The following is a 57,671-nucleotide window of genomic DNA, read 5'->3' as shown; positions in this document are numbered from 1 at the left end:
TTGGACTCCCGCTGGCTATGGTCGTCTTATCGGTAACGTTCGTACCAATCTTTCACAGACTAAAGATTTTTACTGCCTATGAGTTTCTGGAATCACGTTTCGATACGCGGGTTCGCACCCTGACGGCGGGCCTGTTTTTGCTCCAGCGGGGTTTATCAACAGGTTTGTCGATCTATGCGCCTTCCATTATTCTATCTACTATTCTGGGCTGGAACATTTACCTGACCAACTTGATTATGGGGGGTATCGTGCTGGCCTACACCGTTACCGGGGGAACCAAAGCCATATCGTATACCCATCTTCAGCAAATGGCCATTGTGACCTTTGCCATGGCATTGGCAGGTTACCTGACCGTGAAGCTATTGCCCGATGGAATTGGCTTTGTTGATGCGCTGCACGTGGCGGGTAAGGCCGGACGGATGAACCTGATCGACCTGAAATTTGACCCAAACAGCCGATACAACATCTGGTCGGGACTGATTGGGGGCTTTTTTCTGCAACTCTCGTATTTCGGTACCGATCAGTCGCAAGTGGGGCGATACCTCACGGGCGAAACCATCGGACAAAGTCGACTCGGCTTATTGATGAATGGCCTGTTGAAAGTTCCAATGCAGTTTTTAATTCTGCTGGTTGGTGTGCTGGTGTTTGTCTTTTATCAGTTCAACCCCTCGCCCATCTTTTTTAACAAACAGGAAACCGACCGATTAAAACAAAGCGCGTATGCCCGCGACTATCAGCTTGCCGAAATCAAGCATCAGAACCTGACCGTCCAACGGCAGCGGGCCGTCCTCGATATGCAAGCAGCGCTGCAAACCGACGATCAGGCGGGGCAGGAAGCGGCTGGAACGCGGATTCGAGAAACTGACGAAGCGCTAAAAGGTGTTAAGACCAATGTGACGAAGCTCATCAAAAAGGCCAACCCTGCGGCTGATACAAATGATGTGAATTACGTATTCCTGCGATTTGTACTGGATTACCTTCCGCATGGATTAATCGGTCTACTAATTGCGGTCATTTTTGTGGCTTCGATGGGGTCGATAGCGTCGGCGTATAACTCCCTGGCATCCAGTACCGTTGTGGATGTGTATAAACGCCTGATTCGCCCCGATGGCGACGATGCTTTTTACGTACAGGCATCGCGCTGGGTTACCATTGGCTGGGGTATTTTCTGCATTATCGTGGCTCAGTTTGCCAATCAGTTTGGCAGTATGATCGAAGCCGTCAACATCCTGGGGTCCTTATTTTACGGGGTTATTCTGGGTGTTTTTGTCGTCGCTTTTTACGTCAAATCCATCGACGGGAAGGCCACGTTCTGGGGGGCTATTATCGCTGAGATTCTGGTCATTCTGAGCTGGTACTTCGACCTGACTGCTTTCCTGTGGCTGAACGCCATCGGGTGTCTGCTTGTGGTAGGAATTGCGTGGATATTGCAGCGTATATGGGGACGGTAGGCCAATAAAACAGCACCAATTAATCGCGCCAACCAAGTGGCTTGTTGGGCGTACGGCCATCACTCGGTACACAGGTAGCCGTTGGGTAATCCTTTGAGCCATAGCCTCCTGTATTAAAGGGCTGCGAGGGGGGGCGGTTGTTCAACGCGATAAATAAGCCCGGCGGACGACCCGTTGCATCCTTTCGGTCGATCCAGTCCAGCGCTACTGACACCGATGAGGCCGTAAAGTAGCCAATCACGCTTTCATGTTCATTGGCCACATTGCGAATATTTCCCACTAACCCCGTTGGCGGAGTCGTCGCCACGCCCCCATTATTTTGGGTCTGTTCTTCTACCGTCCGGTAGTACTGGTAGGCTGCCTTCGTAAGTGAGGATTGACGAAGCTGAACCAAACAACCATTCTGCTGGTAAAACGGAATCTGGGCCACTGAACGGCCTAAAATCTGCCCGCCATTACTATACACATCGTCGAACACATTCGTCGTATAATTGCGCAAAATCTCCCAGCATTGGGTACGACACTGGTAATCTGAGACAAAGTACCCATTATCGACTTTCTGACCATAACAATCTTCGATGATAATTGGCGGGTTTCTATCCAGCAAGGCGATCACATACTCATTATTAATACAAGTACGACACCAGTCCTGTTTCTCCCATAGCAGCCAGTCCCAGCGATAATAGTTGTGCTGATTGGCAGGGTCTTGAAAATCAATGGTTATTTCATGTGCCCCCCGGTATTGATTAATGGTGCCATCGCCAAGGGTAGCGGGTAAACTGGCGGGGTTGAATTTTGTATGGACGCGGTCAATGGCAGGGACTGGTACCATCACTTCCGTTGTTGAGCGATACTGCGTACCATCCGAGAGGGTAAAGCGCAGTTGGTAGGCGTGGCCGGGTTGTGCCCGAAAACCCGCTGGGGAGCGGTAGGCGCCCGCTGTGTCGGTCTCGGTAAAGACCAGTATCTGGGTTGAATCAACTACGACCTCGACTCGGGCTTTGGTGATGGGCAAGCTGCCAAAACGGCCAGTTAACGAATCGGATTTGGCACGGTTGATATGGATTTTCTGGTCTTCATTGAGGTTCGTCAGTGTTCCATCGACTACTATGACGTTGACCCGTTGCGTTAAGGGAGTCTCCAGCAAATCGACGCAGGCGGTTGGTAAAATCAGCGTCGTTAAGCCAACGAGTAAAACTAAACTAGCAGCACGCATAAACAAGAAGGTGTAGAGTAAGTAAAATACGGTATGTGGAGTGTTCTACTTATTCCAGTTGATTTCTAGTTAATTGTCAGGATTTGGCCACTAGCTAACCTATAAGTAACTAGTTGTAGTCACATTCGTTTACATGAAGCTCATTGTAGCTAAGCGCTTAAAAGGGTTATAAACACAAATGCAGGCCAATTTGACCTGCATTTGTGCTTTCGGAAAATGGAACTTCAGATTATGCTTTTTTCTTGCCTTTGCCTTTGATGGCTGGCACGGCTGGTACTTTGGCAGTGTATTCTGAAATGCTTTTCTCAATGCCATCCTTAAAGAAAGGGAAAGCGCCATCAGTAGACGACTGACCGAGTGAAAGGGCTTTTTGTGCCAATGGCAGCGCTTCAGCATATTTGCCCATCTTGCCCAAAATTTGTGCCTTTACATACAGGTTCCGGTAATTTTCGCCCGCTGCAATCGACTGATCGATCCAGCTTAACGATTGCTCCAGATTCCGACCTTTTGAGAGGTTATAGCTGGCGGCAGCCTGTAGCACAGCTGGGTCGTTCGGTTTTTCGGCAACAGCCTTATCGACGTTGGCGGCAGAATTGGCCGCTACGTCTACTTTTAAGTCGGCAACGGCTTTGATGTTAGCCCAGATGAAATTCAGTTTGGCGGTGCTATCAGTTACATCGCTGAAACCGATGGTAAAGGTTTCCACTTTCTCACTGTTCTCCATCGGCGTCAGGTTGACACGAAGCGCGTCTTCCTCCTGCTTATACGATTGCTCGGTACTCGTCTTGTTTTTGCTGAAAATCAGCGTTGCCGAACCTTCCTCGGGTATCGACAGAATAGCATAGCTACCGGCTGCAAGCGTTTTGCCGTTAACCATCACATCGGTTGTGGTTGTAAATAGGGTAGGTGAGTTGGCTCCTGTTCGCCACACTTTACCCAGTGGTACAAACGATGACGTAAAAGGCTGACGACCTTTCAGGCTTGGACGCGAATAGGTTATGGTCATGTCGGTAGTGCCGACCGTTTGCATAACGGAGGCACCAGGGCTGGGAGAAGGCAATTTGATTTGCGCGGTGGCTAACTGAGCTGCCAGACAGAGCGTTACGGCTGTAAGCGTTAACTTGTGCATAATAGTCGATAGAGTATTGAAAAAACGGTAGCAAATTGCAGTTTTTACCTAACAAAAACAACGAATGTACCGCCAGCCGTTATTAAGTTTACTTTACCAGCACACCCCATCCGATTTCAATGAAAAGGCCATGACGGAGGCCACCATTGCCTTTGTTGAACAGCATCCGGATTGCTTTGAACGGTCGTTGTTGATTGGACACGTTACCGGATCGGCCTGGATTGTAAGCCCCGACCGCCAGCAGACACTGTTGATTCATCATCGCAAACTGGATCGTTGGCTGCAACCGGGTGGCCATGCCGACGGCGACCCCGATGTGGCTGCTGTAGCGCTGAAAGAAGCACAGGAGGAAACCGGACTCCAATCGGTTCGTCTACTCAGCCCGGCGATTTTCGACGTAGATGTGCACACCATTCCAGCGCGGAACGCTGTGCCCGAACATCTGCATTATGACATTCGATTCCTGTTTGAAGCTGACCCGGAAGATGTGTTTGGGGCTTCTGACGAACGAACAAATATTCAATGGTTTTCTCTGGAAAAAGCCACTTCAATAGCCGATTCAGAGTCGATTTTGCGATTGCTGCGTAAAAAGATATAAGAACTATAAACATAGTAGCTATTTTAATCGTTTTTTAATCTGACGAGGTATTAACTTTGCTTTACAACAAAACCAGAGAAAAACGATGAAATCGCTAACCTTTTTGCTTGTCGGCATCGGCATTCTGTCGATAGCTGGTCAAGCCAATGCTCAGACAAATCGGGATGATGGTCAGAAAAAGCCGTTGAATAATCCCATGTATTCGACCGCCAATTATAAGCATCCCAACATGGCGGCTGCTGCCAGTCGATGGGAGAAAAAGTCAGGAGTTGCCGTTCAGAAACCTTCTCCTTCGGATGCTCAGCTAGCAAACTACAAGAACCAGCACCCAGCGGTACAGCCAGTTGGTGGCGTTTCAGTTGATCATACGCCTTCCATGAGTCTGGCTGACCGAAACTATAAAATTCAACGGGTGAGTGAACCCCGCGAATCGTCGACTGCTACGGAGTATATGGTCAAAAAACGTACTAAGAAGAGCGATAGTACCGCTGTTGGGGAAGACTAAGTAATTCTATACTCATTTCTTAACGAGCCATCTAGCGAATAGATGGTTCGTTTTTTATGGGGTTAAATGCATTTCCAAATCAGTAATTCGCCATTCCCTATTGGCACTAAGGACGTGTCGAGGCCGGGTGTTTGCCGTACTACACTCGTAAATTCAGCGAGTTCGGCTTCATGCGATACCGCATTATCAACGACGAGCAACCCACCGGGCCGTAAAAGCCTGAGCAGTTGATTCAACCAGCCAGCATACTGACTTCGTTCAGAATCCAGAAAGATAAAATCAACGCTATCCGATGGGCAGGTTGGTAAATAGGTTTCGGCTGGAATCACGATTTGGGTAATGAACTCATCAACGGAAGCTGTCTGAAAATTAAGGCGAGCCTGATTGACTTTCCAGGGATTCATCTCGATGGTGGTTACATGGCCACCCGTACAGCGTGCTGCATCAGCCAGCCAGATCGTCGAATAACCATTTGAGGTGCCGATTTCGAGGATATCTTTTGCTTTGGCAGATTTGATGAGAATGGATAGGAATGGGCCCGTATCGGGTGTAATATTGAGCATTCGTTCACTACGTTGAGCCGTCTGCTGATCGTTGGTTTTGCCAAATTTCGCCAGATCTTCCAGAAACCTGTGTAAAGTCTGATCCATACCGAGTTGCCTGTTCAGGATGGAACACGGATCATTATGATGATTATGATTTACACAGATCTTAAGAAATCATAATCATCATAATGATCCGTGTTCTATTCATTTTGCGAATATAGCCTTTGCTCATAAAGCGTTAGATTATCTATATCGAAGCAGACAAAGATAACCTCCTGAATGGATGTTTGCTTTTTCAGGTAATTCCTGACCGCAGTGATGGCAACTTCAACGGCTTTGTCCTTGGGATATCCGTAAATACCTGTACTGATATTCGGGAAAGCGATACTATTCAGGTTTTCCGCATTGGCGATTTCCAGCGATCGTCGGTAACAGCTTGCCAGCAAATCGGCTTCGCCATGCGCTCCTCCTCGCCAGACTGGCCCTACAGCATGAATGATGTAGGGAGCAGGTAAACGATACCCTCTGGTTAGTTTGGCATCACCCGTTTTGCAGCCGTGTAACATCCGGCATTCGAAAACAAGTTCGGGGCCTGCCGCCCGATGGATAGCCCCATCTACGCCACCACCACCCAGTAAACTGGTGTTGGCTGCGTTTACAATGGCATCGACTGCCTGCTTGGTTATATCGCCCTGAATGACACGGAGAATTGGCATAGCTTTGTATGCAGTTTATGGTTTTCAGTGTACGGTAGGCTGACGAGTAAACACTTTACTCGTCAGCCTACCGTACACTGAAAACCATAAACCTTAACTACTGTTTTACCAGCTTTAAGGTACGTTTTTTATCGCCAGCTATGAGGGTCATCACATAAACACCAGCCGACAGGCTTAAATTGGGAAGACGGAAAGCCGCCAGCCCTGGTGAAACATACCGATTTTGCCAAACTATCCGTCCGGCCATGTTGGTCAATGTGGCATCGAGCGGTGTATTTTCCTGGATTTCGCCCCACTGAACGCCCAACGATTGCTCGTCGCTGAAGGGGTTTGGGAACACTGACAACTCTTTGTAAGCGTCTGAAAGGGACGACGCCCGCTCAAAATTGGGAATTCCATAGCCTAATTGGTCATTGGGTGTACCATACTGACTACCGGATCGACGGAGGGCATCGGTGACCTGAGCGGCCGTCAGGCGTGGGTGGGCCTGCCAGAAACCGGCCACCAGACCAGCAATTAGCGGTGTTGCAAACGACGTACCGTTGCCAGAAGCAATTGAACTGGTTGGATAGCCCACAATTGTTCCGAGTCCCTGGGCATCCAGATCGGGCTTCACCCGACCATCGGCCGAAGGACCGAATGAACTGAATGATGCCCGTTGCCCAGTTGTACCAACCGCACCAATTGCCAGTACAGAAGCCGCATCGGAGGGAGCAGACAGGTAATGCCAGCTACTATTCCCCTCGTTACCAGCCGCTACCACCACTACCATACCCGTTTGGGTAGCGATTTCGGCTGCCCGACTTGAAAGAGCCGTTTTCCCGTCCATATTCTGGTACGTATAGCTGGTCGATGCATCGTCGAATTGTGTATAACCCAGCGAAGAGCTAATCACATCGACGCCAGCGCTATCCGCATATTCGGCCCCGAACAACCAGTTGGCCTCTTCAATCTGGCGTTCGCTAGCGGCATCCTCAGTACGAAGCAGAATAAAGGAGGCTTTGTAAGCTGTGCCATAAAGCTGATAATCGGCTGTGGCGGCAATGGCCGACAGGCAGGATAAACCGTGCGAGTCATCTTCATACACACTGGCTTCTTTTTTGACAAAATCGTAGGTGGCCAGTATGCGTTTGTCGTCGAAAACAGGCTTTAAAAAACTGACTTTGTCGGCATTCTGAAATCCGGCATCGAGTACAGCTATCAGCATACCTTCGCCATGATAGCCCTGCTGGTGCATTTTATCGACCCCAATCTGAGTGATCTGCGCCAGGGATGAACCATAGTTGAGTGGTTGTACATCCCCAAATTTGTTGATTGCACTGACTTCGTTAACGAATTGTACTACTGAGTCGGTAACACTAACCCGCGCATTCGCCAGCGAACGACCAAACTCCAGCCCTTTCACAATCGGCAATTGCTGAATTGTACCTATTGTGGCCTCGTTGGCTTCGACCAGAACGGCATTGAGCCAGCGCGACGAAAACCAGATTTTGGCACCGGCCTGCTGAAGTTGTTTGACGTAGGCAGGGTTAACGGGCAAATCGCGCTCCAGAATAGTTATATTTTGCCGCTGTCGACGGAGGATCGACCGTTGCGAAAGGAACTTGTCGGGTTGGTTCACACTGTAAGGCGAATTGGCCTTGTCGCGCAGTAGGACCAGGTATTTTCGATTCTGGCCAAACGTATCAACATGACTCAGAATGATGAGCATGAGTAAACCAGCTAAGTTAGTCAGTGCCGTATGTGCGGATACGGTAAATCTGTTGAGTACCATAGTCAATCAGTTGATGCCCAATGCAGGTTGGCGAGGCTGTACAAAACTGCACATGGGTACGTTCCTTATACACTAATCCAATCCCTCGGGCATACACGTCCATGCGTTTGTCCTGCGATACCAGCGTAGAGTCATCCTGAGCAATGACTGTTACGGTATTGTCGAATTGTTTTGCCAGTACGCGGTAAGGCTGTCCGACGTTGCGGACTACATATAGATCCGCGCCCGCACCAGAAAGTTGGTTGCCATTCCAGCTTGATTGATCGCTGATTGGAAACAACAAGCTAACAAAATCCCTGCCGTTTTCCGAGCGTATGGCCAGGTTATTGACTAACCGGACCGACCATACCGAATCGGGTTGCCAGGGTTGCGTATCGTCGCTTCGTTTGTAGCGCAATAGTCGGTAAGCCTGTTGCCCTGTTACATCCGTATACGCCTGCCCCACGAGTTCTTTTAGCTGATAGGTTCGCTGAACTGGCGAGTCTGCTGATGTAAATTGCTTTTCCTGTACGTCGTAGATCCAAAATCGGCCCGTTTCGAGTGGAAAATAGGTATAATCTGGCGAGGCTGGCTCCTGTAAAGAAGGTGTACAGGTTATTGATAAAAACAGAGCAAGGCAACTAAGTGCCTGTGTAAGCAGACGAAGAAACATGGCTATTGTAATGGATTACGCAAAGCAACCAGACGTGATTGCTGCCGTACATGCATAGCCTTCGCGCTCGCTCATGTACGACGCCAGTTGTTCGATGAAAGCTGTTGTGTAGGGCGGAAGCTGTTTGGTTTTCAGGGTAGCCGCGTACCAGGTACGAAGAATCCGCTGCTCCGTAACCCGAACAGTGGTCAATTGCCCCGATTGAATATAGGGTTTTATAACCCAGGTCGGCAGAACAGCTACCCCCAAGCCCGCTTTTACCATCTCCAGAATGGCTTCGGTCAGCGTAATCTTATAGACTTTTGGTGGTCGGCGATGCTTGAAAAACGTCATAAAATTGGAGCTTTCCTCATCGGGAATGTTATACATGATGTAGTTGTAATCGACAAACTCATCGATCTCAATCCAACGACGACTGGCCCAGGGATGGTCGGGAGCAACAACGGCAACAAACTCGTCCTGAAACAGGGGCGTGTAGGAAAATTTAGGGTTTTCGTCGCCTTCGGTAATGGCTACGTCAATTTTATTGGCTAGCAAATAGTGATCCGCAGCATGAAAAGGGGCTTCCAGCTCAACCTTCACATCCACTTTTGGATAAATGGTCTGGTATTCCCGCAGAAAACCAGCCAGCCAATGGTAGGAGGTATAGCATTGGGTACACAGGCGTACTTCGCCCGATTCGGGATCGGTAAGGCAACGAACTTTCGCCCTGGTTTCGGCTACTTCCTGAAGGATTTTCTCAGCGGCCTGCAACACCACTTCGCCTGCCTGGGTGAGCAGCATTTGTTTTTTATCACGAATAAAAAGCTGGGTATGGAAATAGGCTTCTATTTCCTTCAACTGGTGGCTTAACGCCGATTGCGTAAGAAAAAGACGATCAGCGGCTTTGGTCAGGTTACCACTGGCCGCTACCTCTTTAACCATCTGAAGATGCCTGATTTCCATGATGAGCAGAATTCATGATTTCTACAAAAATAATTCGCTTTACTCATGAATCAAAGTGCACTACCTTTGGCCTCTTGATCAGTAAATAACACCTGAAAAACGAAAAGCCATGAATCAACCAACCCAAAAAACTGTATCGCCACTTCTGGTTATCAGTGCGTTTGCTATCGTTTATATTGTTTGGGGATCTACCTATTTTTTTATCCAGATGGCCATACAGGATTTCCCGCCGATGCTGATGGGGGCTATGCGATTCCTGGCGGCTGGTATGCTGATGTTGCTGTGGGGATTCCTGAAAGGCGAGCCGCTGTTTAACAAAAAAAGCATGCTGACTTCGGCAGTAGTTGGTGTCCTGCTGCTGGTCGGGGGCAATGGGGCTGTGATCTGGGTGGAGCAGAGCCTGCCGAGTGCACTGGTTGCTATCATGGTGTCGTCGGCTCCGCTCTGGTTTGTCCTGCTGGATAAGCCCAACTGGAAAACGAATTTCAAAAGCCAGGCCACGCTGGCCGGGTTGTTGATTGGTTTCATCGGAGTGATTTTGCTGTTCAGCGAACAATTGGGCGATTTGTTCAGCGGCAATGCTAATCAGGCTGAAACGATATCCATGCTCCTCCTGATTGGTGGTTCAATAGCCTGGTCGTCAGGTTCGCTGTATTCAAAGCACCATCCATCGGAGGGAGGGTCAACGGTCAATGTAGCCTGGCAAATGATCATAGCCGGGTTGGTATTTTTGCCCGCCAGCCTGCTCAATCAGGAGTACGAACGGGTTCAGTGGGGACAGGTGTCCGGTCAGGCCTGGCTGGCGTTGGGGTATCTGGTGGTGTTTGGATCGATCATAGCCTATAGTGCTTACGTTTGGCTGCTTCAGGTGCGCCCGGCTACGCAGGTCAGTACCTATGCTTATGTGAATCCGGTTATTGCTGTTATTCTCGGTGTTTTGTTTGCCAATGAGCCTATTTCCTGGACTCAAATTGCCGGACTGGTTGTGATTCTGGGGAGCGTATTGTTGATAAACCTTCCGAAATACCGACAGGAACGGGCCGCTAAACAGATAGAAGCGAACCGTTTGTCGATTGCCAGTGAGTAGTAGACGAGCTACGCTATAAGCCTAAGTACGAACTTTCTCTGATGGGGTTTGCGCTAAGTTGAATGTATATTGATACATGTCAGAAAATGCGGCTCCAGGCGAAGCGAATGATAAGTAGAAGGGCCACAAACCCAACGACAATGTAGGTAAACGGGATGTAGGTAACGGCGTAAATGCGGGTCCGGTCGATGAACCACATAATTCCTATAACCGCAGCAATCAATGTCAGAAAGCCCGACAGCTTTCCGAAGCCTGGTATGTAATCGAAAGGGATTTTTCGCCTGATCAGCATTAGGGTGGCAATCATGGTGAGTATGGGAAGTACCTGAAGCGCCAAATTCATATCCCACACACTCTGCCGCTCGAACAGAAACAGGTAAAGGTTCAGCGTAACGGCAAACACCCCTGGAATGCAGGCCAGATATACCAGCACAGCATACACATACTTCCACTTAATAATTTCTTCGGCCGTGCCCCCCGACCACAAATTCACCAAAAAAGCTCCTGTCGGTATGGCCATCAGAAGCATAAACAATAAAGCAGGCTGGCCCGAAATGGCCTGAAAAACATCACGGAGGGTCATGGGAAGGAAATGATTGAATGCTAGAATGACTGAATGATTGAATAGAGGACATATTTCCAATTCAATCATTCAGTCATTCTAGCATTCAATCATTATTTTAGTGTCAACAGATAGCCGATGGTGAAGTTTGCATCCCAGTCGAAGACGAACTGGTTGCAGCCAGTGGCGTCGGCAATAGCTTTGTAGACGTTCAGCCCAGCTTTCGATTTGGCACTTTCCAGTTTATAGGCTGATGGGGCATCGAGAACCGTATAGCGCTCTTTGCCTTTCCGAACCGACTTGGCCAGTTCGAAGGGAACGCCACCGATGATAAAACAGGTTTGCCGATGGTCGGAAGGCACCTGCTTTGCTTTCGCTTTTACTGCATCATACACGGTAGCATCGCTGGTACCTTCACTGTAATATTTAGATCCGTAGGTTTCCAGAGCTTTGATAGAGCCACCTTCTTTCCATGAAATTTTGGTGTTGCCCGATCCAATGTCTGTCACAAACGAGTTGCCTTCGTAGGAGTCTGGCAGCACTGCTCGTAGGGCCAGACTACCTTCCTGTTCGGGCGTTACTGTATTGACAAAGTAGTTCAGCGATTTCAGCACTTTGATAATTTTCTGGGTGCCTTCAGCTTTCACAGCCCCAGAGCTAACGACGAAATGGATATTCCGGCCACCCACGCCAAAGTCCAGCATCTTGCCGATATAGCTTTTCAGGCCAGTCCGCACGTCGTTGTCTGTAGCCATATTTTCCAGAACGAGGCTATTGCCAAACTCAGCTTTTTCGAGCTTCCAGCGTTTCTGATCGTCAATCCGAACAACGAACGAATTGAATCCACTGGCCCCTAATTCAACCACACCTTTCAGAACGCCATTCTGGGGTTCGGGCGCCGTGTACGAAAAATTCGCCTGGGGCTGGCTGCTGCTCGCTTCGTCCGATGAACCGGATGAAGAAGCACTCGACTCTTCGGTAGCTTCCTCGGCCGTCTTGTCGTCGGCGCGTGGCATGGTTTGCGACTCTGTGTACTCCTTTTCTTTGTCTTTCGACTGAAGTTTCTTCAGAGCATCGTTACCACCAAAGTAACGGAACGCGAAAAAGATAGCGGCCAAAATAAGGGCCGTAATAAGCAGCCGACCGGCTACGGTTAATCGTTGCATAGGAATGTTAATTTTGAATGATTGAATGAGTGAATGAGTGAATGGAGGGAGAGGCTGTGAATATTATTCAGGCATTCGATCATTCACTCATTCAAAATTGAAATTAGTCCAGCAAATTCTTATAACCAGCGTCTTTTTGTGGGGCGGGGCCGAGGTTAATGGTTTGGGGCGGGGCATCCAACTGAACCATCTTGAATTCTCCTTTATTGTAGGCTTCCAGCAGGGCCTGACCTTTGTCGGACAGGATACCATTCTGAATATCGACTCCATTGATAAAGTCCATCGACAGGTCCATGGCCCGCTTCATTTCGCCCAGCTTATTGCTCATATCATCCTGGATATACTCCATCGACTGGTCGAAATAGAACTTCTTGTCGGGATCGCCTTTGAAGATGCTGACCGCCGTTTTCAGCGCGTTGGAACTCTCTTTGACGATCTGGTACTCGGTCTCTTTCAAACGAACCTTAATTTCCGTTTCCTTGATAATATAGTCGGCGCTCTGGTTCACTTTTTCCATAAAAGCCAGCACCTGTTTCATGTTGCGTTGCAGCGGCAAAAGCTTCTCGTTCATTTCCTGAAGGCCAGCTCCCTCAATGGTAGCGAGCTGAGCCGCTTCGCGCATACCCGGCTTTTCGGTCATTGAATTCGCCTTGTTCGCTTCCGCAAATTTCTGCTTGATGGCTTCATTGTTTTCGTTGATCCGTTTGTTAAGCTTTACCAACTGCCCGGCCAGCGTATTAATCTGTCCCTGCATTTTTTCGCGCTTATCTTTCAAATCCTGAACATAGATTTTCATGATCGCGATAGGGTTCAGTTGAATGACCGTACCTGTAAGGCTGCGCATTAGCGATTTGAACAGGAAGAAGATCGCCGTCCGAACGTCTTTGCTGGTGAAGAGGAAGATCAGTACGCCCAGCGCACCCAGCAATAGCGACAATTCAAGTATATTCGAGGTTGCCCGAATCAGGAATTCCAGAATATCGTTGAGGTGCCAGAGGCCAAAACCAGCGATTCCCGCCAGTACAATCATGCCCAGTACACCCTCGGGGCGGTTCCAGAACGATTTCTTTTCGGGACCGGAACCACTACTCAGTTGAGAAAAATCAGGAGTTGCCATGTTTTGATGTATGATGTAAGATGTGTGATATAGGATGTAATAGTGTTGGTATTAATTGACTACATCCTATATCATACAACATATCTATTGGTTTAAGTACTGTGTCATTTTGGCGATGTCGCCTTTAATCTGATCGACAAAGTGCGCAAAGGTGGTTTCGTAGTTTTGCTTATTCTGCGTTATTTTACCTCCCTGCTCTGTAATTTCTCCGCTGATACTGGTCAGCCGGGCTGTGTTGGCGTCGATCTGCTTCTGAATCTCGATCAACTGTTTTGCCAGCGACTCATTTTCGGCTTGTAGCCGCTTCTGTTCGTTCTGCAAACCGCCGACACGTTCAGTCAGGGCCGCTTCTACGCTTTTGCCAAAGCCATCACGATCTTTGTTGAGCGCTGCAATATAACCATTTGCCGTATTGGTCAATGTGGTCATATCGGTACTGCCCCCCATTGCCTTAAAGCTGGCCCAGGCTGCCTGATACTGCTTGTCTTCGGGTAATCCCAAGTTCGACAGACTGCGCAAGGCTTCCCGAAACTCAAAATAATCGGGGCCGGGCGGATTGTTCTGCGCCAGTACAGTAGCAAAGTGCTCGGCAAACTTTGAGTCGACAGAGCCGGTTTGGGCTGGGGCTGGAGCCTCCGGCCCTGAATTCGACGGCGTGGGAGCTGGTGGTCGGGGCGAAGCTGGTCCTGTGGTTGGCGCAGAGCCCGTTGCAACGCCCTGTTCATCTTCCTTGATGAAGAAACTCAGAATTTTACGCCCAATGGATTTATCAGATTCTGGCATAGGAGTCAGTCAATTATGTGAAAGACAGAACAATGTTACAAGGTTCGGCCGAATCCCACAATATCAGATTAGGCCGAACGGTTATGGGAATGGGGAAATGGTCGTAGGACGGGCCGAATGTTGGAAAAGGCGGTGTGGCGTTTTCGTTTTAGGTGGCACCTCGCTCACTTCAACCAATTCGCCATCCGTTCGCGAAAGGTTTCTACTTTGGCTTTTGAGACGAGTTGGATATACATATTGTATGAATTATGCTCGTAATAATCCTGATGATAAACCTCGGCTGGAAAAAACGCTTTGAATGGCACGACTTGTGTAACCACTTTGGCTTTATGATGGCCTGATTCGTTTTCACGACGGATGGCTGCTTCGATTCGGGCCTTTTCAGCGGGTGTACGGTAGAAAATAGCTGAGCGGTAATGTTTGCCAATATCAGGGCCCTGCCGGTTTAGTTGAGTGGCATCGTGTCCGGCAAAGAAACCATCGAGCAGAGTATCGTACGAAATCACCTTAGGATCGTAGTAAACCTGTACCGATTCGGCATGTCCCGTCTGATCGGTACCGACCTGTTCGTAAGTTGGATAATCGAGATCACCACCTGAGTAACCCGACATAGCAACACGAACACCTTTAAGTGATTTCATTTCTTCCTGCACGGCCCAGAAACATCCTCCTGCGAATGTCGCAACAGCCTCACCGGTACGTTGTGTGGGTAGTTTAGCCGGGTTAACGTCGATAGTGGTAGTCGCTTTTTTGTTAGCTGGCTGCTGATTACAGCTTGCTAAAAGCCCTGATACAAGCAAAATCAGGAAAAAATAAACAGGTTGTTTCATTCGCGAACTTTACATTGAAATAACACGAAATAAGTTCAGGATGTTATGCATCCGCTCATATACGCAATAAACGTCTATAGTTTATCAATAGCCGATTCATGGTAAATCAATATTATCTTTTTATGGGATAGGTACGCTTTTTAGTGAATGGTAATTATATCCTACGAAAGAAGTGATTTAATGTATAAGTATTAAGAAATTGCATAACAATCTACACACATACGACTCTTGAAAAGGTATTTACTGTTTTTTACTGGTTTTGTGTTGATGTTGTTGCTTCTAGCAGAAGTTGCTTTTGTAACAATGCCCTATACGATCGCTACGAATGGATTAGTTATGCCCACAAGTGAGTGGACATTAAGCCGGGCACAGAACGGAAACCTTATTTCAACAGTAAAAGATAACCGGACAGGCCAGTTGAGTTCGTTTTCCACTTCAGTTTTTCAACGAGGTTATCAGGCTAATTTTCAACTGAGTCCGAGTTTATATGATAAACCCACTATTCAAAAGGGCGATACCGTGGCTAGCCTGTATTCGAATCAGGATCAGGAGCGGCTCATGCAACTGCAAGGCGATCTGGCTGTGCAGGAGGCCGAACTTTTGCTGCACAATTCAGGGCACAAGCTGGCTGATGTAGAGAAAATAGCTGGCCAGATGGCGTTAGCGAAAGAGGAGCTTGAGGCTCAGCGTAAACTGACAAATCGGACTGAAGCTCTGTACAAAGATTCTCTTACGTCTACTCAGGAATACGAAACAGCGCTTAACAAACTGCGTATTCGTGAATTGACAGTAAACATGACTGAAGCGGATTACAAATCGGCTATTACAGGTAGCAAGCCTGAGGAAATTCAGGTAACCCAACGGCGTATCGGCGCTTTACAGCAACAGATACAGCAGATAAAAAATGGCCTGAAAGACTTAACGCTTCTGTCACCAGTGTCGGGAACGATATTGTTCAAGAAAGCCTCCCTAAATCCTACTGAAGAAGTACTTGTGTCGGTAGCCGATAATTCGGGATTTATAGTGGTATTGCCCGTCAATTATCTGGAGCGCGAGTACGTACAGATAGATCAGGAAGTAGCGGTTGACATTACAGGCACAACGCAAACGGTTCTGGGGAAAATCAGTAGCATTGATAATACTATTCAGCTTGTCGATGGACGTCAGGCTTTTTTTGTGACTGCACTGATTGCCGAAAAAAACGTACCACTTGTGCCGGGAATGCTGGTTAAAGCCACTATTCAATCTCAACCTATTTCCATAAAAGAGCATATTATCCGAGTGGGTAAGCTATTTCTTATTCACTAAAGCAGTTCGTTCATTACTGCCCTTTTCTTGCCATACTTCGTTTTACCTTTCTTGCTCATGCATCAGGAACTTCAGCAGGTTTTTAATTTTTCCATCACCATTCGAGAAGTTATTGTCAATACGTTGCTGGCTACGTTTTGTGGAGGCATTATTTCCTGTTTTTATATTCTTACGTTTCGGGGAGTAGGCTATTCAATCAATCTGATTCGTTCAATTGTGATGCTCTCCATGATTACTGCCTTTATCATGATGGTAATTGGCGATAATCTTGCTCAGGCATTTGGTATGGTTGGCATTCTGTCAATTATCCAGTTTCGGGCGGCTATGAAAGGCGCACAGGATTTTATGTTTCTCTTTTTTGCGTTGGCTATTGGCTTATCCTGTGGTGAAGGATTATATACTGTAGCGTTAGCCGGTTGTTTTCTTATCGGATTAATAACGATTGGAACTGCTAAAGTGCTGGCCAGTACAAAACAGCGATATTTTACCCTAAATGTAATCAGGAGTGCCACACAGAGCGATAGAAGTCAGCACCGGACTGTTCTAAGCTCTTTTTGCAAAAAATACGAATTGATCAGTACGAAACTGTCTACAAAGGGCAATGACTCATTTATTCGGTTTTCCTATACCATACGCATGAAAAACAGTGAGGACAGCGACAGCCTGGTCTATGCATTGAAAGCTATTGAGGGGGTTATGGAGGTTAATCTATTGTCCGAAGATGAATAGCTAGTTCTTTCTGATTCCACATCTTAATTTACATGAATGGCGGTATGTATATGCGCATCAGGACCTTATTAATTACATCGATCAGATACGGCTTCTATTGGTTATTCATCTATGTATGCAGTTATGAAGCTTTGGCACAGAAAAGCTGGACATTAACGGAATGTTTGTCATTTGCGCAAAAAAATAATCCGCAGATTCAACAGGCAAGTTTGCTCCAGAACAGAAGCCTTTTGCAACGACAACAGGCAAAAAACCAGTTTTTGCCAACGCTCGATGCTCGGGTCCGCTCAGCCGGAAACTGGGGGTTTATTATTGACCCATCGACTAATTTATTGTCAAATCAGTTCAATTTCGGTAATCAGGCCTCAATTAACCTAAACCTTGATTTATTTAATGGGCTTTCGAATGTGAATCGACTCAAACTTCGCAATCAGGAAGTAACTACAGCCAATTATGGATATGAGGTAAGTGTTAATGACGTTATTATAGACGTTACTTATGCTTATCTGCAAATTTTGTTAGCTCATGAACAATTAAAAAGCTCAAAAATACGGTCAGGTTATCTGAACAGGCAGCAGCAAAAAATACAGGCTTCGTTTAGTAAAGGCATATTGAATAAGGGCGACCTGCTTACTATACAATCACTGGTTGCTGCTGAAGAGCTGATGGCTGTTTATGCGGAAACCAATATTGAGAAGGCAACTTTCACATTAATGAATGTAATGGGTATGCCGCTCAACGAAGCCATTACGGTCGATACTGTTCGTGTTCCCGATAACTGGCAGATGACGAAACTTACCCTTGACGAATTATTAAATACATCAACCGCTACGTTGCCCGATCTGAAAGCGGCTGATTCGAAAGTGCAGACAGCCTATTATTTGTGGCAGTCGGAGCGGGCTATTTACCTGCCTGCGCTGACATTTACGGCACAGATTGCTACCCGAACGTCGAATTATAAACCGGAGCGCTTCAACCAGCAATTACGTACCAATCTGAATCAACAAGTGGGTTTGTCGTTATACCTTCCTATTTTCAATCGGCTAATGCTGCGAAACATTGACCAGATAGCCAGGCTCGATATGACGGCCTCTAAGTTGGCCTACCAGCAGGTTGACCGGGAACTCAGGGGGAAAATAGTCAATGCGTTTCTGGATTATAAAGCGGCAGCACGGAAATATCAGGCATTATTGACTCAGTATGAAGCAGTGCGTGAAGCGTACCGATATGCTGAACGAACCTTGGAACTGGGAAGTATTGATGCGATTGCTTTTGGCGTTACTCGGAGCCAATTGGTCCTGGCGCAGTCAGAATTGTTGCAGGCTAAATACGATAGTTTTTTTAAGCAGAAAGTACTGGACTTTTATCAGGGTAAACCCTTGTTTTTTTAGCGTCAGGCGATAGTTATTACCTTTGTTGAATAAACAATCAACCAATCGTACGAACGAATGTCGCTGACGACTTTAGGGCTTGAATTACCAACCGATCCGCGTTGGGTCAACATCGCCGAAATGAATATTGGCGATATCCTGATTGATCATGCTTACTGTGAACAGAAAGCCGCATCCTCGTGTATCTCGTTGATTGTTCAGTATTCAGATAAAACAGAACTGGTCGAAACCCTGACGCCCGTGGTGGCAGAAGAGTGGGGGCATTTTCAGCGTGTGCTGAAAGAACTTCGTAAACGGAACATTCCACTTGGCCGTCAACGTAAAGATGAGTACGTCAATCAACTTCGCAGCCGACTTCGCCGACCCATTGGCGATCAGAAGGAGCAGTTGATGGATAATCTGTTGATCAATGCGCTCATCGAAGCCCGGAGCTGTGAACGATTCAAACTCCTGTCCGAACATATTGCCGATGAAGGGCTACAGAAATTCTATCGTGAACTAATGATTTCGGAGGCAGGACACTACCGTAATTTTATCGACCTGGCCGAAACCTACCTGCCTGCTGAACGGGTTCGCCAGCGCTGGAAAGAATTTCTGGCTGTCGAAGCTGACATCATGGCCAACCTAGACGTACGGGGTGATCGGATGCACTGATTAGGCCTTAAGCCAACCAATTAACAGCCGCAGGATACAGTAATGGCATAGCAGTGAAAAAAAGATAGCAACCAGCCAGGTAAGAACAAGAACGGGGTCAAAGGATTTGGTGCGATTCATGGTTACGGCGATATGGTAACATAAAGAATTGACCATGTAAATTATACTTATTGATTTTGGTTAGTAAGTAACACTATGTGAATGCATTCGGCTGATTTTAGTCACGTAATTACCTAGTGGGCTCATATAAATCTAAATAGTAACGTAAAAACGGGAAAAAATATAAGGTGGCGTGTCTCATCCCTACCTGAATGGTACTCAACTACCAAGAAACAAAATTGCAGGCGTGTTACACTTTCGACTTCCAATCGCATCGATAGTTAAGAGTTATTGAGCGTCTGGATGCCAATCGCTTATAAATTTTGCGTTGTGCATTGGGCAAATTGTCGGCCTTTCGGGCAGGAAATCGGTCGTTGGTGGGTTATCTTTGCTGATTGGCTGCTGGAGCAGTCTGATTATGTACGCACCAACTCATGACATTTCTTCAGCAAACGGCCCAACGAATTTTTGAAACCCACGGCCCCAGCCTGAGCGATGTTTGGGTGATTTTGCCTACCCGTAGGGCTGTTTCCGTTTTTCTGGACGAACTGGCATCGCTATCCGATCGCCCATTTCTGGCCCCTCATGCCTTGGCGGTCGACGATTTTATTACGCACGCAGCCGGGGTTCAGTTGATCGATTCGGTAAGTCTGTTGTTCGAACTCTTCGAGGTATTCAAAGTGATTGATCCACAGGTTGAGTTTGAGCAATTTATTGGCTGGGCCTCCGTACTATTAGCTGATTTCGATCGGATCGATCAGTACCTGATTGATACTCAGGAGTTATTTAGCTATTTGACGGCGGCTAAAGCACTTGAACGCTGGCAGGTCGATCATCCATCATCGGCAAAACCTATTGTCGAAACACCGGGTACATCCCGTTATTTCCGGCTGTTTGAGAATCTGCATAGTGCCTATACCAGTCTCCACAATCGATTGAGCGAGCAGCGATTGGCTTACCGGGGAATGGCTTATCGAATTCTGGCGCAACAGGTTGACACGCTGATTCGTGATAACCTGGCGTATGAGCGGATCTATTTTGTTGGATTCAACGCGCTTAGCCGGGCCGAGGAGCAAATAATACGGGTGCTGATCGATGCTAAAAAAGCTGAATTGATCTGGGATGCTGATCAATATTATGTAGCCGACTGGCGGCAGGAGGCCGGGGAATTTCTGAGACGATACCGGGATAATGGTTGGTTTTTCTCAAAACAGAACCGCGAAGATTTAGCCCAGCTATCAAATAATCTGCTCAATACCGAAAAAAATATTCGGGTAGTAGGCGTGCCGAACGCCAGTATGCAGGCGAAAGTAGCCGGAAAAATTTACAGCGACTGGCAGGAGAACAGCAAGACGGTGGCCAGGGGGAAAACCGCTATTGTGCTGGCCGATGAAACCCTGTTGATTCCGGTATTGTATGCGCTGGACGAAAATGTGACAGATCTGAACGTAACGATGGGGTTATCGCTACGTTCGTCCTTACTCTTTACCCTAATCGATACGCTGTTTGAAATGCAGAGGACGGTGCATGAGTTTCGGTCGAAAGATGGCCCGAATGGACGATTGTTTAAGTACCACCATCGGCATGTGGTGAAGTTGCTTAATCATCCGTTCGTGAAGCAGTACGAGCGCATCAAAGGGCTGATGTGGCCGGGCGACGTACTCGAATCGGGTGAAGAACTGCCACCGGAACCCTTGTTTCAGTGGATGGCTAAAGAAATTGTTCAGAACCAGCGGGTGTATCTGACTGAGAACGAACTCCGAATGCTGGGCCAGAACGACCCACTCGTGCAGGTCTTGTTTGCGCGATGGCCCGAAAACGAACCCATGCGGGCTGTCCAAATTTTTTACGAGCTGATCGAACGCCTTCGGGATGTTTATCGGGTCAGTCAGGATGCCATCGAAATCGAATACCTGTATCTGTTTTTTACCTTGCTCAAGCAACTCGAAGCTACACTCGAACAACAGATGGCAGATGGAAGAGGGCAGGGGCAGAAAGGGCAGGCTTCATCACAGGCTACGGTTACCGTGCGAAGTTTTCGTACGTTTTTGTATGAGTTGATTCGACAGACTAGTATTCCATTTACCAGCGAAGGCAAGAGTCAGTTGCAGATCATGGGTATGCTCGAAACGCGGGCACTTGACTTCGACCGGGTAATTATTTTGTCGGTCAATGAAGGAGTTTTACCCCAGGCCCGTCGACTGAACTCTCTGATTCCGTTCGATATAGCTGCCGAACTAAAACTGCCGACCTATCGGGAGCAGGAAGCCGTAATGGCCTATCACTTTTACCGACTGCTCCAGCGAGCCAGCGACATTGTACTGCTACATACCACATCGACGGATGCCTATGGAAGTAGCAAAGGTGAGCCAAGCCGATTTATCCGACAGATCGAGCATGAACTTGTTCCTGGCTCCCAGGGCCGTATAAAGTTAAGTTACCCAACGGTTCGTTTTGGTAAGGCTGGGAGTAATACCGTAGCCGATCTGACCGATTTGCGCGTTCCTAAAACGGCTGCCATTCGCAAACAGCTTATCACCCTGCTCACAACGAGGGGCTTATATCCATCCTATCTGAACCAGTTCATTAGCTGCTCCATGCGGTTCTACTTTAGCCGGATTGTAAATATTGCGGAAGAAGACGATATCGAAGAAAAGATGGGGGCGGCTGAGTTTGGAAGCTGGCTGCACATGGTGCTGGAACGGCTGGACAAAGAATACCGACTAAAATCCTTACCCATTGATGAGGCCATAATCAAGCATTTGCTGGAAGAGGAATTTGCTAAATCGATGAAAGGCCGGGTGATCGAATCGGGTATGAATCTGCTGCTGTATGAACTGGCCCAGAAGCTCATGCTTGATTTTCAGCGTGAACAAAGCAAACTGACTGGCCTGACGGTGATCGCTACTGAACAAACGCTGGAAACCTACCTGGATGTACCACTTGAAAAGGGCGTGTCTATTCGGGTACGCATTGCCGGTAAGGTTGACCGGATTGAGCAGTATGGTGGCCAGATTCGGATTGTCGATTATAAAACCGGTCGCGTTGATCTGGCTGATAAAACCCCTCCCGACTTAACCGAAAAGCTACTGAAAGACGGGCGCGAGGAAAAAATGCGTCAGTTGTGGATGTATCGGTATCTGGCACTCAAAAATATCAGTCAATGGGGTGGGTTGCCCCGTGATAAAGCGAAGAACGACGTATTTCTGACGGGTGGATTGCCCGTTGAAGCTGGGTTTTATTCGTTCCGTGATTTGAATGGCGGTTTTAAAACCAACCCGGTCCGATTTGGGGCGAACGACGATCCCAATCAGTACATTGCCGATTCGGAAGCCATTTTGCAGCAACTCATTCGGCAGATTCTGGACCTAAGTGAGCCATTCCGAAAAACGGATCGGCTAGAAACCTGCCAATACTGTGACTTTAAAGGCATTTGTGGACGGTAGGACAGGCTACTCAGTTGTCGTCTATCGGCGTAATTAGCTCTTTGGCTTATTGGGAATTTAGATTGTTCCCAAGTGTTTTGAGGTTAGTTGTCTGATTATCAATTAGTCGTCGATCGGCCCGTAGTTTCGAAGCATTGCCGATTGACGACTAACCTTCTCAAAAAAATCTCTAAAACAGCATATATGCTCCTACAACGCAGTTTTTTATGTAAATTCTCTCGACTTTTAATCGTACCTGATTGGAATTGAAATGCAGTCGCTTTCGACGCAGGTCGTAGAAGAGGCAAACTTTTAATCGTACCTGATTGGAATTGAAATACCGAATGGATCAGGTTGATCAAATCGTCAAACGTGCTTTTAATCGTACCTGATTGGAATTGAAATGATGGTGAGCAAATAATAGACAGGCCGCATTCAATACATGAATGCGGCCTGTCTGTATACTAGGCAAAAAGAGAACGATGGCTTACAGGGCTAGTTCTTTTTCCGTGACTATTGTCAGCACTTCGGGGTCTTTCAACCGAACGGCTAGTCCCAACGTTTTGGGTACTTCGTAGTGAAAAAAATATTTCATTGTATGAATCTTTCCTTCATAAAAGGCTAGTTCGTCGCCTTCAGGATTTTGGGTCAGTAAAGCCTGTTTGGCAACTATGGCCTGTTTGAGCCACTGCCAGGCCACCACCACAATCCCAAAGAACTCAAGGAACAAAGTGGCATCCGACAAATACCGCTCAATGTTCCCCTGTTGGGCATAGGGCATTAGGCTGGTTAATACCTCCTGGGTGCGTTTGAGTTCGGTTGTCAGGCTGTCGGCGTAGGGTTTCAGGTCATCGTAGGTGCTGGCAGTACCTATCGTTTTACTGATTTCAGCGAAGAGCAATTGGGGTGCTTTGCCGCCTTTCATGGTCATCTTCCGGCCAAGCAAATCCTGCGCCTGAATACCCGTTGTCCCTTCATAGATGGGCGTGATACGAATGTCGCGGTAAAGTTGCTCTACCGGGAAGTCTTCAGTATAGCCGTAACCGCCAAAGGTTTGTAGGCTCTGGCTGACCGACTGAACACCCATTTCGGATGGATACGATTTCGCAACGGGCATCAGCAGATCAAGTAGCAAAAACGTGTTCTCTTTCTCTTCGCCTTCCGTTACTTCATGGAGATCATATAATCGGGCAGCTTCGAGCAGTAACGACAGCGATCCTTCGGTAACAGCTTTCTGAAACAGCAACATCCGGCGTACATCGGGGTGATTGATAATAGCTGTTTGGGGGGCATCCAGGTGATTTTTCTCGTTCAGACGACGGCTTTGCGGACGCTCTTTCGCGTATTGGAGAGCCGCATAATAGGCAGCTGTAGCTATGGCAGTAGCGGTCATTCCAACGCCTATACGAGCTTCATTCATCATCTGGAACATGTAAGACAAACCCTGGTTAGGTTGCCCGACCAGATAGCCGATGGTATCATCGTTCGACCCCATCGTCAGGTGCATGGCCGGAACGCCTTTCTGCCCCATTTTGTGATATACTCCGGTTGAGGTAACATCGTTGTCGACAAAGTTCCCCTGTTCGTCTTTGCGATACTTAGGAACAACAAACAGAGAAATGCCTTTAGTCCCTTTGGGCGCTCCATCGATCCGGGCCAGCATCAGGTGAATGATGTTTTCGGTGGCATCGTGGTCGCCCGCCGATATAAACACTTTCTGTCCCTTGATTTTATAGGCTCCTGCATGGCTTACTTTGGATTCGTCATCGGGCAGTGGAGTCGCTGTTGTGATCACATCCGACAGTGACGACCCGGCCTGCGGTTCTGTAAGTGCCATAGTTCCCTGCCAGGTGCCCGAAAGCAGATTAGGTACGTAGGCCTCAATTAACTCGGGCGATCCAAATGATGTGATCAGGTGAGCCGAGCCGGATGTAAGACCGGTATACATCATACCGTTGTTGGCAGCCATCACAATAAAGCCGACGCACGAACTGATCATTTCGGGCAGTTGCTGACCACCGTGCTCGAAGGAGAACCCAGCGCCAATCAGACCCGCTTCACCCATTGCTTTGAGGTACTCCTTTATTTGCGGGTGTACCCGTACCTTGCCGTCTTTAAGTTCAGGCTGATTCTTATCGACTTCTTTCAGGTAGGGGTACATCAGTGTATCGGCAATGTAGGTCGCCGAATCCAGAACGAGGTTAAACGTTTCCCGGTCGTGGGCACTGAAATAATCGTATTTCGTTAGTTCGTCTGCTTTAAATACTTCATAGAGCAGAAATTGCAGATTTCGCTTACTAAAATAAGTAGTTGCCATGTTGGGCCTTCGGATTAGGCCAATTGTATGATAATTGGCTATTGACAGGGATAAAAATACCATCTTTTGGCCTACATTTTGTACCGATGTCGAAAAACTATCATTTACTTTAGGCTGTTATAAAAGACAGTTAAATAACTTAACAGGTTAACCATGAAAAAACTAATTGCAGTAGTTGCGCTCTTACTGACTATGGTAACAGTGGCTCGTGTTCAGGCCCAGGCACCAGCGAGTCCCAAAATGACTGCCGAAAGCCCTGACAAGAGTATTAAGGTTGTGTATGGTCAGCCATCCAAAAAAGGTCGTGTTATTTTTGGCCCTGAAGGGTCTAGTAGCCTGGAAAAATATGGGAAAGTATGGCGTACCGGTGCAAATGAGGCCACGGAAATTACGTTCAAAAATGATGTGATGTTCGGAGGTAAAATGGTTAAGGCCGGTACTTACACACTATTTACGATTCCGGGTGAGAAAGAATGGAGTGTTATTTTGAACAGTCAGCTCGGTCAGTGGGGGGCGTACGATTATGAAAAAATAAAAGCCAGCGATGTAGCGATGATTAAAGTGCCGGTTTCAATGAATAAAACACCAATCGAAAAACTGACGATCACCCCCTCGAACTCCAGCATTGCCATTGCCTGGGATAACATGACCATCTCGGTGCCAGTTTTGAAACATGGCTCATAAACGCATAGCTTTTAAGTCCTGAAAAACTTTTTAGTTGCGAAAGCCCAGTCCTGAAGGCTGGGTTTTTTTATGTTCTGAAAGGTAGAAAATTACTCAAACGACTTTAGTAGTTAGCGCCATATACTTGCCTAGTTTCCATTGGTATTTCGCGAATTAATAGCTTGTATATGGACCGCTTTTGTTCAAAAAAGTGAAGGAATTGAGTAGACGGTTGTACGTTTAGTAATTTTAATCGCTTTTTATAAAAAAAAGAGCTGTAAGTGATTAACAAACAAATGTTTATCACGTTATTTGCGATACCATTTAACCGATACCCCGTATGATAAAATACTACTTGCTGTATGTACTGCTCGGCTTGGCCGTACTGCCTGTATGTGGTCAGGGGGTAACGGACTATTACCAGCTACCCGAAAATGGGCAGCAATACAAACGATTACTGAGCCGTTATGGTGGGCCACAGGTACGCGACCGCTGGTACGTATCCCTCGAAAGTTTTGTTCGGACTGATCGAGCCCAGCTCGATAATTCGTTAAATGGACTTATTCAGAGTGACCCAGTTGGTAAAGCAAGCTGGGGTGTTGTCGTTGGATGGGCTTATCATGAACGATGGATGGTGGAGGGCGGCTATTCTCGCATGCCCATTCATACACAAATGTCGATCACCAACACGGTGCCAACTGTTTCGTTCCGGTATTCAAATGATCAGAATGCGTTTGTTCTGCGAGGCAAACGTTTACTTCTCTCGACCAGTAAGCCCTGGCTTCGATCGGGATTCTGGGTTAGTGGAGGGATGTGGGTAGCGCCCAACACTACTCAGCAGGAAGGCGTTGTATCCATAACCGGTAAGCGGTACTCAGGCCGTTGGGAAGCTCCTGAAATGTTTCAACTGACAACCCAGACGACCACAAACGCACAGACCGCAACCCTGGCCGAACTTGGTGCTGAATACAATGTCCGGCTGTCCAATGCGCTGGATTTAGGCTTATCGGTTCGCAAACTGTGGGGGCTCGCCAATTCCGTAACGACGGACGTAACGTATACCGCCAATCGTTCAGCGGCTCAGCAGGCCCAATTGCAGGGAGCAGGCTCAGGTATGAGCTATGGACTGACCCTGCGCTACAATTTCGCCGTTCGGCGGGCGCTGTCAAATGTATTGGAAGTACAGGGGAAATCGAAAATCAGCAGAATCCGTTGAGCGATTGACCAACGAAATAGAAGAGAGTAGGCGGCTTTACTAGCCGCCTTTTTTATGGACTCTGATTCATTTTCTTAACCTCTACCAGCATGAAACGTTTCGCTTTGTGGTTCTGCCTTGCGAATAGTCTTATTAGTCAGACCTCCTTTGCTGATGTCCGATTACCAAATGTATTTGGCTCGCATATGGTGCTCCAGCGCCGAAAGTCCATACCCATCTGGGGCTGGGCCGACCCCTCTGAAAAAGTCATCCTGATGTTCAACGGGCAGACAAAAACGGGTAAAGCCGACAAAGAAGGTAAGTGGACGCTTAGGCTTGATCCAATGGAGGCTGGTGGGCCTTACCAACTGGTTATAAAGGGAAAGCAAAATACGGTTTCCTACGATGATGTGCTACTGGGTGAAGTGTGGGTGTGTTCGGGGCAGTCGAATATGGAATGGCCACTGCGAGCTGCTGCCAATGCAAAGACCGAAATCCCTCTAGCCAACTATCCGAACATTCGCCAACTGCTGGTCAAGAAAGATATTAGCCTAACGCCTAAAGATAATATCGAAGGGAGCTGGGATATCTGCACACCTGAAACCGCCCCCAGCTTTACAGCCGTTGGTTATTTTTTTGCCAAACAGCTTCAAAAAGAACTGAACGTGCCTGTTGGTCTGATCAATACATCCTGGGGTGGTACGCATTCCGAAACCTGGACTAGTCGGGAGGCTCTTAATCAGAATGATGAATTACGACTGGTCGCCAGCAAGTTACCCGCTACCTATGAAGAGGTGATAAAAAGCGGTTCCGAACGAACGCAGAAACTCGTAGCCTCTCAACAGGGTGGCTTGCCAACGGCTGCTGAAATTCGGACTTGGCCCGATCCCGCTTTGAGTACGTCACAATGGAAATGGATGAATGTGCTGGGGGACTGGGAATGGAAAGGCTTGCCGACACTGGATGGGGTTGTCTGGTTTCGTCGGGAGGTTATGATTCCCGAAGGGAGCAACCTGAAACGAATGACGCTCCAATTTGGCCCCATCGACGATCAGGATTCTACGTACATAAACGGTCAACTGGTTGGGTCGGGCAAAGGGACGTCGCCGAGGTCGTATCCAGTACCAGATGGATTGTTGAAGCCCGGTCGAAATGTGATTGCCGTACGCGTGCAGGATACGGGTGGAGCAGGTGGTTTTATGGGAGAAGCCGAACAGCTACGACTAGCCGGGGAGTCGGTATTGGTCCCATTGGCAGGAAGCTGGCAATACCGAATTGCCTCCGTAAGTGAATCGTCTTATAAACCAGGCCCTAATACCTACGCAACCCAGTTGTTCAATGCCATGTTGAAACCATTGATTCCTTACGCCATTGCCGGAACAATCTGGTATCAGGGGGAGTCGAACGCAAGTCGAGCCTATCAATATCGTGAATCGTTCCCACTGATGATTCAGGACTGGCGGAAGCATTGGGGTTATGATTTCCCGTTTCTGTTTGTACAGTTAGCCAGCTTTAACGCGTCGAATGGGGATAGCCGGAAAGGAAGCACCTGGGCTGAACTCCGCGAAGCACAGACCATGACGCTCCAGTTGCCGAATACGGGTATGGCCGTAACGGCCGATATTGGCGAACGATCCGATATTCACCCGAAAAATAAGGAAGATGTGGGTAAGCGATTAGCAGCCGAAGCCATGCGAATTGCCTATCAAAAGCCCGGGGTGAGCGCGGGGCCTATATTCGATAAGCTTACGGTGAATGGGAACACGGCTACAATAGGCTTTCAAAATGTAGGTTCTGGACTATCGGTAAAAGATAAGTACGGTTATCTGAAAGGATTTGAAATTGCTGGCGCCGATCAGAAGTTCTATTTTGCAAAAGCCGATATCCAAGGAAATACAGTGGTCGTACATGCCGATTCGGTTACGACGCCTGTCGCTGTCCGATACGGCTGGGCCGACGACAACGGTGATGTGAACCTGTATAATCGGGAAGGTTTTCCGGCAATACCCTTTCGGACCGATACCTGGAAAGGAATAACCGAAGCTGCTAAATTTGGAGAACCGTAAACAGGCCAGTCTCTATCTGGTCGCTACTTATTTGCTTACATACTTTTCTGTCTAAAAGTTATGAGTCGTTCTACGTATTGGATAGCATTGGGTTTTTTACTGCATATAGCTACACAAGTCGTAGCGCAGGTAGAGTATGGCTATAGCCGTACCATTCGAATTTATGCGCCGAATTTCAAGCCTTACGATGATGTAGAAGGCTCGCCTTTTGTACCGGGCGATAGTGTCCAGAATGGGTGGCTCGTATATGGCCGGAAGCAGGTGCCCGCTCGATTACGATACAACTCCTATTCGGGTGAAGTTGAGTATGTGGAAGGAGGTAAAGTACTTACTCCGGTCAATTCGGTAGTTGAATTTGGGATCATTACCGCCGATACACTCCGGTTCCGAAAAGGTTTTCCGGCCGTAGCAACCTGGTCACCAATAGATTTTTACCAGCTTGTGTATGACGGACGACACACAAAACTGCTCAAACGTATCGTATCGGTTATCAAAAGCAATACCGAAACGATGGCCAATGATTTTGGCAAGAAGCGATTCGAGCAGCGCGAAGATTATTTTATCTGGGTGTCGACAGTAAAACCATCGACAGATACTTATGTTGAAAAACTGTCGGACGGCGAAATGAAATCGGTTTTTTTGAACAAGAAGGCATTGCTCAGTGCATTGCCACAAAAGGCCGATCAACTAAACGGGTATCTGACTGAGCAGAAAATAAAGCTTAAATCCTGGAAAGAAGTTGCCAACGTATTAAAGTACCTGGATACGCTATGATTCCAACCATAATGTAGCCGCTTTGGGTATTAACACGATTTTGTTTTAAATGTAAACGCTGTAGATGGGTAGGATAGCTTGTGGTGTATGAACCAGTAAATATCATATTCATCATAAAAATCTGCGTTCTCTCATTAATCTGACAAAATCGTGTTAATGCTTAGACATGGATTACAGCTCCTCCAGGCGCTCCAGCATCAGAATAGACGATTGAGGAACAATGACATATTGCTCCCCTTCGTACTGTACGTCGATGGCATTACGTTGCAGATAGATCGCCAGATCACCTTCCTGCGCCTGAAGAGGCATATATTTTACTTTCTCCTCTGTTTCTTTCCAGGGCTCATCTTCAGTAGGTGCAGGAATCGGGTAGCCTGGGCCCACTTTTATGACATGGCCAGCCTGCACCTGTTCTTTTTCCTGAACTGTGGGAGGCAGATAAAGGCCGCTACTCGTACGGTCGGTAGGATCTTTAGGTTTTATCAGCACACGGTCGCCTACAACAATAAGGCGTTTTAATTTATTATCGGCAGTGATACCAAGCATAGGTTTCGGTCAATGGTAGTCGGTTAATATCGGTTTCCGGATGTTGCTAATCGAGGGCAAAAATCGGGCAAGATGTGTAAATGCGTCAAAATGTCAGCCTATTTTGTCGATATATGAATCATCAGGGAACAGGGTCGTAACCGTGCCCACCCCAAGGATGGCAACGACCGATGCGTTTCAGCCCAAGCCACGTACCCCGTAAGGGGCCATGTTTACGAATGGCTTCAATCGTATATTGCGAGCAGGTAGGTGTGTAGCGGCAGGCATTAGGGAAATAGGGCGATACTACTGCCTGATACACTCGGACCAGACCAATTAAAAATGATGTCATCATATACGCTTAAACAGCAAATCGGTCAAAAACTTTCCCGCAATATGTATCTTTGCTTTTAGTTGGTTTATAGTTCATGATTTTCGGTTTACGGTAGGCTGACATGAGTAGCTTTGCTGCGTCAACTGGGAGTAATCCGACAATCATTAACCGTAAACATCAAACGCATTTTTCTTTCTTATGCTTCAATACATTATTTGGGAGGTCAATCCCGAAATTTTCCACATTGGTTCATTCTCAGTACGTTGGTATGGCTTGCTGTTTGCGTTGGGTTTTCTGATCGGTATGCAGATCATGAGCTATATCTACAAAAAAGAGAATAAGCCTGTTGCCGATACCGACACACTCCTGATTTATATGGTAGTGGCTACTATTCTGGGAGCCCGCATCGGCCATTTCCTCTTTTACGAACCCGACGTATTGCTACATCATCCTTTAACGGTTATTACGCCACCGTTTGCGGGGCTGGCCAGTCATGGAGCTACTATTGGTATTCTGACTGGACTATGGCTGTATTCTCGTCGGAAACAAAGCCGGTTAACCAATCAGACATTTTTGTGGGTAACCGACCGAATCGTTATTGTGGTGGCGCTGGCCGGAGCCTGTATTCGGTTTGGCAACCTCATGAATTCCGAAATTGTAGGCCGTCCAACCGATGTTCCCTGGGCGTTTGTTTTCATGAATAATAATGAATACGCCAAAATTCCGCGCCACCCTGCTCAGTTGTACGAGTCGATTTCGTGTCTGATCCTGTTTTTTATTCTGTTGTGGTTCTGGAATCGGACCAAGGAGCGCACCCCGCGAGGGAGTATGCTGGGTATTTTTCTGATTTGGGTATTTAGCCTGCGATTCTTCTACGAATACCTCAAAGAGAATCAGGTGGCTTTTGAGGATAATTTACCCTTAAATATGGGTCAGTGGTTGAGTATCCCAGCCGTATTGATGGGGGTCTATTTCCTGATTCGCAGCTACCGGACGCCGGTGGTTGTGTCTGATCATGAAACGTCGAAACCGATTGAATCTTAAGACGAGTTTAGGTAAAGTTGCAGCGATACGGTTGGAGCGAGAAGCTTGGCCGTATCGCTGTTTTTTGTGTAGTTAGTTACTTGATCTCGTTTTGAGTGGTATTGGAAATCTATGTATTTTTGGCGATTACTGACTGTAAATCAAACTTCATCTGTGAAATCAACACCTAGTATTTTTTGCCGTTTTTTCATTGTTCTGGTAATTACGCTCTCAAATCATTCGTTATGGGCACAGGTCCCTGGCCGACAAATCCATTGGTCGGCTGATGGGAATGCTTATACAAGTATCGAGCAGGGCGATTTAGTAAAAACAGATATTCGAACGGGAAATAGAACGGTGGTTTTACCCAAAGCCAGATTGCAGCCAGTGGCCCACGATCAGGCATCGCCCATTGCCGATTTTACTTTTTCCAGCGATAGTAGCAGCATTCTACTGTTTACTAATACCGCTCGGGTCTGGCGTTATAACACGCGTGGGGATTATTACCTGGTGAATCGGACCACGGGTGAGTTGCGGCAGCTTGGAAAAGGCCGACCATCACAATCGCTGATGTATGCCAAACTGTCGCCCGATAGTCGTACTGTAGCGTACGTTAGTGAGCATAACCTATTTGTGGAGGATGTAGCAACAGGTAAAATAACCCAACTTACTGCCGATGGGACCCGTAAACGCATTAATGGTACGTTCGACTGGGCCTATGAGGAAGAGTTTGGATGCCGCGACGGATTTCGGTGGAGTCCTGATAGTAAGCAGCTTGCGTATTGGCAGGTCGATGCAACGGGGATTCGCGATTATCTGATGCTCAATACAACCGATTCGGTGTATTCGCATGTTGTTCCAGTCGAATATCCTAAAGTGGGAGAGTCTCCTTCGCCCACCCGAATCGGGATTGTATCGGTTGCGGGTGGCCGTGACGCCGTACCGACAACCAGCTGGCTGGCCATACCCGGTGATCCGCAGCAGCATTACCTGCCTCGAATGGCCTGGTTACCAAATGGAAGCGGTCTGATTGTGCAACAATTGAACCGTAAGCAAAATGAAAGTAAACTTTTGATCTGTTCAACTACGGGACAGTCGATAACACCAATTTATACCGAAACCGACAAAGCCTGGATCGATGCCAAAGATGATCCCGCTAGCTGGGAATGGATTGATGGTGGAAAAGCGTTCGTGTGGCTTTCTGAAAAAGATGGGTGGCAGCATCTATATCGGATCAATGCCGATGGAAAGAAAGAAACGTTATTGACGCCCGGTTCGTATGATGTGGCCAGTATCAGCCATATCGATGAAGCGACCAACCTGATTTACTTTATTGCCTCTCCTCAGAATACTAACCAGCGATACCTTTATCGTACCCGGCTGGACGGAAAAGGGAAAGCCGAACGGGTCACCCCCGCCGATTTGTCAGGGACGAACAGTTATGTTATATCCCCAAATGGCCGACTGGCTCAGCATACCTTTACCAATTACCAGACTCCACCCGTTCGCCAGTGGGTTACCCTGCCCGACCATAAACCTGTAAGTGGTCAGAATGGTCTGAAAATCAATACAATGCCTAAACCTAACATCAATTTCTTTACCGTCACCACCGACGATGGCGTAACGCTAGACGGCTGGATGGCGAAACCTACGGATTTTGACAGTACCAAAAAATATCCAGTTGTTTTCTATGTCTACGGCGAACCGGCCAGCAGTACCGTGAATGATGTATTTTCGGTAGGTCAGAATCGACTTTTCAATGGCGATATGGCCAAAGCGGGGTATCTGTATGTGGCGCTCGATAATCGGGGAACTCCCAATCTGAAAGGGGCTGCCTGGCGCAAATCGATTTATCGGCAAATTGGTCGGCTCAACGTCCGCGATCAGGCTATGGGGGCTAAAAAATTATTGGCCCAGCATGCCTACATGGATACCAGTCGGGTAGCCGTCTGGGGGTGGAGTGGGGGAGGTTCAACAACGCTGCATCTGCTTTTTCAGTACCCCGACATCTATAAAACAGGTATTTCCATCGCGGCTGTTGGCAATCAATTATTTTACGACAATATTTACCAGGAACGATACATGGGCCTCCCCCAGGAGAACCGCGAGGATTTTGTGAATGGGTCGCCGGTTACCTATGCCAAAAATCTGCGGGGCAATCTGCTCTATATTCATGGTACCGGTGACGATAATGTGCATTACGATAATGCCGAGGTACTGATTAATGAACTAGTAAAATATAATAAGCAGTTTCAGGTGATGCCCTATCCAAACCGGACGCACAGCATTTCGGAGGGAGCGGGTACCAATCTGCATTTGCGGACACTGTATACCAATTACCTACTGAAATCATGTCCTCCCGGCCCTCGTTGATAGTAAGCAAACAAATCGTCCGCTCATATTTGAAGGGCTTCACCACTGTCAAAGGGGACCATTCAGAACGTTAGGATACATGCAACAAACTAAGCTAAATCGTTCGCTTCTAAGTTGGCTGCTAATGGCCTGCTTACTTGCTTTGCCTGTTGTGTCATCAGCGCAGCGTATGGAGTTTACCCACGATGATACGCTGCGAGGTTCCATAACGCCTGAACGAGCCTGGTGGGACTTAACGTTTTACCACCTGAACGTGCGCGTACGGCTTACCGATAGTACCCTGACGGGGTCAACGACCATTCGGTATCGGGTACTGAAAGCCAATACGGTCATGCAGGTAGATTTGCAACGCCCCCTGCGAATTACGCGTGTAGAGCAGGATGGGGAATCGTTGTCGGTTCGGCAGGATGGTAATGCCTGGTTTGTGACCCTGTCGAAGGTACAGACACCAGGAAGTAAGGAATCGATCACTGTCTATTATTCGGGCAAGCCCCACGTGGCTAAACGTCCACCGTGGGATGGGGGTATGGTCTGGAAACACGACAAAGCAGGCCACTGGTTTATTGCCACAGCCTGCCAAGGATTAGGAGCCAGTGCCTGGTGGCCCTGCAAAGACCATATGTACGACGAGCCTGATTCAATGGCCATCAGTGTAACCGTACCCGAAGACCTTACTGACGTATCGAACGGGCGCCTTCGACGAGTAACAACCAATCCCGATCATACGCGTACCTTCGACTGGTATGTGCAGAATCCCATCAATAATTATGGTGTTAACCTCAACATTGCCCGGTATGAACATTGGGAAGAAACGTATTCGGGTGAAAAAGGACCGCTTACGCTGAACTATTACGTATTACCGGAACATCTGGACTCCGCCAGGGTACAGTTTCAGCAGGTGCCTAAAATGCTGAAAGCGTTTGAGTACTGGTTTGGCCCGTATCCCTTCTATGCTGACGGCTATAAACTGGTCGAGACGCCCTACCTTGGCATGGAGCATCAAAGTTCGATTACCTACGGCAATCGCTTTCAGAATGGCTATTTAGGGCGCGATCTGTCCAGAACGGGCTGGGGACTAAAATGGGATTTTATCATCGTGCATGAGTCGGGTCATGAGTGGTTTGCTAATAATATCACCTACAAGGATATTGCTGATATGTGGATTCATGAGAGTTTTACCAACTACTCAGAAAACCTGTTTACGGAATACTATTACGGTAAAGATGCTGGAGCGCAGTATGTAGTCGGCTGCCGGGCCAATATCCGAAACGACCGGCCGATTATTGGCATTTACAACGTCAATTACGAAGGTTCAGGTGATATGTATTACAAAGGAGGGAATATGCTCCACATGATCCGTCAACTGGTTGGCGATGATGCCAAATGGCGGCAACTGCTGCGGGGTATGAATAAAACCTTTTACCACCAGACGGTCACAAGTACGCAAATTGAGCAGTATATGATTCAGCAAACGGGCTTGAACCTGAAACCTGTTTTTGACCAGTATCTGCGCGATGTTCGGATTCCTGTACTCGAATACAAGCTCGTTGCCAGTGGGGTACAATACCGATGGACTAACTGCATAGCCGGGTTTTCGATGCCCGTTCGGGTGTGCTATAATGAAACCGGACCATTTCAACAGCTCCAACCCACTACTCAATGGAAAACGATTGCAGCTAAAGAGGTAACCTCGCTATTGCCCGATTCAAATTACTATGTGAATTGCAGGCGTGTTGATTGAGGCCTTCCTCCATCGACGTATGGGTATAAACACCTGTAGAATATAGGAATTAATTCTTAATTAAACCAGGCATACGTTTACTCAATAGATGTGCCGTCGTATCTGAAGAAAGTGTAGCTTTCTGATCATTAAACCTTTACCTCATTCTAACGTAAATTGATTATGCGAACGAATCGACATTTGTTGTGGGCCGGATTGCTGCCGGTGATGTTGTTGATGGGTTGTGGCGGAAGTAAAGAAAAAGAGGAAGAAGAGAAAAAAGAGGAGGAGTCGGTGTCGGCCTTAGGAGCCGTTGGCGCCCTGAAGGAAATGGCATCGAAGGCCGAAGAGTTGCAGAAGAATGGCCCAGTCGAAACCGTCGATTTTCGTAAGCTGAAAGAGCTGTTACCCGCCGATGCGGATGGACTGCCGCGTAAAGAAGCGACCGGTGAGAAAAATGGTGCGGCAGGCATGGTCATTTCGACGGCCAATGGGAAATATTCGAACGACGATGGCAGCGAAAGCATCGAACTGTCTATTATCGATGGGGGAGGCTCTGCTATGATGATTGGCCTGGCTGCCTGGTCAATGGTTGAAATTGATAAGGAAACCGATAACGGGTACGAGAAAACGAGTACTATGGGTAGCAACAAATCCTACGAGAAATACGATAACGCCAGCAAAGACGGTGAGATAAACGTACTGGTAAACAAACGATTTATCGTCTCAGCAAAAGGACACGGAGTTAGTATGGATAAGTTAAAATCAGTCCTGGGGGATCTCGATCTTGATAAAGTTGGCGCTCTGAAGTAGCGTTTTCGGTCATTATAATTCAAAAAAGAATGGGTTAACTCTGTGAAGTTAACCCATTCTTTTTTGCCGGTCTTCCTAATACAAATGTTATTCAAACTGCTCGTAGATCAATTTTCTGTCTATTTTTTCGGGCAGTGGTCCCTGGCGGGTTAGTTTCATTTTGGCTAAAGCGGCTCCCGCATGCGCGCAATTGCCGGGGGCGTAACCGTCCAGATAAGCCGTCAGAAAACCAGCCCAATACGCATCGCCTGCTCCGGTTACATCGACGACATCGATCTTTTTGCCGGGAATTCGGGCCTGTTTTGCACCTCCATCGTAGGAAACCAGACTTCCATCGGCACCCAACGTTAGGCAAATCATCGGCGCTCCCATTTGATGAAAGTCCTGAATAACCTTTTCCGGAGCTTGTCGCTCACCATAGAGCCGTTCTATATCATCTTCACTCACTTTTACCAACGCCCCTGCGGCAAAATAATCTCTCAATACACGCCAGGCTTGCTGACGGTCGGGCCAGATGGTCGGGGCATAATTCGCGTCGATACTCACCTGACAACCAGCCGCCTGAGACCGCCGGGCAGCATCGACAATAACCTCCTGGGCAGGCTGGCGGCTTAAGGCAAAACAGGTTGTGTGAAAAAGCTGAGTTTGAGCCAGCAACGAGTCGGGAATCTGTTCGGGACGAAGCTGACAATCGGCATGACGATAGGCGACAAAATCGGGTGTACCAGCGGTACGCGATACCACTACTATGGTCGTCGGTTCGAGCGGATCGGCAGTAATGAACTGCGTATCAACCCCCGACTCGTTAATCTCACGGGTTAAATATTTACCGATACTGTCGTTGCCAACACAGGCTACCAGCGCTACCTTATTGCCGAGCCGGGCCATGTTGGCGGCCATATTCGCCGGACTGCCGCCCTGGTATCGGCGAAAGTCCTGTGCATCAACCAGGTTGGTAGATACGTGATGACCAATGAAGTCGGCCAGAAGCTCACCAACAGAAAGCAGTGCGTAAGGGCGGTCGATAGAAGCCATGTCAATGATTGACTGAAAACAGGATACGAGTTACGAATGATTGGTAACGCGAATATGGCAGTCGTTGGCAATAAATGGTAATTCGTGTCCGTATTTCGTAGATTGTTTTAGTTGCCACCGGGTTCAATCGGGAAGGCCGCTTCTTCGCTCCGCTTAGTCTCTTTGACCAGAAAACAGGCCCCGGCTGCCAGTAAAAGGCAGACTCCTGCTAAGGCCAATGCATTGCGTGGGTCATTGTTGAGGAGGGTGGGGTAGAAAAAACGCACTGTTAAGTTGTTGACAATCTGCGGAACAACGATAAAGCCATTGAAAATACCCATATAAACACCCATACGTTCGGCTGGAACGGAGCTCGATAATAGTACATAAGGCATCGACAGAATAGACCCCCAGGCCAGGCCCACCAGCGTCATTCCCACGAAGAAAATATATTTATCGTTGGAGAGTAACATCGACAGAAAACCCAGCCCTCCGATGGTTAGAAATGCGGCATGGGTAGCCCGACGGCCAATTCGTTCAGCAATGGCTGGCAGAAAGAACGAAATCGTAAAGCAACCGACGTTGAACATGGCAAAACAGATATTTCCCCATTCGGTACCTTCCTGGAAACCCGGCGATTCGGCGGTGGGTGCGTTGAAGGCATGTCGGGCTACAGCCAGCGTCAGGTATTGCCACATAAGCGGTAAGGCAAACCAGGTGAAAAACTTGACCCACCACAACTGCTTCATGGTCGAGGGCATCTCTTTAAAGGCATGGAATATTTCTGAAAAAGCCCCGCCAATGCCACTACCCTCTTTCTTCATCCGCTCAAATTCCTTCATGTCTTCGGGCGGGTATTCATCTGTCGTATACACCGTCCAGATCACAGCCAGTAAAACAGCAAGACCTCCCAGATAAAATGGGTATTTAATGCTGTTGGGGATGACATTGGCAGCTACGGCAGCGGTTGTGGTTAATCCCAGAAGCCGGAAAATCGTCGGCATCAGGTTGGCCAGGGTTTGACCAAAACCCACAAAAAAACTTTGTACGGCAAACCCTAAATCGCGTTGCTTGTCGTTTAATTTATCGCCGATGAATGCCCGAAAAGGCTCTTGGGTGATGTTTAGTCCCGTATCCAGAATCCACATTAAACTGGCAGCCATCCAGAGGACCGAGGAGTTGGGCATCAGAAAAAGGGCTAAACTGGTTACGATGGCGCCAATCAGGAAAAAGGGTTTACGCCGGCCCCAGCGTGGCGACCAGGTTCGGTCGCTGATGGAACCAATAATGGGTTGGACAATTAATCCTGTAATAGGGCCAGCCAGCCATAGGATGGGAATATTGGCTTCGTCGGCCTGCAAGTATCGGAAAATAGGACTCATGTTGGCCTGTTGTAGACCAAAGCCATATTGAATGCCAAAAAAGCCAAAACTCATATTCCAGATTTGCCAGAAGCTTAGATTCGGTTTGGCCTTTGTGGAGGATTTTTGAACAGTTCCCGTTTGCATCGATTGTAGTATCTTTAAAGAATCATCATAGGTGTTCGCTCAAGAGCTAGCAATTATACATAGCGATTTGCAGGATATGGAGATATTCTTGTCTTATTTTTTTGAAAAGACGTATTTTTGAGAATGATTCCCAAAATGTGGCCGTCCGTTATACTGGCTGTAACGGTGTTTCTGATGTCTTTTCAATGCGCTCTCGCTGATTCAGCGACCGATTCGACACAGACAGTCGTGATACGTTCCATTACGCTTAAAGGTAATTACCGTACAAAAGATCGGATCGTCGCACGCGAAATGACCCTGCATGTTGGTGATTCTGTTCGGTTGTCGGACCTGCCGGACCGCCTTGCCTGGGATCAGCGAAATATCAATAACACGACCCTTTTTATAACCGTCGATCTAACTACGTCACTCAGCTCACCGTCGGATTCGACTCAATTGGCGCAACTCGATCTGACTGTGACGATGAAAGAGCGATGGTATTTTATTGCTTACCCAGTTTTCGATCTGGCCGACCGTAATTTTAATGAATGGTGGTACGACCGGGGACGTGATTTCAGCCGGGTTATTTATGGAGGCCGACTGAGTTACCGAAACGTTACGGGTACTAACGACCGGCTTCAAATAGCCATCGAACGTGGTTTTCTACAACGTACTGTGCTGTCGTATGCCACTCCTTACATTGATAAGGCCCAGAAAATCGGTTTACGCGCCGATCTGGTGTACGTTACCAATAAGGAAATTCCTTACCGGACTCAGTTCGATAAATGGGTATACGTCAAATCGGAAGATGTGCTTCGCGAACGGGCTTATGCGACGGTAATTCTGACGCATCGCCGGGGGCTATATCATTACCATACGCTCAACGCTACCTATACCCGAAATACCATTGCTGATACCATTGCAAAACTGAATCCTGATTATTTCCTTGATGGTCGTACAACCCAGCACTATTCGTCGCTGGGTTACAGTTACCGATACGACCGGCGCGACAACGTTGTCTATCCGTTGCAGGGAACGTTGTTTTTTGGAGGGGTAACGGTATCAGGCTTATTGCCCAGCGATAACTTTCGGTTTCTGGATGTATCGGCATCTATTACCCGATATTGGCCATTGGGAGGTAAATTTTATGGAGCTGTCAATGTGCGTGGGCGTTCCACCTGGCCGAATCATCAGCCCTATTACAACCTACGCGGCCTCGGTAATTCCAGTGATATGATCCGTGGGTATGAGTTATACGTGATTGATGGCCAGCGTACGGCTATCTGGCGGAATAGTCTGCGATATCAGCTGTTTAATGTTCGGAAGCAACTCAACTGGCTACACGTTCGTCAGTTCAATACCGTGCCGATAGCGGCTTACCTGACAGCCTTCGGGGATACCGGCTATGTACACAGTACAGTAGCCGAACAGTATCAGAGCCATCTCGCCAATAAACTACTGGCTGGTACAGGAATGAGCCTCGATATTGTAACATTCTATAATCTGGTGCTGCGATTCAGCGGTACTATCAACGCTCAGGGTACCACTGGCTTTTTCTTTAATCTGGCGCAGGAGTTATAAACTAAGCCACTCATCAATCCCCGGCTCCAATCCGGCCATGCCGTAACCAATCATCCGATTTTCGATACACGGAGATCGGGTGCCGCTATACATTTGACCCGTCAATCTGACAGTCAACTCCCTACACCGATGTAGACCTAATGTCTTCATTCTCCGATCACTAACAGAGTCATCTGACTCTGGATCTCTCCACTTACTTTTTATTTCTTAACCATTTTAACACTGTTTCAGCTATGGAACTAAGTCCACTTATCATGAGTTGGGGCTGGATTATCCTGCTCCTGTTGACCTTTGTACTTTATAAAGTAGTACTCCGCTTTTTGTTCGGGATGGTTATTGTTCCCGAGGATCGGATCGGTCTGGTTACGAAAAAATACGTGCTGGTTGGTGCCGAAAAAGGCCTGCCCGATGGGCGAATTATTGCTACCAAAGGCGAAGCGGGTTATCAGGCGCAAACCCTGGCTCCGGGTTTATACTGGTGGATGTGGCCCTGGCAGTATGGGATAACCATGCAACCATTTACGGTCATCCCGGAAGGGAAAATCGGTCTGGTCTTATCGAATGACGGTGCTGAATTACCAACGGGTAATATTCTGGCTCGTCGGGTCGATTGTGACAACTTTCAGGATACTGAACGCTTTCTGAGCAGTGGTGGGCAAAAAGGTCGCCAAACGGCTTTGCTGACACCCGGTACCTATCGGATCAATACGTTCGCGTTTACGATAACCATTGCCGACATGACTGTTATTCGGGAAAACATGGTCGGTATCATTACGACGCTCGATGGGGCACCTTTACAACCAGGACAGATCGCCGGTAAAAACGTAGAAGGCCATAACAACTTCCAGGATGTTGATAGCTTCCTGAAACATGGCGGTAATCGGGGACTTCAGCCGCAGGTTGTGCTGGCAGGTTCATATTACATAAATCCCTGGGCCATCCAGATTGAGGAAATACCGATGACCGAAGTGCCGATTGGCCATGTGGGCGTCGTGATTTCGTACATTGGCGAAGATGGCGAAGACCTGACCGGCGAGTCGTTTAAACACGGCAACATCGTGCGGAAAGGCTTTCGGGGCGTCTGGATGGAACCGCTGGGACCGGGTAAATACCCGATCAATACCTATACCATGAAAGTGGAAGGCGTACCGACCACGAACCTGGTCCTTAACTGGGCCAATGCCCGAACAGAAGCCCACGCGCTCGACCGAAACCTCTCGACTATTACGGTTCGCTCGAAAGACGGTTTCCCATTCAACCTCGACGTGGCCCAGATTATCCATATTCCATCGGCGGAGGCTCCGAAAGTAATTGCCCGCTTTGGGAGCATGACAAATCTGGTCTCGCAGGTACTGGAGCCGACTATCGGCAACTATTTTCGTAACTCAGCGCAGGATTCCGATGTGATTGCCTTCCTGAGTACTCGTAAAGAACGGCAGGAGGCTGCCCGCGAGCATATCCGTGCTGTACTGGAAGTGTATAACGTAAACGCTGTCGATACGCTGATTGGTGATATCGTACCACCGGATAGTCTTATGAAAACCCTGACCGATCGGAAGATTGCTCAGGAGGAGGAAAAGACCTACGAAACGCAGCGGATGGCGCAGGAAAAACGGCAGGGGATGGAACGCGAAACAGCCCTGGCCGATATTCAGCGCGAAGTGGTGAAAGCCCAGCAGAGCGTCGAAATTGCCCAGCGAACGGCTGATGCCGCCGTAAAAAAATCGGAAGGGGAGGCACGAAGCCTTAAGTTACAGGTTGTTGCTGAATCAGAAGCTACCAAGATACGGGCCGAAGCCAACGCCGAAGCGCGTCGTCGGCAGGCGGCTGCCGATGCGGAAGCTACCAAACTTACCGCCGATGCCGAAGCCGAACGCATTGCCAAAACGGGTAATGCCGAAGCCGAAAAAATTCTGGCCATTGGTCGTTCAACGGCCGAAGCCTACGAATTGCAGGTACGCGCTATGGGCGATGATAACTTTACCCGATTCAAAATCACGGAAGAGATCGGTAAGGGTCAGATACGTATCATACCCGATATCGTTATCAATGGAACGGGCAATGGCTCCGACGGATCACTGAATGGGCTAATGGGCCTTCAACTCCTGGAGCAGATCGAGGAGCGTAAAACAGGTAAGGTTACAAAAATTGTGGATGTGACCAAAGCCGTAGAGCCGAAAGCTGGGGAAAGCAACTAAACTGGTTTGTGGTTAAAAGTTGAGCAGAGTGCTTTGCTCAACTTTTAACCACAAACCGATACGCTTTTTGCTACCTTTGTGCTATCCTTCACCCAAGGCTATCTATGAGCCAACCTGTACCGAAAAAAGAAGCAGCAAAGAAACCTCCTTCGCCTTTGCTGGGGTTGTTGAAACCCTACTCCAGAACGATTTTCCTGCTGATTTTCCTGGCCTTGGCCAGCAACGGAATCAATCTGGTGCTGCCTATGATTATCGCAAAGGCAATTGACGCGTACGGTGCCGGTCACTATGTGCTAAAAACAACGCTGATCCAGTTTTTGGGGGCTGCACTGGTTATTTTTCTGTTTACCTATCTGCAAAGTATTGTCCAGACGCGCGCGTCAGAGCGTGTCGCCAAAGACCTGCGAACCAAACTGGCCGATAAAATTTCCCGCCAGAGTTTTACGTATATCCAGGATACCAATCCGGCCAAACTGCTTACTAACCTGACATCTGATATTGATTCTGTTAAGACATTCGTATCGCAGGCCATCGTGTCCATTGTGTCGTCGCTATGCATCATCGTTGGGGCTAGTATTCTGCTAATTGGCATCAACTGGCAACTGGCGCTGGCGGTTCTGTCGATTGTACCCATTATTGGGGTTACGTTTTTTCTAGTCCTGAAAAAAGTTCGCGTGTTGTTCATCAAAAGCCGTGAGGTAATTGACTGGCTCAACAAAGTCATCAACGAAAGTATTCTGGGATCAGCCCTGATTCGGGTTATCAACTCGCAACAGCTGGAATATGAAAAATTTCTGGCAGCGAACACGCAGGCAAAGGAGTTAGGTATTGGCATCTTAAAGTTGTTTGCCGGACTCATTCCTGTTATCACGTTTACGGCCAATATGGCTATGCTGACAATACTGGTACTGGGTGGGCATTTTGTCATTAGGGGCAGTATGTCGTTGGGCGACTTTGCGGCCTTCAACAGTTATCTGGCCCTGCTCATTTTTCCAATCATCCTGATTGGGTTCATGAGTAACGTGATTGCTCAGGCATCGGCCTCCTACATGCGTGTGAATCAGGTCTTGCAGACAGCTGAGACGGTCAAAAGTGGAACAATTGATGTTACCTTGAACGGTGATGTAGCGCTTCAGGATGTGTCGATTAATTATGGGGAAAAGCCTGTTCTGAAACATATTTCGTTTTCGGTCAGTGCGGGGACCCAAACCGCCATTGTAGGGCCAACGGCTGCGGGGAAAAGTCAACTTCTGTTTCTGTTAACAGGGCTGATTAAACCTACGTCCGGCCTGGTCATGTTTGATGGACAACCGATTGATGCGTATGACGAAGATGCTTTTCATCAGCAGGTTGGGTTTGTCTTCCAGGATAGCATTATCTTTAATATGAGCCTGCGCGAGAACATTGCCTTCAACGAAACCGTCACCGAAGCGTCAATGAATAAGGCCATTGCCACGGCAGAATTGCAGGATTTTGTCGATTCGTTGCCCGATAAGCTCGAAACCATTGTGTCGGAAAGGGGTAGCAGCCTGTCGGGAGGGCAGAAGCAGCGGATCATGCTGGCTCGTGCGCTGGCACTCAACCCAAAAATACTTCTGCTGGATGACTTTACCGCGCGGGTGGATACCAATACCGAGCAGAAAATTCTGGCTAATGTGCAGCAGAATTACCCTGGCATGACCCTTATTTCGGTCACCCAAAAGATTACCGCCGTGGAAAATTACGAGCAGATTATTTTGCTTATGGAAGGCGAAGTCGTAGATAAGGGTACACATACCGAACTGATGACCACTAGCCCCGAATACGTTCAGATTTACCAGTCGCAGCGGAGCACCAACCAGTATGAACTACGATCTTAATCAGTTTGTCGGGCAGAAGGAAGAAAAAAATGCCACGACAAAAGCTCTCCGCAAACTCCTGACATTCATCAATGATGAGCGCCAGACGTTGCTGTTGGCCTTTGCTGCTATCCTGATCAATTCGAGCCTGAACCTGCTGGGTCCCGTGCTGATTGGTCGGGCGGTGGATACGTATGTGCAGGCCAAACAGTTTCATGGGTTGCTGGTGTATGGCAGTATTTTGCTGGCGATGTATGCCTGTACGTTGGGCACCAGTTATTTACAAACCCGGCTTATGGGGGGCGTGGGGCAACGGATGCTATTCAAGCTGCGCAATGCTGTGTTTAGCAAACTTCAGGAATTACCCGTCGCATTTTTCAATCAGAATAAAGCAGGGGACCTGATTTCGCGGATCAACAACGACACCGACAAGCTGAACCAATTTTTCTCGCAATCGCTGATGCAGTTTGTCGGGAGTATTGTGACCATGATTGGTGCAGGGCTGTTTTTACTTTTTATTGATCTGCCATTGGGAGCGGCTGCCCTGGCACCAGCCATTCTGATCTGGTTGTTTACACAGGTTACCTCCCCCTGGGTAAAGCGGAAAAATGCTGCTAGCCTGAAAAGCGTAGGTGGGATGAGTGCCGAAATTCAGGAGAGCCTGACCAATTTTAAAGTAATCATCGCCTTTAACCGACGCGATTATTTTCGTAAGCGTTTCGAAGAAGCGAACGAAGTAAATTATCAAGCGGCTATAGGTGCTGGAATCGCCAATACGGTTTTTATGCCTGTTTATGGTTTCGTTGCGAGTTTGGGACAGGTAGTCGTTTTGACATTTGGTATTTACCTGATCTCAACAGACCGATTTACCGTTGGGTTATTGATTAGTTTTCTGGCCTATGTGACGAACTTTTATAACCCGCTTAGGCAACTGGCTGCCTTGTGGGCTAGCTTTCAGGTGGCCATGGCGGGTTGGGACCGGATTTCGTATTTGCTGACGATGCAATCGAATTTGCCGACGATTGAAAACCAGTTGGCGGTATCAACCGCATCTTTACTGGCCTTTCAGAACGTATCGTTTAGCTATCCCAATGGTCACGAAGTGCTGCATAATATCAGCTTCACGCTCGAACGAGGGAAGACCTACGCACTGGTTGGCCCAACGGGAGGAGGCAAAACCACAACCGCTTCGCTTATTGCCCGTTTATACGACCCAACCAGTGGAACCGTATGGCTCGATGGTAAAGATATCCGGTCGTATAGCGCCGAAGAGCGGACGCAGAAAATCGGTTTTATTCTACAGGAGCCCTTTTTGTTTACGGGCACCGTTCGGGAGAATATCCTGTATGGTAATGAACAGTACCGGAATTATTCCAACGAGCAATTGGCGGAAGTAATTCGGCAAGCGAACCTGACTGGATTGCTGGAACGATTCGACGAAGGATTGGAAACCAGCGTGCAGTCGACCGGCGATACGATCAGTCTGGGGCAAAAGCAACTGATAGCGTTCATTCGGGCAGTTTTACGTAATCCTGAACTGCTTATTCTGGACGAAGCGACCGCCAACATCGACACCATAACCGAACAGTTACTGGAAGAAATTTTGCAGAATCTGCCCGAATCCACCACGCGCATCATCATCGCGCACCGATTAAATACCATTGAAAATGCCGACGAGATTTTCTTCATCAATTCCGGGGAGGTTACCCGCGCCGGTTCGTTGGGGGATGCGGTCGATATGCTGCTTCATGGCAAACGAGTTAGTTAATGTATGAAACAAATAGCTATACTTCTCTTGAGTGTTTTCTTGGTATTCAGCCAGCAGGCTTGTAAAAATCGCCAGCAAACGAATACACAAACGGCTGATACAACGGCCACAACTGCTTCACAATCAGACATAGACGTAACAATTACCGACCGCCTGGCTGAACTGGGGCTGACGGCTGACAGTGATTGGCGTGGTATTAAGTTGGGTGATGACTTTGATAAGGTGAAGGGAGTGGAGAAAGGTGAACCGTTCGAGAGTGATGATGATCACGTTGGTTATACCATCGAGTTCAAAAACCTTGAATCGGCTGATATGCTCTATTATCAAACGGCCAAAAAAGTATCGGCCATTGATGTTGATTTATTCCTGAACAGCCAGGAGTCGGTTAATGCCTATCAGAACGAGCTGAAATCCTATTTTACTGCCCATTACGGTACGCCAAAGGCTAATCAATGGACGAGTCCGGGCGGAATTACAGTGACTATGAAGGACGTTTCGAAGGGCAAAGATTTCGGGTTGAAAGTCAGAATGGCGCTTGCAAACGGCTCGGCTACGGCTTCCGCAAAATAGCCGGTTTGGCAAGGCGAGGTCTATTTGTAATAGCCCCACACTTCGCGCGACGCGATACCGGGTTTAGAAATGCTTATTTTAACCACAAATTCGTCCAGTATTGTTTTGCCGATCAAACGGTCGCTGGGAAGTTGGTTGACGGGTATATGGGGCTCGTTCGACTCTTTGGTGTTGGTCAATATGAAGGCAACAGGCAAGACGTATTTCCCCTGAAGCTCAGGATTGACGGGTGGCATCTTTTCCAGCGCATTTCGGACGGTTAAATCGAATCGGAAGCCCGCATTGTCGGGACTCAGGATGCTTACGTTTGTGATCTGCCCCTGATTGTCAATGTCGAAGCCTGCATATACCCGGCCATAGAAACCCTGATTTTGCGCATAGGCTGGATAAGCAAGTTTTTGATGGAGTACTTGTGTAAACGTAGGATTAGCCAGCAAAGGCGATTTCGCTGTGCGGTCGGCAGCCATTAAGTTATCATAGTAAGCCAGCATTGGGATGAGAGCTTCCGGCGTTAGTGACTTGTCAGGTAATTGGGCCTTCAATTTGTCTGCCTGTTCATACAAAACGGCCAGCACAGAGCTATTTTTTGCCAGATTGATCAACTCCGGTTTGGCTTCCCCTTTCTGAATATAATAATCAGTTTTAGTGATGTAAGCCCCGAGTGTGTAGATTTCCTTACTATAACTATCGAGTCGGCTATTGGCTCGGAGTTGCCGACTCATACCTTTCAGCAGTTTGGTTGGCCCATCGGATAGAGCCATCAAATAAGGCCGGAACGTATTGGTAGATATAGTGCCCTGAGGGCGAATAAAACGATCTGAATTGATCGTAAATGCTTCTGGGGTAATAATCTGAACGGCAGAATCACCCGGAAACCGGTAGAGCACTTCGTTAGTCACCAGATTGTAGGCGAGTTCGGCATCGACCTGCTTCCCCTGTTTATCTAACAAAACGGTGCCAGGTTGCCAGATTGGATAGGTAAGAAACGGGCTACCCTGATACGTCGTCTGCGTTCGGGCACTGGCATTGATGCCGCTTGCGTACGTTTCGAACGTAGTGAAAAGCTGCCCACTATCGTTCTGATATACGGTAAACTGGCTGTATGCATTCGTTACACAAATGATAATCAGGAGCAGGAGAATTGGCAGCTTCATAGCAGTAGATAGAAAGATTGCTCAAGTAAGCAAATGGTATTTATGAAGCAAAATACTGGAAAAAATTAATTTTTATTAATCCATCACTAATACCGAGTGAATAGTTAATTGAGGAACGGTCACAGTGGCGATACCATTGGCATATTGAAATGTTAATTGTTTATTTTCAGGTTGTTGCATTACCCGTTTCGGTTGATGATTAGTACGTATACGAACTTCTAGATTTGTGAGGGGCGGTACCTCATCATACGTAAAAACCTGCGGATCGGCATGGCGACCTCCGGTATTGATCAGGTTTACAGTGAGTCGGTTGTGTTGTTGCCCCAGAACGACATGGACTAAATGCGAGCCACGAACCTCAACCAGTGGATTGGGTAGTAACGGCTTGGCTAGAGCAGCTATAAAATCGCGCAGACCCGATGACTGATGGATGCGATAATCGGCGCTAATGTCAGCATAGATCCCCGTAAGCTTCCCTTTCCCCCAGGGTATTTCGGAAGCTACAACACCATTGACCAGTTCGTTAGCCTCTGATGCCAGAAATTTTCCAATGGGTTGAGCGGCTTTGCTGGCGAGTCGAATGGGTAGGAAAGGGCCGCTGAGCATCAGCGTCTTACCATTTAACAAGAGGGTTTTGGGCGAGCTGGTTGATTGAATAGGACCAGCAGTTACACCTAGTTCGGTCGCGAACTGCTGGGAGGTACGGGCACCCATAATGAACAAATGGCCTCCCTGTTGAGCATAGGCAAGTAAGTCATGTCGGAAGTCGGGGCTGAGAGAATCCTGTTGCGAGACGATTATGAGGGGATATTGATTCATACGACCCTGCAAATGCTGTTCCGACAGCACCTCAACCGGCAACTGCGCATCGAGCAGGGCGGTTAGGACCCCATTGATACGCTGCGTTTGGCCGTTGCCGAAAAGCGATTGATTGAAAGCCCGAACGGTAGTGTTTGCATAGACCACCGCCACTTGTGGAATTGGGGTAGTGCCTTCGCAAAAAGGTTGCCGGGCTCGAACAAATCGGCTCAGTTCGGTCATGACGGATAGGTAACGAAGGGGAATAGCGGCTGTGTTGCTTTGCTGATAGTACGCCTGAAAACCACCTCCCAGCGAAAGAATCTGTGCCGCATCCTGCATCAAATGGATGGCTGTTTTCTGGTCGCCCTGACGATTGGGGTTAAAGCTATACCAGAAACTCCACGACATAATATCCCAGGGCTTTTTATAGAGTTGACTCTGGGCAGCCAGAATTCGCCCTTCCAGGGCAGCAGAATTAACGCTATTACCCGGAGTCAGATCACCCGACAGGTAATCGACATTTGTGGTAATCGGCTCTGGCATCATAGAGGAATAAGCCCAGTTCGATGCTATTCGGAATGTAGGGTATTTCTGGTGAATAGTATCAACATATCGACCGAGATAACGGACAAACGACCGACGGGCAAACTCCCGAAAGGCTTCATAACCAGAATCTTTGCTGGAACGTGGAATGGTGGTGATTCCGGTTTCTTCGCGGAAACGCTGAAGGGCAGTTGGTGAGTAATCGAGTATAGTAGCCCAGCATTCACCATCTACCCAAACACCATTGGCTCCACAACTGGCTAACTCGTTAAGTTGCGGGACCAAAAGCGAATCGGCGTAAGGACCGTGTACCGAGGTTTTCGATTTGTCGATAGAGCCGTCGGCTTTTACAACGGCCCAGTTTGGGTGTTTTTCGATAGCTGCTACATCAAACACACCAGAGTAATGGAGGTATAAATCAACGCCATGTTTGCGGGTAACGCTCCGGTAAAAAGCCAATGGATCACCCGTGATGTTACGGGCATGAGTAGCCGTTGGTACTTTCGACGGATAACTGCTAATGCCTGGGTGACCTTTGCAATCGACCTGGATGAAATCGGGTTTGATGGCTGTCAAAAGCGAGTCGAGCGATTTTTCGGAGAGGTTCTTTCCAATAGTGGTATCGTTTTCCGTTGCGTGGAAATCGAAATGCATGCCAAAATAGCGTTTAAGCGTTCGCGGGGGCTGCGCGAACGACTGAAGGCTAAAAACCATGAAGAATAGTACCCAGATGGCTCTCATGCGGAAAAAGGTTAATGCAAAATCAGGGAAGTAACTTCGATGGGGAGGTGTCCCGAAAATGAAGGAGTATATCGAATCGGCCTGTCAAAGTCGATACGGAATAATACTGCTCTGGCCGCGTTTCGTCGAAAGCCGCACCGGTTTCGAACAGAGGATGTTTGGATCCTAACCAGTTGGTTAAAGCAGGCGCTAATGCCGGCTGATTTAAATTGAGCATAAAATTGGAATACTGAGCTTTGCCCAATAAGTTATTAAAGGACGTGCTAACATCGCCCGTATGAACGGATAATTGGGACAAAGGCGAATTATTCTTGGAGGCATCCCGAACCGTAAACGAACCATTCGTAAGGAAGGTGCAGATCGTCAGATACTTGTCTTTCAATAGTTGTTTTAAATAGCCGCCCATCGATGGTTGGCTACAGTTAGCATAGGGTATATTAGAAATGTGATAATTATGTGCCCATAGGCTTGCCTTACTCACATGCATTCGGGTAAGCATCCATTGCACATTCTCCGCCATGTACATATCCCGTTTTATATAGGTATTGCAGACATCTCCATTCATTACATCCGCCTGTTGGATCAGCACACGAACGGCCTGTCTGGCAATTTCGTAGTTCTCCCGGCCACCTGCTGCTGCCCATTTCGTTTCATTCTCTACAAACCTATTGTATAAATTAGCCAATGAATCGCTTCCCGGTAGGGAAGTAGGCTCTACTTTAGCCAGAAACTCATTGATTAATGGCCGCTCATCATCCGCATACTGACAGTCGAAACCGTAAAAAGACAGTTGTTGATCATCCGGTTTTCCAACATTGTAGTCTTTCATCCATTGTAGTAAATCGCGTACTTCCTCCGTCGACCAGGTCCAGAAATACATACTTTTAGCGGCTACCGAAGCTGAGGCCAGGTTTGTCGTCTGGCCGTGAATAAACCGATTTACAATCACCGAACGACCAAAGTTAGCTTCAAAGCCAATGGCCTTAATCCCGTGTTTTTGAACCATATATCGAAACAAGCGGTCTTTCATCTGGAAAAACTCACGGGTACCGTGTGTGCCCTCGCCCATACCCACAACCTGAGCTTTAGCCAGAATGGTATCAAGAGGGGTCAGGTCAGTAAAATCACGGTTGGGGTCGGCATCCTGGATCGGTGCGATGCTTTTGTTTAAGGCTTGGACAATAGCGATTTGATCGGTGGTTAACCCCTCAAACGGGTCTATATCGGGTTGTTTACAGCCTGCTAAAAACAGGCTAAACCCGAGAACGAATAAAACTCGATATCCTAATGAGGACATAACTAATTGCTGATGTGGTGATATAATCGTATGTGTACTGTTCTAGCTTAGTTGACTGATAGCGACACATCGTCATAGTAAGCTGTCCCCGTAGTGGTTGGCGAAAAGAAGATTAATACATATAAACTATAAGTATCCGCAGGAAACGAGTCGAAGGTGATTGAATATTCCTTGAAATCGTTCGTACCTGTAATCGGGACTTTACCTTCGGTTGATGTATAAAAGGCTGACGCATAATTCTTATTGAGCCCGTAATTGCCACCGACGGCTATGACAATACCATTTCCCTGGACATTAACCGTCTTGATTTTTGCCTTCATCGTAAGTTTCGCGCCCGTGGGTATGTTCAGTATCTTAGCCCCATTTGGTGCTGACGAGCTGGGTGTGTAAAAAAGCTGTTGTAACAAGTGGTAGGTAGAATCATTGTAAGCCGCATTGCAGCTAACTTTAATGGAATGGCTAGGTGAGGAGGCAGCTTCGGTAGAGTACTCAACGGTATAACTATTCGGTTTGGTTTTGGAGACCCTGTTTACATTGGATAGCCAGTCTTGATAAGGAGAAGCTTCAAAATCACCATTTACCACAGCATTGGCAATCGATTGTGGTTGTGCATCGTCCTTTTTGCAGGAGTTGAACAGCAATGAACAGATAAGGAGCGATAGAAATAAGGCAAGGGCTTTCATTATAACAGGGAAAAGATGTAGATGAACAGATGGTAACATTACCGTGACGTAATAACAGCTATAATTGGTAAAAGTCAATTAAATCTTAGTTAATTTAGATTTTTGCGAATTGGTTACTGAACAGCTACAATTAATAATTGCTATAAACGCAACAACCCCGACCGTTTGGTCGGGGTTGTTGCGTTTTGGTTATTCTGTGGTTTACACTTTATATACCCAGCCAAACTGATCGGCAATCTTACCCGTCCGTAAGTCGGTCAGGTAATTTTTTACCCGAACGGCAAACGAATCTTCGGGCGCAAATTCCGGCAGCATGTAATCTTTACCATTATAGCCGATGAGCGAATAGGGCGACACAACCACGGCTGTGCCCGCACCGAAAGCTTCCGTCAATCGACCGGTTTCAATACCACTGATTATTTCCTCAATCGATACCCGACGTTCTTCAACGGGTACATCCCAACTGCGGGCAATCTGGATGATGGTATCGCGCGTAACGCCTTTAAGAATCGAATCAGAGGTAGCTGGTGTAACGAGCTTGCCATCAATTACAAACATGATGTTCATGGTGCCCGATTCCTCAATGTATTTATGTTCGCGGGCATCAGTCCAGATCAACTGATCGTAACCTTGCTGTTGAGCCAGCATCGTCGGGTACATCGAACCGGCATAGTTACCAGCGCATTTGGCGTAGCCAACTCCACCAGGAGCCGACCGAATGTACTCCGTTTCTACTTTCAGTTTAGGTGGATTGGTATAGTAAGCGCCCACCGGACCCGTGAAAATACAGAAGCGATAGGTTTTTGACGGAGCCACGCCCAGATAGGTGTCGGTCGCAAACATAAACGGCCGAATATACAGCGAACTATCAGGGGTATCAGGTACCCAGCCTGCATCTACCCGCAGCAGGGCTTCCAGACCACCCATGAATACATCTTCTGTCAACGTGGCCATGCACATCCGACGAGCCGATTCGTTCATCCGCTCAAAGTTGGCATGGGGCCGGAACATCAATACCTCGCCAGTCTCATTCTTAAATGCTTTCAGACCTTCAAAGATCGACTGACCATAATGTAGTGACGACAGAGCAGGGCTTAGCGTGAAGTTGTCGAATGGCACAATCATCTGATTTTTCCATTCACCATCGACAAAATCGGCCACGAACATGTGGTCTGAGAAATGTTTTCCGAAAGGCAGATGGTTGAAATCTACCTCCTGAAGGCGGGAGCGTTCCGCTTTCCGCAATTCAATTTGCAATACGTCCGTCGTCATAACAGCTTGTGGTTAATGAGTTAGCCTGCTGAAGATCAGGCTGCGGCAAAGCTAAAAAATTAGATCGACTAAATTTAGTTGTCTTGACAACTTTTTTTTCGTCGGTCGGAAAAATTAGATTCTGGGCTTCCAGACTACCTCGTCAGAACTCAATTCCTGTGCCATTTTCCGGCTAAGAACAAATAAATAATCGGATAATCGGTTGATATATTGGCGCACACGTTCATCGACCGGTGATTGTTCATGAAGTGTAATAATCAGACGTTCGGCCCGTCGACAAACGGTTCGGGCCAGATGGCAAAACGACACGGCCTGATGCCCCCCCGGCAGGATAAACGCCCGTAGTTCGGGCAGTTCGGCGTCCATGTTATCCATCGCCTGTTCGAGCATTTCTATATCGTCGGCAGTAATACTGGGTATAGCTCGTTTGGAAGCTTTCTCTGGATCAGTAGCGAGTTCAGCGCCTACCGTAAACAGCCGGTCCTGAATTTCCTTTAGTAGCGTTGAACGGCTTTCATTGACAAGCTGGTCTCGTACCAGACCAATCCAGGCGTTTAATTCATCAATGGTACCATAGGCATCAATCCGTAAATCAGCCTTGCTGACCCGGCGGCCTCCAATTAGCCCGGTCTGACCTTTGTCTCCCGTTTTCGTGTAAATCTTCATAATGAGTAAGGAGCGAACGAGTAAAAGGGCACTATAAGGGAGGTTGAGTGAGGAATTGGGCGTTTGTGGGAGATACGTATAATCGTTAATACAGGCATAAGTGCGATAGTTCTACGAATCGAGTGAGCGAAACTAACGGATTTCATCCGTTCCAGCCGTAACTTTGCTCCTGATTTTAACGAGTCGATTAAAGAGGTTGGGTTAGTTGTCCTTTCACTCTTTCGCTCTTTCTCTCTTTTACATGAAAGCAGGTACTTTTTTTGTCCGAACATGGCGCATTCTGTCCATAATCGGATTTGTTGGTTCATTATTTGCCAGTTATATCTCATATCCCGAAGAGGTCGCAGTTCGATTTGATGATCTCAAACAGCCCATCCAAACCATTAATCGGGAAACGATCTTCTACCTTTCGGTTGCTATCTTTCTTATTGCCAACACGGTTTTAAGAGCTATTTCGAAATTGTTTTTGCGCGTACCAACCGCTCAGATTCCTGTTCCTGCGGGGGTATGGACAAGCCATCGCTCGTTGCTCAACGAGATTTTTACCAATTGGTTTTATGCGCTCATTGCTGCTATTAATACGATTCTGGCAATGGGTTTGTTTGTCTTATCGTTGGTTAACCGCGCCGATCGGAGCCTGCAACCTTTTGATTACGCCTGGTTATTACCAATAAGCACGGTTATTCTGATTGCTGTATTGGCCGGACTACCTATTCGTTTGTTCATGAAACCCGGCGCTGATGACTGAGTCTAATGGATTGTTGCTGAGGCAGTTCCAGTACGATCTGCCTGATGAACGTATTGCCCGTTTTCCACTGGCCCAACGCGATGCATCAAAACTGCTTGTTTATCGAAGGGGAGAGATAGTCCATGAGCGGTTTTCTGGTTTACCAGCCTTATTGCCAAAGAAGAGTTTTCTGGTCTTCAACAATACCAAAGTAATTCCGGCCCGGTTGTATTTCACAAAGCCAACGGGCTCAATAATCGAACTGTTTTTGTTAAGTCCATTTCCTAATGATTTGCCCATCAGTCAGTCAATGGAAGCGACGGGGTCGGCAATCTGGCAGGGAATGATTGGTAATCGGAAACGTTGGAAGCGGGACGAAACGCTGCTATTACAGTTCGCTGGAGATGCAGAACACAGTGACATTGATATTTCAGTTTCCTGGTACGACTACGACCAGTCATTGGTTAAGCTTAGTTGGCAACCCGCTGATTTAACATTCGCCCAAATTATTCACTATGCAGGCGAAATTCCGTTGCCTCCCTACCTGAAACGAGACCCTACTGAGGCTGATCGCGAGACTTATCAGACAGTTTACTCAAAACAGGAAGGAGCGGTAGCGGCCCCAACAGCCGGGCTTCATTTCACCCCTGCCGTGTTCAATAATCTGAGTAAGCAGGGCATCGGTTATGATTACCTGACGCTGCACGTAGGCGCTGGTACTTTTCAGCCGATCAAAACAGAGGACGTCCGGCAACATCATATGCATACCGAACAGGTAGTCTACACACAGCAAAATCTCCAAAACCTACTACAGCATACAGAAAAAATTATTCCAGTAGGGACCACGTCAATGCGTGCGCTGGAAAGTTTATACTGGATGGGGGCCAAGTTAATCAATGGAGAGAATGAGCCGTTCCGACTGGACCAAAAGTATGCCTATCAATTACCAACCACTGATCAGCCTACTGTAAAAGCATCGTTGACGGCTGTATTGCAGCATATGATCGAGACTCAACAGGAAGCACTCGTGGCCCATACTGGGATTTACATCACACCCGGTTATGAACTAAAACTGTGCAAAGGCATTATCACAAACTTTCATCAGCCCGGCTCAACCTTAATTCTGCTTATAGCCGCTCTGATCGGTGATGAATGGAAGCGAGTTTACAACGAAGCCCTGCAAAACGACTATCGTTTCCTGAGTTACGGCGATTCATCGCTGCTTTTACCATAAAAAATTAACTTTGCGATCCTTAAAAAGTGAACGAATGAAAGAGCGAACGGTTCTCGCGTCAGCCACTCGTTCACTCATTGACAATTATGAATTTTATCGAAGAACTGCGCTGGCGTGGTATGTTACACGACATGACCCCCGGCACCGAAGAACAATTGGAAAAGGGAATGACTGCCGGTTATATCGGTTTCGACCCTACGGCAGCCTCGCTGCACATTGGTAACTTGGCTACAATCATGCTGCTTGTCCACTTACAACGGGCAGGGCATAAACCATTTGCTCTGGTGGGCGGAGCTACCGGAATGATTGGTGATCCATCAGGCCGTTCGACGGAACGAGATTATCTCTCTGAAGAGACACTGCGTCGAAATCAGGAAGGAATCCGGGCTCAACTGACTCGCTTTCTAAATTTTGATTCCGGCGAAAATGCTGCCGAAATGGTTAATAACTACGATTGGTTTAAGGAGTTGTCGTTTCTGGACTTTTTACGGGAGGCAGGGCAGCACATTACCGTAAATTACATGGTGGCCAAAGATTCTGTAAAAAAACGGCTTGAAACCGGGCTGTCGTTTATGGAATTCTCTTACCAGTTATTGCAGGGGTACGATTTCTACTGGCTCTACAAACATAAAGGTGTCCGACTGCAAATGGGCGGATCGGACCAATGGGGTAACATTACAACCGGTACTGAACTCATCCGACGTAAGGAAAGTGGATCGGCTGATGCTTCGGAAGAGCATCTAGCTTACGCCTTAACTACGCCGTTGATCACAAAAGCAGACGGAACCAAATTTGGTAAGTCGGCTGGAGGCAACGTATGGCTCGACCCTGCTATGACGTCTCCGTATCAGTTCTACCAATTCTGGCTCAATGCAACGGATGACGATTGCCCAAGGTTAATTCGGGTATTTACACTGCTACCTAAGGAGCAAATTGAAGAGCTGGAGCGACAGCATGCCGAAGCGCCCCATTTGCGCATTTTACAAAAAGCCATTGCAAAGGATGTAACCATTCGGGTTCATTCGCAAGCTGGCTATGATCTGGCCGTAAAAGCATCGGAGGTTTTATTTGGTAAAGCAACACTGGATACATTACGCTCCATTGAGTCTGACGAGTTTGACGTTATTTTTGAAGGCGTACCGCAAACCGAAATAACGAGCGATGAACTAGCCAGTTGTAAGGATATCACCGATTTACTGTCAGTCGGCAGTAGGGGCGAAGTGTATGCATCAAAGGGAGAAGCTCGCCGAGCAATTTCACAAAATGCGGTCAGTTTAAACAAAATAAAAGTAGCCGATCCGGCGGCTCCGGTAGCGTTAGAGTGGCTGCAAGAGCGCTATATCCTGGTATCGAAGGGCAAGAAAAATCATCTTTTGAAAAAAGTTTAAAAATTTTATTTCTACTAACTGACTGATTTTAGGGTGCTTACCAAATAATGTTTGGTGAGTACCCTAACTATTTTTGGAACAGGTCTTGACAAGGGGTAAAAAAGCCCCTACCTTTGCAGTCCCAAATCGAAAGAAACGGGGCTGATCGATAAAGCAACCGCCTAACAATCAGTGAGTTAAGTGTAAACCGCTGAAAATCAAGTCAAAAAATATTTTCAGATTTT

Annotated in this window: 48 protein-coding genes (1 of these 48 only partly in view); 25 read left to right on the top strand and 23 right to left on the bottom strand. The window is 47.6% G+C overall.

Translation table 11 applies throughout. The features are described from left to right. Positions 1-1,451, top strand: the 3' portion of a protein-coding gene (locus B5M13_RS17750; RefSeq protein ID WP_080056940.1) for a sodium:solute symporter. 232 nt of this gene lie to the left of the window's left edge; 1,451 of the gene's 1,683 nt are visible here — the last part of the coding sequence; its start codon lies beyond the left edge, outside the window; it ends in the stop codon at positions 1,449-1,451. 19 nt (positions 1,452-1,470) lie between these two features. Here B5M13_RS17750 and B5M13_RS17745 read toward each other — a convergent pair whose 3' ends face one another. Continuing rightward, positions 1,471-2,667 (bottom strand): DUF4249 domain-containing protein, encoded by a 1,197-nt coding sequence (locus tag B5M13_RS17745; protein ID WP_080056939.1) that lies wholly within the window; start codon positions 2,665-2,667, stop codon positions 1,471-1,473. 229 nt (positions 2,668-2,896) lie between these two features. Next, positions 2,897-3,796 carry a DUF2911 domain-containing protein gene (locus B5M13_RS17740; protein WP_080056938.1) on the bottom strand — a complete coding sequence of 300 codons (900 nt, stop codon included), beginning with the start codon at positions 3,794-3,796 and terminating at the stop codon, positions 2,897-2,899. A gap of 64 nt (positions 3,797-3,860) precedes the next feature. Here B5M13_RS17740 and B5M13_RS17735 point away from each other — a divergent pair, with 64 nt between their 5' ends. Next, positions 3,861-4,394: an NUDIX hydrolase gene (locus B5M13_RS17735; RefSeq protein ID WP_080056937.1), complete on the top strand. Its 534-nt coding sequence runs from the start codon at positions 3,861-3,863 to the stop codon at positions 4,392-4,394. A gap of 85 nt (positions 4,395-4,479) precedes the next feature. Further along, complete coding sequence (locus B5M13_RS17730) at positions 4,480-4,899, top strand: hypothetical protein (protein ID WP_080056936.1); 420 nt, start codon at positions 4,480-4,482, stop codon at positions 4,897-4,899. 62 nt (positions 4,900-4,961) lie between these two features. Here the strand turns inward: B5M13_RS17730 and B5M13_RS17725 are convergent, their stop codons facing one another. The 5 genes from B5M13_RS17725 to B5M13_RS17705 form a co-directional block, all read right to left on the bottom strand. Further along, positions 4,962-5,549 (bottom strand): O-methyltransferase, encoded by a 588-nt coding sequence (locus B5M13_RS17725; protein WP_080056935.1) that lies wholly within the window; start codon positions 5,547-5,549, stop codon positions 4,962-4,964. Positions 5,550-5,644: 95 nt separating this feature from the next. Continuing rightward, the gene (locus B5M13_RS17720) at positions 5,645-6,160 is read right to left on the bottom strand and encodes an O-acetyl-ADP-ribose deacetylase (RefSeq protein WP_080056934.1); all 516 of its coding nucleotides are present in this window, start codon (positions 6,158-6,160) and stop codon (positions 5,645-5,647) included. A gap of 97 nt (positions 6,161-6,257) precedes the next feature. Then, complete coding sequence (locus B5M13_RS17715; RefSeq protein ID WP_080056933.1) at positions 6,258-7,934, bottom strand: S8 family serine peptidase; 1,677 nt, start codon at positions 7,932-7,934, stop codon at positions 6,258-6,260. After that, positions 7,888-8,586 carry a hypothetical protein gene (locus B5M13_RS17710; protein WP_080056932.1) on the bottom strand — a complete coding sequence of 233 codons (699 nt, stop codon included), beginning with the start codon at positions 8,584-8,586 and terminating at the stop codon, positions 7,888-7,890. Before B5M13_RS17710 ends, B5M13_RS17715 begins: the two co-directional genes overlap by 47 nt. A gap of 15 nt (positions 8,587-8,601) precedes the next feature. Then, positions 8,602-9,531 carry a LysR family transcriptional regulator gene (locus tag B5M13_RS17705; RefSeq protein WP_080056931.1) on the bottom strand — a complete coding sequence of 310 codons (930 nt, stop codon included), beginning with the start codon at positions 9,529-9,531 and terminating at the stop codon, positions 8,602-8,604. A gap of 109 nt (positions 9,532-9,640) precedes the next feature. On the opposite strand from B5M13_RS17705, the gene B5M13_RS17700 reads away from it, so the two are divergent. Continuing rightward, positions 9,641-10,618 carry an EamA family transporter gene (locus tag B5M13_RS17700; protein ID WP_080056930.1) on the top strand — a complete coding sequence of 326 codons (978 nt, stop codon included), beginning with the start codon at positions 9,641-9,643 and terminating at the stop codon, positions 10,616-10,618. A 79-nt stretch (positions 10,619-10,697) separates the two neighbouring features. Here the strand turns inward: B5M13_RS17700 and B5M13_RS17695 are convergent, their stop codons facing one another. The 5 genes from B5M13_RS17695 to msrA all read right to left on the bottom strand — a co-directional run bounded on the left by B5M13_RS17695 (position 10,698) and on the right by msrA (position 15,076). Next, positions 10,698-11,201 carry a hypothetical protein gene (locus B5M13_RS17695; protein ID WP_080056929.1) on the bottom strand — a complete coding sequence of 168 codons (504 nt, stop codon included), beginning with the start codon at positions 11,199-11,201 and terminating at the stop codon, positions 10,698-10,700. Between the two features lie 92 nt (positions 11,202-11,293). After that, on the bottom strand, positions 11,294-12,346 hold the full coding sequence (locus B5M13_RS17690) for an acetate and sugar kinases/Hsc70/actin family protein (RefSeq protein ID WP_080056928.1): 1,053 nt from the start codon (positions 12,344-12,346) through the stop codon (positions 11,294-11,296). A gap of 103 nt (positions 12,347-12,449) precedes the next feature. After that, entirely contained in the window at positions 12,450-13,463 is a 1,014-nt protein-coding gene (locus B5M13_RS17685; protein ID WP_080056927.1) for a hypothetical protein, read from the bottom strand. Between the two features lie 84 nt (positions 13,464-13,547). Further along, positions 13,548-14,246, bottom strand: coding sequence for a hypothetical protein (locus B5M13_RS17680; protein WP_080056926.1), 699 nt, complete (start codon positions 14,244-14,246; stop codon positions 13,548-13,550). A gap of 164 nt (positions 14,247-14,410) precedes the next feature. After that, on the bottom strand, positions 14,411-15,076 hold the full coding sequence (msrA, locus tag B5M13_RS17675) for a peptide-methionine (S)-S-oxide reductase MsrA (RefSeq protein WP_080056925.1): 666 nt from the start codon (positions 15,074-15,076) through the stop codon (positions 14,411-14,413). A 303-nt stretch (positions 15,077-15,379) separates the two neighbouring features. Here msrA and B5M13_RS17670 point away from each other — a divergent pair, with 303 nt between their 5' ends. The 5 genes from B5M13_RS17670 (at position 15,380) to B5M13_RS17650 (ending at position 22,703) form a co-directional block, all read left to right on the top strand. Then, positions 15,380-16,384 (top strand): HlyD family secretion protein, encoded by a 1,005-nt coding sequence (locus B5M13_RS17670; RefSeq protein ID WP_170061147.1) that lies wholly within the window; start codon positions 15,380-15,382, stop codon positions 16,382-16,384. A 57-nt stretch (positions 16,385-16,441) separates the two neighbouring features. Then, positions 16,442-17,113, top strand: a complete 672-nt coding sequence (locus tag B5M13_RS17665) for a DUF4956 domain-containing protein (protein WP_080056923.1) — start codon at positions 16,442-16,444, stop codon at positions 17,111-17,113. A 32-nt stretch (positions 17,114-17,145) separates the two neighbouring features. Continuing rightward, positions 17,146-18,504, top strand: coding sequence for a TolC family protein (locus B5M13_RS17660; protein WP_080056922.1), 1,359 nt, complete (start codon positions 17,146-17,148; stop codon positions 18,502-18,504). 57 nt (positions 18,505-18,561) lie between these two features. Further along, positions 18,562-19,158, top strand: a complete 597-nt coding sequence (gene miaE, locus B5M13_RS17655; protein WP_080056921.1) for a tRNA-(ms[2]io[6]A)-hydroxylase — start codon at positions 18,562-18,564, stop codon at positions 19,156-19,158. A gap of 533 nt (positions 19,159-19,691) precedes the next feature. Then, a complete protein-coding gene (locus B5M13_RS17650) occupies positions 19,692-22,703 on the top strand; it encodes a PD-(D/E)XK nuclease family protein (protein ID WP_080056920.1) in 3,012 nt (1,003 codons plus the stop codon). A gap of 466 nt (positions 22,704-23,169) precedes the next feature. Here B5M13_RS17650 and B5M13_RS17645 read toward each other — a convergent pair whose 3' ends face one another. Next, entirely contained in the window at positions 23,170-24,999 is a 1,830-nt protein-coding gene (locus tag B5M13_RS17645; protein WP_080056919.1) for an acyl-CoA dehydrogenase, read from the bottom strand. A gap of 153 nt (positions 25,000-25,152) precedes the next feature. Between B5M13_RS17645 and B5M13_RS17640 the strand changes: the two genes are divergently transcribed. From B5M13_RS17640 to B5M13_RS17625, 4 genes are all read left to right on the top strand, one after another. Then, on the top strand, positions 25,153-25,683 hold the full coding sequence (locus B5M13_RS17640; RefSeq protein WP_080056918.1) for a DUF2911 domain-containing protein: 531 nt from the start codon (positions 25,153-25,155) through the stop codon (positions 25,681-25,683). Between the two features lie 319 nt (positions 25,684-26,002). Next, positions 26,003-26,878, top strand: coding sequence for a hypothetical protein (locus tag B5M13_RS17635; protein WP_080056917.1), 876 nt, complete (start codon positions 26,003-26,005; stop codon positions 26,876-26,878). Positions 26,879-26,967: 89 nt separating this feature from the next. After that, positions 26,968-28,923 (top strand): sialate O-acetylesterase, encoded by a 1,956-nt coding sequence (locus B5M13_RS17630; protein WP_080056916.1) that lies wholly within the window; start codon positions 26,968-26,970, stop codon positions 28,921-28,923. 60 nt (positions 28,924-28,983) lie between these two features. Continuing rightward, positions 28,984-29,697: a hypothetical protein gene (locus tag B5M13_RS17625; protein ID WP_080056915.1), complete on the top strand. Its 714-nt coding sequence runs from the start codon at positions 28,984-28,986 to the stop codon at positions 29,695-29,697. Positions 29,698-29,868: 171 nt separating this feature from the next. On the opposite strand, the gene B5M13_RS17620 is transcribed toward B5M13_RS17625, so the two are convergent. Next, the gene (locus tag B5M13_RS17620; RefSeq protein WP_080056914.1) at positions 29,869-30,243 is read right to left on the bottom strand and encodes a co-chaperone GroES; all 375 of its coding nucleotides are present in this window, start codon (positions 30,241-30,243) and stop codon (positions 29,869-29,871) included. 121 nt (positions 30,244-30,364) lie between these two features. Continuing rightward, on the bottom strand, positions 30,365-30,574 hold the full coding sequence (gene yidD, locus B5M13_RS17615; protein ID WP_080056913.1) for a membrane protein insertion efficiency factor YidD: 210 nt from the start codon (positions 30,572-30,574) through the stop codon (positions 30,365-30,367). Between the two features lie 180 nt (positions 30,575-30,754). Between yidD and lgt the strand changes: the two genes are divergently transcribed. The 4 genes from lgt (at position 30,755) to B5M13_RS17595 (ending at position 36,485) form a co-directional block, all read left to right on the top strand. Then, positions 30,755-31,600 (top strand): prolipoprotein diacylglyceryl transferase, encoded by an 846-nt coding sequence (gene lgt, locus B5M13_RS17610; protein ID WP_080056912.1) that lies wholly within the window; start codon positions 30,755-30,757, stop codon positions 31,598-31,600. 153 nt (positions 31,601-31,753) lie between these two features. Further along, complete coding sequence (locus tag B5M13_RS17605; protein ID WP_394334299.1) at positions 31,754-33,952, top strand: S9 family peptidase; 2,199 nt, start codon at positions 31,754-31,756, stop codon at positions 33,950-33,952. A gap of 124 nt (positions 33,953-34,076) precedes the next feature. Beyond that, the gene (locus tag B5M13_RS17600) at positions 34,077-35,693 is read left to right on the top strand and encodes a M1 family metallopeptidase (protein WP_245859364.1); all 1,617 of its coding nucleotides are present in this window, start codon (positions 34,077-34,079) and stop codon (positions 35,691-35,693) included. A 162-nt stretch (positions 35,694-35,855) separates the two neighbouring features. After that, positions 35,856-36,485, top strand: coding sequence for a transposase (locus B5M13_RS17595; protein WP_080056910.1), 630 nt, complete (start codon positions 35,856-35,858; stop codon positions 36,483-36,485). Between the two features lie 87 nt (positions 36,486-36,572). Here B5M13_RS17595 and B5M13_RS17590 read toward each other — a convergent pair whose 3' ends face one another. Both B5M13_RS17590 and B5M13_RS17585 read right to left on the bottom strand, forming a co-directional pair. Next, positions 36,573-37,520 (bottom strand): carbohydrate kinase family protein, encoded by a 948-nt coding sequence (locus B5M13_RS17590; RefSeq protein ID WP_080056909.1) that lies wholly within the window; start codon positions 37,518-37,520, stop codon positions 36,573-36,575. Positions 37,521-37,627: 107 nt separating this feature from the next. Continuing rightward, positions 37,628-39,007, bottom strand: a complete 1,380-nt coding sequence (locus tag B5M13_RS17585) for an MFS transporter (RefSeq protein ID WP_080056908.1) — start codon at positions 39,005-39,007, stop codon at positions 37,628-37,630. Between the two features lie 123 nt (positions 39,008-39,130). Between B5M13_RS17585 and B5M13_RS17580 the strand changes: the two genes are divergently transcribed. From B5M13_RS17580 to B5M13_RS17560, 5 genes are all read left to right on the top strand, one after another. Beyond that, on the top strand, positions 39,131-40,567 hold the full coding sequence (locus B5M13_RS17580; protein ID WP_080056907.1) for a BamA/TamA family outer membrane protein: 1,437 nt from the start codon (positions 39,131-39,133) through the stop codon (positions 40,565-40,567). A gap of 233 nt (positions 40,568-40,800) precedes the next feature. Continuing rightward, positions 40,801-42,765 (top strand): SPFH domain-containing protein, encoded by a 1,965-nt coding sequence (locus tag B5M13_RS17575; protein ID WP_080056906.1) that lies wholly within the window; start codon positions 40,801-40,803, stop codon positions 42,763-42,765. A 104-nt stretch (positions 42,766-42,869) separates the two neighbouring features. Continuing rightward, positions 42,870-44,624 carry an ABC transporter ATP-binding protein gene (locus B5M13_RS17570; protein WP_080056905.1) on the top strand — a complete coding sequence of 585 codons (1,755 nt, stop codon included), beginning with the start codon at positions 42,870-42,872 and terminating at the stop codon, positions 44,622-44,624. After that, positions 44,608-46,371, top strand: coding sequence for an ABC transporter ATP-binding protein (locus tag B5M13_RS17565; protein WP_080056904.1), 1,764 nt, complete (start codon positions 44,608-44,610; stop codon positions 46,369-46,371). Before B5M13_RS17570 ends, B5M13_RS17565 begins: the two co-directional genes overlap by 17 nt. Before the next feature lie 3 nt (positions 46,372-46,374). Next, on the top strand, positions 46,375-46,941 hold the full coding sequence (locus B5M13_RS17560) for a hypothetical protein (protein WP_080056903.1): 567 nt from the start codon (positions 46,375-46,377) through the stop codon (positions 46,939-46,941). Positions 46,942-46,961: 20 nt separating this feature from the next. On the opposite strand, the gene B5M13_RS17555 is transcribed toward B5M13_RS17560, so the two are convergent. The 6 genes from B5M13_RS17555 to B5M13_RS17530 all read right to left on the bottom strand — a co-directional run bounded on the left by B5M13_RS17555 (position 46,962) and on the right by B5M13_RS17530 (position 54,098). Then, on the bottom strand, positions 46,962-48,095 hold the full coding sequence (locus B5M13_RS17555; protein ID WP_080056902.1) for a TonB family protein: 1,134 nt from the start codon (positions 48,093-48,095) through the stop codon (positions 46,962-46,964). Positions 48,096-48,170: 75 nt separating this feature from the next. Next, positions 48,171-50,180, bottom strand: coding sequence for a type 1 glutamine amidotransferase family protein (locus B5M13_RS17550; protein ID WP_080056901.1), 2,010 nt, complete (start codon positions 50,178-50,180; stop codon positions 48,171-48,173). Between the two features lie 22 nt (positions 50,181-50,202). Beyond that, the gene (locus B5M13_RS17545) at positions 50,203-51,477 is read right to left on the bottom strand and encodes an erythromycin esterase family protein (RefSeq protein ID WP_080056900.1); all 1,275 of its coding nucleotides are present in this window, start codon (positions 51,475-51,477) and stop codon (positions 50,203-50,205) included. 47 nt (positions 51,478-51,524) lie between these two features. Further along, a complete protein-coding gene (locus B5M13_RS17540) occupies positions 51,525-52,160 on the bottom strand; it encodes a hypothetical protein (protein ID WP_080056899.1) in 636 nt (211 codons plus the stop codon). A 201-nt stretch (positions 52,161-52,361) separates the two neighbouring features. Continuing rightward, the gene (locus B5M13_RS17535; RefSeq protein ID WP_080056898.1) at positions 52,362-53,432 is read right to left on the bottom strand and encodes a branched-chain amino acid aminotransferase; all 1,071 of its coding nucleotides are present in this window, start codon (positions 53,430-53,432) and stop codon (positions 52,362-52,364) included. A gap of 114 nt (positions 53,433-53,546) precedes the next feature. Then, positions 53,547-54,098 (bottom strand): cob(I)yrinic acid a,c-diamide adenosyltransferase, encoded by a 552-nt coding sequence (locus tag B5M13_RS17530; RefSeq protein WP_080056897.1) that lies wholly within the window; start codon positions 54,096-54,098, stop codon positions 53,547-53,549. Between the two features lie 241 nt (positions 54,099-54,339). Between B5M13_RS17530 and B5M13_RS17525 the strand changes: the two genes are divergently transcribed. The 3 genes from B5M13_RS17525 (at position 54,340) to tyrS (ending at position 57,447) form a co-directional block, all read left to right on the top strand. After that, entirely contained in the window at positions 54,340-54,846 is a 507-nt protein-coding gene (locus tag B5M13_RS17525; RefSeq protein ID WP_080056896.1) for a hypothetical protein, read from the top strand. Further along, on the top strand, positions 54,839-56,059 hold the full coding sequence (locus B5M13_RS17520; protein WP_080056895.1) for an S-adenosylmethionine:tRNA ribosyltransferase-isomerase: 1,221 nt from the start codon (positions 54,839-54,841) through the stop codon (positions 56,057-56,059). The genes B5M13_RS17525 and B5M13_RS17520 overlap by 8 nt, the downstream gene beginning before the upstream one ends. Before the next feature lie 86 nt (positions 56,060-56,145). Beyond that, positions 56,146-57,447, top strand: coding sequence for a tyrosine--tRNA ligase (gene tyrS / locus B5M13_RS17515; protein ID WP_080056894.1), 1,302 nt, complete (start codon positions 56,146-56,148; stop codon positions 57,445-57,447). The last annotated feature ends 224 nt before the right edge of the window (positions 57,448-57,671 follow it).

Source organism: Spirosoma aerolatum (assembly GCF_002056795.1).
GTDB lineage: Bacteria > Bacteroidota > Bacteroidia > Cytophagales > Spirosomataceae > Spirosoma > Spirosoma aerolatum.
This window is presented reverse-complemented; position numbering and strand designations above follow the sequence as displayed.

What these genes read in the sequence shown, in the direction of transcription:
- B5M13_RS17555 (WP_080056902.1), bottom strand. Translation starts at nt 48,095, where the DNA reads ATGAAGCTGCCAATTCTCCTGCTCCTGATTATCATTTGTGTAACGAAT.
- B5M13_RS17650 (WP_080056920.1), top strand. Translation starts at nt 19,692, where the DNA reads ATGACATTTCTTCAGCAAACGGCCCAACGAATTTTTGAAACCCACGGC.
- B5M13_RS17745 (WP_080056939.1), bottom strand. Translation starts at nt 2,667, where the DNA reads ATGCGTGCTGCTAGTTTAGTTTTACTCGTTGGCTTAACGACGCTGATT.
- B5M13_RS17540 (WP_080056899.1), bottom strand. Translation starts at nt 52,160, where the DNA reads ATGAAAGCCCTTGCCTTATTTCTATCGCTCCTTATCTGTTCATTGCTG.
- B5M13_RS17570 (WP_080056905.1), top strand. Translation starts at nt 42,870, where the DNA reads ATGAGCCAACCTGTACCGAAAAAAGAAGCAGCAAAGAAACCTCCTTCG.
- B5M13_RS17740 (WP_080056938.1), bottom strand. Translation starts at nt 3,796, where the DNA reads ATGCACAAGTTAACGCTTACAGCCGTAACGCTCTGTCTGGCAGCTCAG.
- B5M13_RS17560 (WP_080056903.1), top strand. Translation starts at nt 46,375, where the DNA reads ATGAAACAAATAGCTATACTTCTCTTGAGTGTTTTCTTGGTATTCAGC.
- B5M13_RS17730 (WP_080056936.1), top strand. Translation starts at nt 4,480, where the DNA reads ATGAAATCGCTAACCTTTTTGCTTGTCGGCATCGGCATTCTGTCGATA.
- B5M13_RS17720 (WP_080056934.1), bottom strand. Translation starts at nt 6,160, where the DNA reads ATGCCAATTCTCCGTGTCATTCAGGGCGATATAACCAAGCAGGCAGTC.
- B5M13_RS17690 (WP_080056928.1), bottom strand. Translation starts at nt 12,346, where the DNA reads ATGCAACGATTAACCGTAGCCGGTCGGCTGCTTATTACGGCCCTTATT.
- miaE (WP_080056921.1), top strand. Translation starts at nt 18,562, where the DNA reads ATGTCGCTGACGACTTTAGGGCTTGAATTACCAACCGATCCGCGTTGG.
- B5M13_RS17630 (WP_080056916.1), top strand. Translation starts at nt 26,968, where the DNA reads ATGAAACGTTTCGCTTTGTGGTTCTGCCTTGCGAATAGTCTTATTAGT.
- B5M13_RS17585 (WP_080056908.1), bottom strand. Translation starts at nt 39,007, where the DNA reads ATGCAAACGGGAACTGTTCAAAAATCCTCCACAAAGGCCAAACCGAAT.
- B5M13_RS17545 (WP_080056900.1), bottom strand. Translation starts at nt 51,477, where the DNA reads ATGTCCTCATTAGGATATCGAGTTTTATTCGTTCTCGGGTTTAGCCTG.
- B5M13_RS17625 (WP_080056915.1), top strand. Translation starts at nt 28,984, where the DNA reads ATGAGTCGTTCTACGTATTGGATAGCATTGGGTTTTTTACTGCATATA.
- B5M13_RS17535 (WP_080056898.1), bottom strand. Translation starts at nt 53,432, where the DNA reads ATGACGACGGACGTATTGCAAATTGAATTGCGGAAAGCGGAACGCTCC.
- B5M13_RS17635 (WP_080056917.1), top strand. Translation starts at nt 26,003, where the DNA reads ATGATAAAATACTACTTGCTGTATGTACTGCTCGGCTTGGCCGTACTG.
- B5M13_RS17735 (WP_080056937.1), top strand. Translation starts at nt 3,861, where the DNA reads ATGTACCGCCAGCCGTTATTAAGTTTACTTTACCAGCACACCCCATCC.
- B5M13_RS17645 (WP_080056919.1), bottom strand. Translation starts at nt 24,999, where the DNA reads ATGGCAACTACTTATTTTAGTAAGCGAAATCTGCAATTTCTGCTCTAT.
- B5M13_RS17640 (WP_080056918.1), top strand. Translation starts at nt 25,153, where the DNA reads ATGAAAAAACTAATTGCAGTAGTTGCGCTCTTACTGACTATGGTAACA.
- B5M13_RS17670 (WP_170061147.1), top strand. Translation starts at nt 15,380, where the DNA reads ATGCCCTATACGATCGCTACGAATGGATTAGTTATGCCCACAAGTGAG.
- B5M13_RS17685 (WP_080056927.1), bottom strand. Translation starts at nt 13,463, where the DNA reads ATGGCAACTCCTGATTTTTCTCAACTGAGTAGTGGTTCCGGTCCCGAA.
- B5M13_RS17620 (WP_080056914.1), bottom strand. Translation starts at nt 30,243, where the DNA reads ATGCTTGGTATCACTGCCGATAATAAATTAAAACGCCTTATTGTTGTA.
- B5M13_RS17580 (WP_080056907.1), top strand. Translation starts at nt 39,131, where the DNA reads ATGATTCCCAAAATGTGGCCGTCCGTTATACTGGCTGTAACGGTGTTT.
- B5M13_RS17525 (WP_080056896.1), top strand. Translation starts at nt 54,340, where the DNA reads ATGAAAGCAGGTACTTTTTTTGTCCGAACATGGCGCATTCTGTCCATA.
- B5M13_RS17590 (WP_080056909.1), bottom strand. Translation starts at nt 37,520, where the DNA reads ATGGCTTCTATCGACCGCCCTTACGCACTGCTTTCTGTTGGTGAGCTT.
- msrA (WP_080056925.1), bottom strand. Translation starts at nt 15,076, where the DNA reads ATGAAACAACCTGTTTATTTTTTCCTGATTTTGCTTGTATCAGGGCTT.
- B5M13_RS17660 (WP_080056922.1), top strand. Translation starts at nt 17,146, where the DNA reads ATGAATGGCGGTATGTATATGCGCATCAGGACCTTATTAATTACATCG.
- B5M13_RS17705 (WP_080056931.1), bottom strand. Translation starts at nt 9,531, where the DNA reads ATGGAAATCAGGCATCTTCAGATGGTTAAAGAGGTAGCGGCCAGTGGT.
- B5M13_RS17715 (WP_080056933.1), bottom strand. Translation starts at nt 7,934, where the DNA reads ATGGTACTCAACAGATTTACCGTATCCGCACATACGGCACTGACTAAC.
- B5M13_RS17565 (WP_080056904.1), top strand. Translation starts at nt 44,608, where the DNA reads ATGAACTACGATCTTAATCAGTTTGTCGGGCAGAAGGAAGAAAAAAAT.
- B5M13_RS17695 (WP_080056929.1), bottom strand. Translation starts at nt 11,201, where the DNA reads ATGACCCTCCGTGATGTTTTTCAGGCCATTTCGGGCCAGCCTGCTTTA.
- B5M13_RS17530 (WP_080056897.1), bottom strand. Translation starts at nt 54,098, where the DNA reads ATGAAGATTTACACGAAAACGGGAGACAAAGGTCAGACCGGGCTAATT.
- B5M13_RS17550 (WP_080056901.1), bottom strand. Translation starts at nt 50,180, where the DNA reads ATGAGAGCCATCTGGGTACTATTCTTCATGGTTTTTAGCCTTCAGTCG.
- B5M13_RS17595 (WP_080056910.1), top strand. Translation starts at nt 35,856, where the DNA reads ATGCGAACGAATCGACATTTGTTGTGGGCCGGATTGCTGCCGGTGATG.
- tyrS (WP_080056894.1), top strand. Translation starts at nt 56,146, where the DNA reads ATGAATTTTATCGAAGAACTGCGCTGGCGTGGTATGTTACACGACATG.
- B5M13_RS17700 (WP_080056930.1), top strand. Translation starts at nt 9,641, where the DNA reads ATGAATCAACCAACCCAAAAAACTGTATCGCCACTTCTGGTTATCAGT.
- yidD (WP_080056913.1), bottom strand. Translation starts at nt 30,574, where the DNA reads ATGACATCATTTTTAATTGGTCTGGTCCGAGTGTATCAGGCAGTAGTA.
- B5M13_RS17680 (WP_080056926.1), bottom strand. Translation starts at nt 14,246, where the DNA reads ATGCCAGAATCTGATAAATCCATTGGGCGTAAAATTCTGAGTTTCTTC.
- B5M13_RS17520 (WP_080056895.1), top strand. Translation starts at nt 54,839, where the DNA reads ATGACTGAGTCTAATGGATTGTTGCTGAGGCAGTTCCAGTACGATCTG.
- B5M13_RS17710 (WP_080056932.1), bottom strand. Translation starts at nt 8,586, where the DNA reads ATGTTTCTTCGTCTGCTTACACAGGCACTTAGTTGCCTTGCTCTGTTT.
- B5M13_RS17575 (WP_080056906.1), top strand. Translation starts at nt 40,801, where the DNA reads ATGGAACTAAGTCCACTTATCATGAGTTGGGGCTGGATTATCCTGCTC.
- B5M13_RS17600 (WP_245859364.1), top strand. Translation starts at nt 34,077, where the DNA reads ATGGCCTGCTTACTTGCTTTGCCTGTTGTGTCATCAGCGCAGCGTATG.
- lgt (WP_080056912.1), top strand. Translation starts at nt 30,755, where the DNA reads ATGCTTCAATACATTATTTGGGAGGTCAATCCCGAAATTTTCCACATT.
- B5M13_RS17725 (WP_080056935.1), bottom strand. Translation starts at nt 5,549, where the DNA reads ATGGATCAGACTTTACACAGGTTTCTGGAAGATCTGGCGAAATTTGGC.
- B5M13_RS17665 (WP_080056923.1), top strand. Translation starts at nt 16,442, where the DNA reads ATGCATCAGGAACTTCAGCAGGTTTTTAATTTTTCCATCACCATTCGA.